This window comes from Streptomyces sp. NPDC004126 (assembly GCF_050275515.1).
Classification (GTDB): domain Bacteria; phylum Actinomycetota; class Actinomycetes; order Streptomycetales; family Streptomycetaceae; genus Streptomyces.
This window is the reverse complement of the sequence record NZ_JBNNPF010000002.1, coordinates 110,134-167,422: the sequence shown is the minus strand read 5'-3', so window position 1 is coordinate 167,422 and position 57,289 is coordinate 110,134. Positions and strand designations below refer to the sequence as shown.

General features: G+C 74.3%; 47 protein-coding genes and 1 pseudogene (2 of these 48 running past the window's edge). 16 read left to right on the top strand and 32 right to left on the bottom strand.

All coding sequences use genetic code 11. The annotated features are described in order from the left end of the window. The 3 genes from ACQKM2_RS03275 to ACQKM2_RS03265 all read right to left on the bottom strand — a co-directional run. On the bottom strand, positions 1-497 hold the 5' portion of the coding sequence (locus tag ACQKM2_RS03275) for a DUF4142 domain-containing protein (RefSeq protein WP_427706008.1). Its footprint begins 226 nt before the window's first position; only the first 497 of its 723 coding nucleotides appear in the window; it begins with the start codon at positions 495-497; the stop codon falls past the left edge of the window. A gap of 207 nt (positions 498-704) precedes the next feature. Continuing rightward, a complete protein-coding gene (locus tag ACQKM2_RS03270; RefSeq protein ID WP_427706006.1) occupies positions 705-1,331 on the bottom strand; it encodes a HalD/BesD family halogenase in 627 nt (208 codons plus the stop codon). 72 nt (positions 1,332-1,403) lie between these two features. Next, positions 1,404-1,784 (bottom strand): hypothetical protein, encoded by a 381-nt coding sequence (locus ACQKM2_RS03265; protein ID WP_427706004.1) that lies wholly within the window; start codon positions 1,782-1,784, stop codon positions 1,404-1,406. A gap of 191 nt (positions 1,785-1,975) precedes the next feature. On the opposite strand from ACQKM2_RS03265, the gene ACQKM2_RS03260 reads away from it, so the two are divergent. Further along, positions 1,976-4,513 (top strand): DUF6185 family protein, encoded by a 2,538-nt coding sequence (locus ACQKM2_RS03260; RefSeq protein WP_427706002.1) that lies wholly within the window; start codon positions 1,976-1,978, stop codon positions 4,511-4,513. An 11-nt stretch (positions 4,514-4,524) separates the two neighbouring features. On the opposite strand, the gene ACQKM2_RS03255 is transcribed toward ACQKM2_RS03260, so the two are convergent. From ACQKM2_RS03255 to ACQKM2_RS03245, 3 genes are read right to left on the bottom strand one after another with little or no spacing between them, the layout of a single operon-like run. Beyond that, entirely contained in the window at positions 4,525-6,240 is a 1,716-nt protein-coding gene (locus tag ACQKM2_RS03255) for a thiamine pyrophosphate-binding protein (protein ID WP_427706000.1), read from the bottom strand. 27 nt (positions 6,241-6,267) lie between these two features. After that, a complete protein-coding gene (locus ACQKM2_RS03250) occupies positions 6,268-7,647 on the bottom strand; it encodes a hypothetical protein (RefSeq protein WP_427705998.1) in 1,380 nt (459 codons plus the stop codon). A 13-nt stretch (positions 7,648-7,660) separates the two neighbouring features. Beyond that, positions 7,661-10,522, bottom strand: a complete 2,862-nt coding sequence (locus ACQKM2_RS03245) for a peroxidase family protein (protein WP_427705996.1) — start codon at positions 10,520-10,522, stop codon at positions 7,661-7,663. A gap of 213 nt (positions 10,523-10,735) precedes the next feature. Between ACQKM2_RS03245 and ACQKM2_RS03240 the strand changes: the two genes are divergently transcribed. Next, the gene (locus tag ACQKM2_RS03240; RefSeq protein ID WP_427705994.1) at positions 10,736-11,899 is read left to right on the top strand and encodes a PP2C family protein-serine/threonine phosphatase; all 1,164 of its coding nucleotides are present in this window, start codon (positions 10,736-10,738) and stop codon (positions 11,897-11,899) included. A 6-nt stretch (positions 11,900-11,905) separates the two neighbouring features. Here ACQKM2_RS03240 and ACQKM2_RS03235 read toward each other — a convergent pair whose 3' ends face one another. The 20 genes and pseudogenes from ACQKM2_RS03235 to ACQKM2_RS03140 form a co-directional block, all read right to left on the bottom strand. After that, the gene (locus tag ACQKM2_RS03235; RefSeq protein ID WP_427706314.1) at positions 11,906-12,154 is read right to left on the bottom strand and encodes a hypothetical protein; all 249 of its coding nucleotides are present in this window, start codon (positions 12,152-12,154) and stop codon (positions 11,906-11,908) included. Continuing rightward, complete coding sequence (locus ACQKM2_RS03230) at positions 12,151-12,393, bottom strand: hypothetical protein (RefSeq protein ID WP_427706312.1); 243 nt, start codon at positions 12,391-12,393, stop codon at positions 12,151-12,153. The genes ACQKM2_RS03235 and ACQKM2_RS03230 overlap by 4 nt, the downstream gene beginning before the upstream one ends. 95 nt (positions 12,394-12,488) lie before the next feature. After that, positions 12,489-13,490: pseudogene (locus ACQKM2_RS03225) on the bottom strand (PAS domain-containing protein); the annotation flags it as partial. 292 nt (positions 13,491-13,782) lie between these two features. Continuing rightward, positions 13,783-14,160, bottom strand: a complete 378-nt coding sequence (locus tag ACQKM2_RS03220) for a PadR family transcriptional regulator (protein WP_427705992.1) — start codon at positions 14,158-14,160, stop codon at positions 13,783-13,785. Positions 14,161-14,264: 104 nt separating this feature from the next. After that, complete coding sequence (locus ACQKM2_RS03215) at positions 14,265-15,815, bottom strand: TRAFAC clade GTPase domain-containing protein (protein WP_427705990.1); 1,551 nt, start codon at positions 15,813-15,815, stop codon at positions 14,265-14,267. 6 nt (positions 15,816-15,821) lie between these two features. Further along, positions 15,822-18,323 carry a GTPase-associated protein 1-related protein gene (locus ACQKM2_RS03210; protein WP_427705988.1) on the bottom strand — a complete coding sequence of 834 codons (2,502 nt, stop codon included), beginning with the start codon at positions 18,321-18,323 and terminating at the stop codon, positions 15,822-15,824. Continuing rightward, positions 18,320-19,510, bottom strand: coding sequence for a TRAFAC clade GTPase domain-containing protein (locus tag ACQKM2_RS03205; protein ID WP_427705986.1), 1,191 nt, complete (start codon positions 19,508-19,510; stop codon positions 18,320-18,322). Before ACQKM2_RS03205 ends, ACQKM2_RS03210 begins: the two co-directional genes overlap by 4 nt. Then, complete coding sequence (locus ACQKM2_RS03200) at positions 19,510-21,603, bottom strand: Hsp70 family protein (RefSeq protein WP_427705984.1); 2,094 nt, start codon at positions 21,601-21,603, stop codon at positions 19,510-19,512. Before ACQKM2_RS03200 ends, ACQKM2_RS03205 begins: the two co-directional genes overlap by 1 nt. Then, entirely contained in the window at positions 21,600-23,717 is a 2,118-nt protein-coding gene (locus ACQKM2_RS03195; RefSeq protein WP_427705982.1) for an AAA family ATPase, read from the bottom strand. Before ACQKM2_RS03195 ends, ACQKM2_RS03200 begins: the two co-directional genes overlap by 4 nt. Beyond that, entirely contained in the window at positions 23,705-25,144 is a 1,440-nt protein-coding gene (locus ACQKM2_RS03190; protein WP_427705980.1) for a hypothetical protein, read from the bottom strand. The genes ACQKM2_RS03195 and ACQKM2_RS03190 overlap by 13 nt, the downstream gene beginning before the upstream one ends. Then, entirely contained in the window at positions 25,141-25,791 is a 651-nt protein-coding gene (locus ACQKM2_RS03185; RefSeq protein WP_427705978.1) for a 4Fe-4S single cluster domain-containing protein, read from the bottom strand. Before ACQKM2_RS03185 ends, ACQKM2_RS03190 begins: the two co-directional genes overlap by 4 nt. Next, positions 25,779-26,888 (bottom strand): protein kinase domain-containing protein, encoded by a 1,110-nt coding sequence (locus ACQKM2_RS03180; protein ID WP_427706289.1) that lies wholly within the window; start codon positions 26,886-26,888, stop codon positions 25,779-25,781. Before ACQKM2_RS03180 ends, ACQKM2_RS03185 begins: the two co-directional genes overlap by 13 nt. Positions 26,889-26,890: 2 nt before the next feature. Beyond that, the gene (locus ACQKM2_RS03175) at positions 26,891-27,706 is read right to left on the bottom strand and encodes a PP2C family serine/threonine-protein phosphatase (protein ID WP_427706287.1); all 816 of its coding nucleotides are present in this window, start codon (positions 27,704-27,706) and stop codon (positions 26,891-26,893) included. Between the two features lie 2 nt (positions 27,707-27,708). Beyond that, positions 27,709-28,479 (bottom strand): vWA domain-containing protein, encoded by a 771-nt coding sequence (locus ACQKM2_RS03170; RefSeq protein ID WP_427705976.1) that lies wholly within the window; start codon positions 28,477-28,479, stop codon positions 27,709-27,711. Continuing rightward, positions 28,476-28,706: a hypothetical protein gene (locus tag ACQKM2_RS03165; RefSeq protein WP_427705974.1), complete on the bottom strand. Its 231-nt coding sequence runs from the start codon at positions 28,704-28,706 to the stop codon at positions 28,476-28,478. Before ACQKM2_RS03165 ends, ACQKM2_RS03170 begins: the two co-directional genes overlap by 4 nt. A 157-nt stretch (positions 28,707-28,863) precedes the next feature. After that, positions 28,864-29,985 (bottom strand): macro domain-containing protein, encoded by a 1,122-nt coding sequence (locus tag ACQKM2_RS03160; protein ID WP_427705972.1) that lies wholly within the window; start codon positions 29,983-29,985, stop codon positions 28,864-28,866. Positions 29,986-30,044: 59 nt separating this feature from the next. Next, the gene (locus ACQKM2_RS03155) at positions 30,045-30,728 is read right to left on the bottom strand and encodes an RES family NAD+ phosphorylase (protein ID WP_427705970.1); all 684 of its coding nucleotides are present in this window, start codon (positions 30,726-30,728) and stop codon (positions 30,045-30,047) included. Then, positions 30,728-31,417, bottom strand: coding sequence for a hypothetical protein (locus ACQKM2_RS03150; protein ID WP_427705968.1), 690 nt, complete (start codon positions 31,415-31,417; stop codon positions 30,728-30,730). Before ACQKM2_RS03150 ends, ACQKM2_RS03155 begins: the two co-directional genes overlap by 1 nt. Then, positions 31,414-34,965 carry a CHAT domain-containing protein gene (locus tag ACQKM2_RS03145; protein WP_427705966.1) on the bottom strand — a complete coding sequence of 1,184 codons (3,552 nt, stop codon included), beginning with the start codon at positions 34,963-34,965 and terminating at the stop codon, positions 31,414-31,416. The genes ACQKM2_RS03150 and ACQKM2_RS03145 overlap by 4 nt, the downstream gene beginning before the upstream one ends. A gap of 109 nt (positions 34,966-35,074) precedes the next feature. Further along, complete coding sequence (locus tag ACQKM2_RS03140; RefSeq protein WP_427705964.1) at positions 35,075-35,617, bottom strand: hypothetical protein; 543 nt, start codon at positions 35,615-35,617, stop codon at positions 35,075-35,077. A 271-nt stretch (positions 35,618-35,888) separates the two neighbouring features. Between ACQKM2_RS03140 and ACQKM2_RS03135 the strand changes: the two genes are divergently transcribed. From ACQKM2_RS03135 to ACQKM2_RS03115, 5 genes are all read left to right on the top strand, one after another. Beyond that, positions 35,889-39,248 carry a CHAT domain-containing protein gene (locus ACQKM2_RS03135; RefSeq protein WP_427705962.1) on the top strand — a complete coding sequence of 1,120 codons (3,360 nt, stop codon included), beginning with the start codon at positions 35,889-35,891 and terminating at the stop codon, positions 39,246-39,248. Between the two features lie 104 nt (positions 39,249-39,352). Beyond that, positions 39,353-39,772, top strand: coding sequence for an aspartate 1-decarboxylase (gene panD, locus ACQKM2_RS03130; RefSeq protein WP_125818283.1), 420 nt, complete (start codon positions 39,353-39,355; stop codon positions 39,770-39,772). Between the two features lie 17 nt (positions 39,773-39,789). Then, on the top strand, positions 39,790-40,131 hold the full coding sequence (locus ACQKM2_RS03125) for a GNAT family N-acetyltransferase (protein WP_427705959.1): 342 nt from the start codon (positions 39,790-39,792) through the stop codon (positions 40,129-40,131). Further along, the gene (locus tag ACQKM2_RS03120; protein ID WP_427705957.1) at positions 40,128-40,742 is read left to right on the top strand and encodes an arylsulfatase; all 615 of its coding nucleotides are present in this window, start codon (positions 40,128-40,130) and stop codon (positions 40,740-40,742) included. Before ACQKM2_RS03125 ends, ACQKM2_RS03120 begins: the two co-directional genes overlap by 4 nt. A gap of 424 nt (positions 40,743-41,166) precedes the next feature. After that, entirely contained in the window at positions 41,167-42,555 is a 1,389-nt protein-coding gene (locus ACQKM2_RS03115) for a transglycosylase family protein (RefSeq protein ID WP_427705955.1), read from the top strand. On the opposite strand, the gene ACQKM2_RS03110 is transcribed toward ACQKM2_RS03115, so the two are convergent. Beyond that, the gene (locus ACQKM2_RS03110; RefSeq protein ID WP_427705953.1) at positions 42,454-43,395 is read right to left on the bottom strand and encodes a DMT family transporter; all 942 of its coding nucleotides are present in this window, start codon (positions 43,393-43,395) and stop codon (positions 42,454-42,456) included. The genes ACQKM2_RS03115 and ACQKM2_RS03110 overlap by 102 nt on opposite strands. Before the next feature lie 280 nt (positions 43,396-43,675). Between ACQKM2_RS03110 and ACQKM2_RS03105 the strand changes: the two genes are divergently transcribed. Next, entirely contained in the window at positions 43,676-45,151 is a 1,476-nt protein-coding gene (locus ACQKM2_RS03105; RefSeq protein WP_427705951.1) for an SDR family NAD(P)-dependent oxidoreductase, read from the top strand. Between the two features lie 44 nt (positions 45,152-45,195). On the opposite strand, the gene ACQKM2_RS03100 is transcribed toward ACQKM2_RS03105, so the two are convergent. Further along, positions 45,196-45,606: a hypothetical protein gene (locus tag ACQKM2_RS03100; RefSeq protein WP_427705949.1), complete on the bottom strand. Its 411-nt coding sequence runs from the start codon at positions 45,604-45,606 to the stop codon at positions 45,196-45,198. Between the two features lie 296 nt (positions 45,607-45,902). On the opposite strand from ACQKM2_RS03100, the gene ACQKM2_RS03095 reads away from it, so the two are divergent. Next, entirely contained in the window at positions 45,903-46,073 is a 171-nt protein-coding gene (locus ACQKM2_RS03095) for a hypothetical protein (protein ID WP_185911298.1), read from the top strand. Between the two features lie 169 nt (positions 46,074-46,242). Next, positions 46,243-47,226, top strand: coding sequence for an NAD-dependent epimerase/dehydratase family protein (locus ACQKM2_RS03090; protein ID WP_427705946.1), 984 nt, complete (start codon positions 46,243-46,245; stop codon positions 47,224-47,226). Here the strand turns inward: ACQKM2_RS03090 and ACQKM2_RS03085 are convergent. Next, positions 47,212-48,651 carry a lipase maturation factor family protein gene (locus tag ACQKM2_RS03085; RefSeq protein WP_427705944.1) on the bottom strand — a complete coding sequence of 480 codons (1,440 nt, stop codon included), beginning with the start codon at positions 48,649-48,651 and terminating at the stop codon, positions 47,212-47,214. The genes ACQKM2_RS03090 and ACQKM2_RS03085 overlap by 15 nt on opposite strands. Positions 48,652-48,741: 90 nt before the next feature. On the opposite strand from ACQKM2_RS03085, the gene ACQKM2_RS03080 reads away from it, so the two are divergent. The 4 genes from ACQKM2_RS03080 (at position 48,742) to ACQKM2_RS03065 (ending at position 53,710) form a co-directional block, all read left to right on the top strand. Beyond that, positions 48,742-50,274, top strand: coding sequence for a DUF6777 domain-containing protein (locus ACQKM2_RS03080; RefSeq protein WP_427705942.1), 1,533 nt, complete (start codon positions 48,742-48,744; stop codon positions 50,272-50,274). 7 nt (positions 50,275-50,281) lie between these two features. Continuing rightward, entirely contained in the window at positions 50,282-52,345 is a 2,064-nt protein-coding gene (locus tag ACQKM2_RS03075; RefSeq protein WP_427706285.1) for a SpoIIE family protein phosphatase, read from the top strand. 96 nt (positions 52,346-52,441) lie between these two features. Beyond that, the gene (locus ACQKM2_RS03070; RefSeq protein WP_427705940.1) at positions 52,442-53,302 is read left to right on the top strand and encodes an Fpg/Nei family DNA glycosylase; all 861 of its coding nucleotides are present in this window, start codon (positions 52,442-52,444) and stop codon (positions 53,300-53,302) included. Positions 53,303-53,329: 27 nt separating this feature from the next. Then, a complete protein-coding gene (locus tag ACQKM2_RS03065) occupies positions 53,330-53,710 on the top strand; it encodes a hypothetical protein (protein WP_427705938.1) in 381 nt (126 codons plus the stop codon). A gap of 18 nt (positions 53,711-53,728) precedes the next feature. On the opposite strand, the gene ACQKM2_RS03060 is transcribed toward ACQKM2_RS03065, so the two are convergent. After that, positions 53,729-54,229 carry a hypothetical protein gene (locus tag ACQKM2_RS03060; protein WP_427705937.1) on the bottom strand — a complete coding sequence of 167 codons (501 nt, stop codon included), beginning with the start codon at positions 54,227-54,229 and terminating at the stop codon, positions 53,729-53,731. 211 nt (positions 54,230-54,440) lie between these two features. Then, on the bottom strand, positions 54,441-54,974 hold the full coding sequence (locus ACQKM2_RS03055; RefSeq protein WP_427705935.1) for a sigma-70 family RNA polymerase sigma factor: 534 nt from the start codon (positions 54,972-54,974) through the stop codon (positions 54,441-54,443). Between the two features lie 356 nt (positions 54,975-55,330). Here ACQKM2_RS03055 and ACQKM2_RS03050 point away from each other — a divergent pair, with 356 nt between their 5' ends. After that, positions 55,331-56,533 carry a CapA family protein gene (locus ACQKM2_RS03050; RefSeq protein ID WP_427705933.1) on the top strand — a complete coding sequence of 401 codons (1,203 nt, stop codon included), beginning with the start codon at positions 55,331-55,333 and terminating at the stop codon, positions 56,531-56,533. A 148-nt stretch (positions 56,534-56,681) separates the two neighbouring features. Here the strand turns inward: ACQKM2_RS03050 and ACQKM2_RS03045 are convergent, their stop codons facing one another. Continuing rightward, positions 56,682-57,143, bottom strand: coding sequence for a universal stress protein (locus tag ACQKM2_RS03045; protein ID WP_427705931.1), 462 nt, complete (start codon positions 57,141-57,143; stop codon positions 56,682-56,684). Positions 57,144-57,203: 60 nt separating this feature from the next. Here ACQKM2_RS03045 and lysX point away from each other — a divergent pair, with 60 nt between their 5' ends. Next, positions 57,204-57,289, top strand: partial view of a bifunctional lysylphosphatidylglycerol synthetase/lysine--tRNA ligase LysX gene (gene lysX, locus ACQKM2_RS03040; protein WP_427705929.1) — the beginning only. The gene runs 3,217 nt beyond the window's last position; 86 of the gene's 3,303 nt are visible here — the first part of the coding sequence; its start codon is at positions 57,204-57,206; its stop codon lies off the right edge, out of view.

The window sequence follows — 57,289 nt, the reverse complement described above, 5'->3', positions numbered from 1 at the left end:
AACACCTTGCCGTGCGCCCGCCGCAGCAGCTGGATGAACAGCCGCTCGTACTCGGCGTTGGAGGCGTTCGTCAGCTGGTCCAGCCACTCCTGCTGCTGGGCGCTCGGCTTGTCGGGCAGGTCCATGCCGAGGGCCTGGCCGACCTGGAGCACCTGCCGGTCCAGCTCGGTGTGCCCGTCCACCAGGTGCATCCCGGCGGTGCGCACCGAGGGCCGGGTCCCGCGCTGCTGCGCCTGCCGCCCCGCGGGCAGCTCCCACAGCCCGGCCAGCCGCACCTTGCGGACGAAGTCCCGGTCGGCGGCGGACAGCGGGCCGTACGCCGTGCTCATGGTCCCGGCGCCGTCGTCCTCGACACCCGGCTTCGCGGCCGTTCCCGCCGCGGCGGCCGAGGCCCGGTCGCCGAACTTCGACACGGGGATCAGCAGCGCGATGAGCGTGACGGCCAGCGCGGTGATGACCAGACCGCTCCCGATCGTGTATCTCGTGGCCACCGACAAGCCGCTGACGGATCGCCGTCGCAATGACAGCACAGTGCCTCCTCGCTCCGTGGGCCGTCAGGAGGAGCGGGGCGGCAGCGGCGGCAGGCGCCCTGCGGTGCGCACCCGAACTCCTGGGGTGCCACGGGACGCTAGTGCCCCGTCCGGGGCCGTCGCGGAAGGACCATCACCATCGGACAAACATCCGGGCGAGCGCTCGCGGGGCTGCTATCTTGCCGCGGGCTGCCGGTCGGGCGTGGTGTACGCGAAGTTCAGCGCGACCCGCCGCAGCCCCGTCCGGCGCAGCGCGGTCACCTGGTGGGCGGTGGTGTCGGCGCGCAGCAGGTACGCGTCCCCCGGCCGGTGGTGGGCCCGGTGCGCGACCTCGTCCGCCGCCGCCGGCAGGCCGGTGCCCCGGGGCGCGTACTGGAGCAGCCCGCCGTCCCGGGCCGAGCCGGGCGCCTCGGAGAACACCACGAGGGCCAGCGGGTGGCCGTGGGTGTGCTCGCCGTGGGCGTCGTCGTGCCGGTGCAGGATGTCGATCACGTGCCGTTCCAGCGGATCCGCGACGGGCACCGCGTCCAGCTCGGAGACCGCGCGCACCAGCTCGATCAGCGCGGGGTCGTGGTAGACGCGCGGGATCAGCTCCGACTCCTCGGCGATCAGGTGCCCGCCGAGGGTGGTCATGGGGCGCGGCGCCCCCCGCTCCCGGTGCGCCGCCATCGATTCGAGGCGCCGGATCTCGCGCCGCAGCGGCACGAGCCGGTCGGGCGGGACGAGCCCGGGGAGCGGTACGTAGCCCTCGGCGGCGAAGCGCTCGCGCAGGCCGCGGCGGTCGGCAGGCAGAAGCAGCACGAACCGGTACTACCCCGCGGCGCGGTACGCCGACCGGACGGCCCGCAAAGGCCATCCGGTCGGCGGCACGGGTCAGCCGTGACGGCCCTCACGACCCGGGCACAGGTCGAGCGGGTCGCACAGCATGACGACCTGGTAGGGGCCCTGTGCCCGGTCCGTGCCGTGGGGTGCGAACCGCCACTGGGAGGGCTTGACGTGCCGGGTGCGGTCCCGCTTCTCCACACGGGCGCTGAGGGTGCGCGCGGCGGGGTCGTTCGTCTCGACCATGACCTCGTCGGGGCCGAGCGGGAAGTGGTCGTGGAGCAGGCACAGGCCGAAGCGGTCCAGGTTCCCGTGCCTGTCGAGCACTTCGACGAGGTCCCGTACGAACGCCGCGTCCGAGGGTCCGAGCCCTTCGGCTTCCTCGAAGCGGGGGAGCGGTTCGAGCCCGGTGGCTTCCTGGGGGTGGGTCATGGCACGTCCCGTGGGGTATGGGCAGGGTCCCCCGATCCCATCGTGGACCGTCGACCGCTGCCGCGCAATCCGGCCGGGCGGGTGGGCGCGGGAGGGGGCGGCCGCGTGTCCGGGCGGGGCGGGGCCCGGCGCGTGATAGGGGTCCGAGGACGGGGTGCTGGACGAGGCGATGCGGCGGACGGGGCGCGATCGTGAAAACCCGGTGTGGGTTCCTGATCCTCCTGCTGATGGCCGTGCTGGTGTGCGGCGGGGCGGGGCGGGCGCACGGCGGGGTCGCCGATCCCTGCCAGCGGGAGCGGGTGAAGGCGCGCAACGTGGCGGCCAGGCTCGATTTCGACTACCACGACCGAAGCTACGCCCAGGTGACCTCGCACCTGATGGTCAGTGTCTCGGCGGACGGCTGGCCCCTCGCCGACTTCCTGGCGAGCAGCGAGGAATCCGAGGAATACCGGGAGGCCATGCGCTGCCTGCTGCGCGACGATGACGAGGAGGCCCGGAGCCGGGAGTGGCGCTACCGAGATCCGGTGGTGACGGTGCGGGGCAAGACGGTCACCGTGGATTACGAGGCGACTGCCTGGATCGAACAGAACCGTGGTTTCCAGCTCGGTCCGTGGAGGATCGATGTCGATCCGAAGGGTGAGCAGTGGGTCGTCCGCCTCCAGCCGCCCAAGGCGCTGGTGAATGCCGAGTGGGGGCAGATCGAGGTCAAACTGAACGGCCTCGAAGCCCATGACATCTTTCCCGAGGTGACGTCCGCCGACACGGTCCGCCTGGTGTGGTCGGATCCGGAGTCCGTCTGGGTACAGGTCTACGTCGATCCGCCCTGGCAGCGCTCCTTCAACGTGGGCGAGAGGTGGTGGACGCTGGGGTGGGCGGGCGTCGCCTCCTGGTGGGTGTTCACCTCGGCCGTGATGGTGCTGGGCGTGTGCCTGGCCCTGCGGGAGAAGGCTTCCGGGCCGTCCGCCGCGTCGGGCCCGGAGGGCTGGGAGGACCTCGCCCGGATGGTCCGGCTGTGGGCCGTGCTCAGCGTCGTGGTGGCCCTGACCCTGCGCCTGCTGGTCCTGGACCCCCCGCAGCCCGTCCGGGCGTGGCGCTATCTCGTCGCCCTCCTGCTGGGCGCGGTCCTGCTGCTCGCCGCCCGCCCGTGGCGCCGTGCGGCCCCGACCCCCGCCGTGGGGATGACCGGAGCGGAGGACGCCGGCGGGACGGAGACGCGCCGTCCGGGCGTGCTCCTGGCCGTGGCCGTGCTCGCCTCGGCCGCGGCCGTGCTCGGCTACCTGACGGTCGTGCACTCGCACGGTCACGTCGGGCTCGCGCTGTCGGCGCTGGCCACCCTGTGGTTGTGGCTGGCCGCGGTGGCGGCGTGGGCGTGGTGCTTCGCGCGGAAAGGGGGGTTGCTGAGGTCCTGGAGCAGGGCGTGGGAGGAGGCACCGGTCCGGTGGACCGTGGTCGTGGGAGCCCTCCTGGCGGGGATCGCGGCGGCCCTGCTCTCCTCCTTCTGGTGGACGAATGAGCGCTTCCTGAGGCGCGCCTACTGGCTCATCGACCCGTCCGGGACCGCCCGCGGCGAAAAGCGGATGAGTTTTCTGGAGGGCTTCGCCTACTCGGCGCTCACCTGGGTCTACGCCTACGCCTGGCTGTTGTCGGGCATCGCCCTCGTCGCGCTGCTGAACATCCGGGTCAAGGAGCGGCGGACCCTGGCCGAGGGCAAGGGCGAGGCCACCTCGCTGGGGCCGGCCGGTGCCGATCTCCTGCTGACCGTATCGGTCTTCGCCCTGGCCGTCGGGTTCAGACAGGTCACGTTCGCGGGCTCCAACGTGCTGTTCGGGGTCTGGTTCCTGATGATGATCGGCTCCCTGTACAGCGTGGTCGAGATCGGCCGGCGGTACTCCGTGCTGGGCCGTACCGGACCGGAATTCCGCCTGTTGCGACTGGGTACGAAGCGGCGCAGGCACCTCCTGCTGACGAAGGCCCATGAGTTCCGCAACGTCCACCACCAGCTGTACTCGCTGGACCGGGGCCGCGGCGAGGGGGACCTGAAACGCGAGGACCTGGAGGGGAAGCTCGACCGGCTGCAGGAATGGCTGTTCGACGACTGGGACGGCCAGGGCCCGCCGCCGGCGCAGATCTCCGTGCTGGACACCGCCCTCAGCTGGGGACCCGGCAAGGACTGGTGGGACAACGCCTGGCGCGCGTGCCGCCTGGCCTTCGGCTTCGGATTTCCGGCCAGCATCGCGCTGGTCTGGCTGAGCTACCTGAGGGACGGCCAGACCCGGACGGTCACGTTCCAGGACCTCATCGGGCTCCCCGAGATCGTGGCGAAGTGCCTGGCGTGGCAGGTCGCGTGGACTGGCGCCGGCCTGGTGCTGGGGGCGCTGTGGCGCGTCCTCCCCGGACGCCGCAGCCCCGTGCGGGCGCTGAGCCTGACCGCCGCCTACGCCGTCCCCGTCTGCGTGGGCGCCTTCGTCACCCGGATCACCGACACCGACCTCGGCTACGTCTTCCTGCACGTGGCGCTCATGCTGCTGGTCCTGACGCTCACCAGCATCTGGATGGACATGGAGACCTTCAGCGAGGAGAGGAGGTTCTGGCCCAGCCGCCTCGGCCTGCTGCTGTCCGTCTACCAGCTGCGCGGCCTGTCCACGCAGGTCGCCTACCTGGCCGCCCAGCTGGCGATCGTGGTGGGCGTGTGGCACAGCCTGGCCAGCAGCGAGTCCCGGCCCCGGTAGCGCCCGCCCCCTCAGTCCACCATGCCCCGCAGCCGCTCCTCCACCGTCTCCACCAGCCCCGCGATCACCCCGTCGGGCGACGGGCTGTAGTGCGGCACCGCCCACCGCGTGATCCGGGCGTCGATCAGCGCGGGCCGGCCCGAGGCCAGGGCCGCGCGGAAGGCCTCCTCGAACTCGGACAGGGTCTCCACCCGGTAGCCCTCCGCCCCGCACGCGCGCGCGTACGCCGCGAAGTCCGGGTTGCGGAACTCGACCAGCGCCGACTCCCCGTACGTGACCAGCTGGAAGAGCTTGATCAGCTTGAACTGCCCGTCGTTGAAGACGACCCAGATGACCGGGATCTCGTTCTCCACCGCCGTCATCAGCTCGAAGCCGGACAGCGAGTAGCAGCCGTCGCCGCAGCCCACGACCACCGTCCGGTCCGGATGGGCGACCTTCAGGCCGATGGCCCCGTTGACGTGCCCGGCCATCGGCCCGAAGGAGCCGGCCTTGCGGAAGTTCTGCCCCTCCTCCAGCTCCACGTAGTACCCCAGCCACGCCAGATGGGCCCCCGCGTCGGCGAGCAGCACCCCCCGCGGCGGCAGCATCCGGCCGATCGACTGCGCGAGCTGCCCCGGGTGGATCCCACCCGTCAGGTGCGTGATGTGCCGCGCCTCGTAGTCCCGGCCCTCGACCTCCACCGGCGGGACCTCGCCCACCCTCCGCTCCAGCGCCTCGGTCAGCGCGGCGACCGCCGGACGCGCGTCGGACAGCAGCGCGTGGTCGGGCGGATAGGCCTTGCGGAACTCGCCCTCGGAGATGTTCACGTGGATGAGCACCTTGCCCTCGAAGAGGTCCGGGCGGTAGTTGAACGTCGCGTGCTGGTTGAGGGAGTTGCCGACGCACAGCACCACGTCCGCCTCGCGGAAGGCCTTCCACGCGCTGGAGTGGCCGCTGTCCGCGAAGACGCCGACCGACAGCGGATGCCCCTCGGAGACGATGCCCTTGCCGTCCAGGGTGGTGAGCAGCGGGATCCGGAAGCGTTCGATCAGCCGCTTGACCTCGGGCCCCGCCCCGCTGCGCACCGCGCCGAAGCCGACGAGCGCGACGATCCGCCGACCGTGCGCGAGGGCGTCCGCCAGTACGTCCGCGATCTCCTCGACCCGCGCGGGGTCGGGCAGCACCGGCGCCACGTCGAGCCTGACCGGCCGGAAGGCGCGTACCTCGACGCCCCGGTGGGTGAGGTTCTCGGGCACGTGGATGTGCACCGGTCCGGGCCTGCCCTCGAAGGCGGTGTTCACCGCCTCCTCCAGGACGTCGCAGGTGTCGTCCGGGTCGGTGAGCAGGAAGGACTTCTTGGTCGTCGCGGCGAACATGGCCTGGGAGTCGGGCGTGCGGTTCAGGCCCGAGGTCTCGTTGAGCGAGCCCCAGCCGCGCCATTCCATCGACGCGTACCCCGAGACGGCGAGCACGGGATAGGAGTCGGACATGGCCACGGCCAGCCCCGAGAACAGGTTGAACGCGCCCGGACCGGCCGTCGCGAAGCAGAAGCCGAGCCGGTTCGTGTACATGGCGTAGCCGCAGGCCATGAACGAAGCGGCCTGCTCGTGGCGCGTGATGACGGGCCGGATCAGCTTCGAGTGCTTCAGCGCCAGCATCAGTCCGGCCGCGTTCTCCCCGGCACCGCCGAAGGCCGCCCGCACCCCGATGCCCTCCAGCCCCTTGACGACGGCCTCGTAGACCCTCATCGCCTCGCCCCGCTCTCTGCGTGTTCCCTACGCGTCCCAGTGCGCGCCGTGCCGGCGGTGCGCGTCGGTCAGGCCGTCCCGGAAGAACCGGTCGTAGTACTCGGATTCGACGTGGTGCGCCTGGAGCCAGACGCCGGGCACGTGGACGGCATCGGTGTGCGCGGGGAACCGGCCGTGGGTCTCGTGGATGTACACGCAGATGTCCCGTGCGCAGTCGACGACCTGGCGGTCGTACTCGCTCGCCTCGGCGAGGTAGCGCCCCGCGTAGTCGTCCTTGTAGACGCGGCCGAAGAGCTCCTTGTCCGCGTAGATGCCGTCCTCGCCGAACTTGGAGCGGACGACGGAGTCGACGGCCTCGCGCATCGACGGGTAGTGCGGCGGGCAGGCGGCCTTGATGAGGTGTTCGCCGCCGGACCGCAGTCCCACCGGGTGGGCGCGCAGGGCCGCGTACTTCGGCAGCGGCACCTGCCAGCGCAGCAGATCGAGGGGACGGAACCTCGGGGTGACGAAGTCGAAGCCCAGCATCCGGCCGTAGGCGCGGGAGAACTTCGGGTCGCCGAGCATGATCTGCGGGCTGATCGTGGCGTGGATCCAGGCGCCGAGCCCCATCGCGTCGGCGACCAGCATCATGTTCTGCAGCAGCAGGTCGGCCTCGATCTGGGTCCGCATCGGCCCCAGGGCGCCGAGGGGCATCTTGATGTCCGGGTTGAGGAAGCCGTTGCCGATCCACTTGCGGACCCCGGCCGGGCGGTAGAAGTTGCGGTCGTCGACGAGGGTGGGGCGGGCCCCGTCGGGCTGGGTGAGCAGGTACATCAGGGCGTTGACGTACTGGTGGGAGAGGTCCACCACCGGCAGGAACAGGGTGGTGCCCGGCAGGTTGGACAGGAACCGGTTGGAGTCGAGGTAGGCGGGGAAGTCGCGCATCCCCTCGGCGACGTCCAGCCGGTGGTCGAGCACCCGTACCTTGGCCGTGCGGGCCCGCTCGACCAGGGTGTCCGGGTCGAAGGCCGCCCCCGGGGCGGGCGGCAGCTTGCGCAGGTAGTACGTGCCGCTGTCGTTGATCATGAAGAAGTGGGTGGCCTGCGCGTTGTCGGGGCTGCCGGCGGTGCGCCCGGTCATGTTCAGGTTCGGCTTCGCCATGATCGGCTTGTGGTCGCGCGGGTCCTCGAACGGGCGGTCGGGCATGGTGAGCCCCGAGGAGCCGGTGAGGGCGATCAGCACCGCCTCCTCCAGCTCGTCCAGCGGCCGAGGCCGGTGCGGGGAGCTGTAGCTCATCGACCCGGCTGGCACGGAGGCACCCCGGCTGACCCGGTGGGTGCGCCGGCCGAAGACCGTCCGCAGCAGCGGGCGGGCGAGCAGCTCCTCCAGGCCGGGGTGGCGGCGGCCGGTGCCTTCGGGTACGGACACGTCCCCTCCCCGTTCAGCCGCGGCCGTCGTGGTTGCGGACCGGCTGGACCGGCCGCCAGGGCGCGAAGGCGCTCGCCCCGCGCGGCAGGACGCCCGCCAGCTCGGGGCAGTGCCGCAGGATGACGCTCGTCATGCCGTTGCGGGCGATCCAGTCCATGCCGAGCGGCGTGTAGATCTCGGGCCGGAAGTCGACGGTGAGGAAGCGGTCGCTCTGCAGCCGCCGGCTCGCCATCAGGATGAAGACGCGGAAGGCGGTGTCGCTGAAGCCGAACCCCGCGGGCGGGTTCTCGGCGAAGAGCCCCACCACCGTGTCGACGTCGTCCACCGACCGGTAGACGTCCCGCAGCCGCGCGACCGTATCCGGATCCCCCGAGAGGTCCTCGAACCGGCGGATCCGCGGCTTGTGCAGCCCGGCCCGGAAGTCGTTGTAGCGGGGGACCCCGCGGCGCCGGGTGCGCACCAGGTCGACCACGGACAGGTCGATCACCTCCCCGTCGCGCTGGAACGCCTGCAGCGCGCGCGGGAAGTTGTGCAGGGTGATGGCTCCCGGGTGGGCGATGCCCAGCGAGTAGAGGGAGTCCACCAGCCCCGTCTTGCGGATGAGCGGCTCCGCCGCGGCGCCCTGCAGGTCGGCGAAGCCGAGGGTGTCGAGCCGGCGGCCGAAGCGGTGGTCGGCGAACTCGTAGTCGTCGGGGATCAGTGGGTGCATCCGGTAGACCGTGACGAACTCCTCCGTGAGGGCGTACGGGGCCCCGTGGTGCTCGGGCAGGGTCCTGGGGATGCCGTCCCGGGCGTCCGCCTCCAGCAGCCAGACGCCCAGCTGGTCGAGCCATTTCTTCGGCGGCCCCTCCCAGTTCGTCCGCATCCCGATGTCGAGCGTCCGGGTGGCCAGGATCGCCGGAGTCCACTCCACCGTGTGGATCTTGGCGATGAGGGCGGAGACGACCAGCCGCGCCGTGTGGTAGATCCGCTCCTCGTCCAGGTGCGGGTACTCGCCGCGCAGAGCCGCGCACACCGCGTTGTGCTCGCGGGCGAAAAGGGTGTGCACGGCGCTCAGGCCGAGCCACCAGTTGTCGCTGAACCCGGTCACCGGCAGGCCGTCCGCGTTCGTCGGCAGGTGCCCCTGCTCCAGCCGCAGCCCGGCGCCGCCGTCCGGCTCGCGCAGGGACGTGGCGACGGCCTGGTCGCCGCCGTACACCTCCGAACCGTCCCACCAGTGCGACACCCCGCCGGCGAACCGGATCGGCGGCCGCCCGCTCCCGGGCGCGTCCAGCGGCTCGTCGTCACCGAACCGCATCACCTTCTCGCGCGGCCCGCCCGGGGTGTTGCGCCAGTCCGTGCCGGGCGGCATCGGCACCTCGACGCTCCGGGTGCCCACCGGGAACCGCTTGTGGTTCACCCAGTCGTGCACCTGGAACTGGATCCACGCCGCCGCGATCACGTTCAGCGAGGTCGCCGGGATGAAGGCCTCGCGGCGCAGCAGCTCCCGGCTGACGACCACCGGGTTCGGGGCGTCGAACCGCTCCGGCCGGTAGTCCGGCGGCATGGAACGCCCGAACGTCGCGCCGACCGCACCCATCCGCGGCTCGGACAGGTCGTTGTGGCTGCCGTCGTAGCTGCGCCTGACCAGCAGCTCCTCGTCCACGGGCGGCTCCACCGGGCCCGCCTGGGGCGGCGCCTCGTGCAGCTCGGTGTCGATCAGGTTGTGCCGGCGCAGCGTCTGCCGGAACGCCATCAGGTTCAGCAGCGCGACCGGCGTGGGCAGCCGGTGCCACGGGACGACCCGGTTCACGGAGCGGAACGCGGCCCGCAGCGGGGCCCCGAGCAGGGCGTTGCGGCGCGGCTCCACGGTCACGAAGCGGCGGCCCAGGCGGTGCGCGCTGCTCGCCTCGTACGCGAGCTTGCGGGCCCGGTTGAGGTTCCCCAGCGGACGGAAGCCCTCCGAGGTGTGCCAGGGGTTGAAGGCCAGCAGCTCGACCCGCGCCGCGGCGGCCCGCGCCCCGGCCGTGTGCAGGTCCTGGCGGGGGATGGTCAGCGTGGCCACGGGCACCACGGGTGCGTCCCGCCCGCTCCACTCGGCCGAGCCGTCCTCGATCGGGGTGCGCCGCGGGTCCACGTAGCGCTGCACGCACAGCTCGAAGACGACGTCCCCCGCACCGAGCCTGCGCCCCAGCTCGTCCCGCAGGCCGTCGGGGCCGGCCGGCGGCCCCGACGGGGCGGGGGCGGTGCCCGGAGCGGGCCGCAGCTGGTAGCGCACCGGCCCCGCGCCGCCCCACAGGATCGCGCCCCGGCTCCAGTACGTCTCCAGCGCCAGGCTGGAGACGGTGCGCCTGGTTCCCGCCATCACGTTGCGCCGCATCCGGGCCGCCGTGGACCAGCCGACCGCCAGCGGCAGCCTGACGAACAGGGCGAACCCCTGGGCGGGCCGCGACTCGGCGCCCGCCATCGCCTTGGCGAAGGCCACGAACTCGCGCGCGTTCCGGGCGTGGGAGACCGGGAAGCTCGTCATCAGCAGGTCGTGCGCCTCCTCGGGCCCCACCTCGACGCGCAGCGCCGCCCCCCGCAGATCGGGCGCGGAGTCGGGCCGCCGTACCCCGGAGGCGTTGGACAGCCGCACCGTCACCGGGTACTCGGCGCCGGGCCGGGCGAACCCGGTCCGCAGCGGCTCGGGGAGGTCGTCGCGGAACCGCAGACGCCCGTTCTCCACGCCGAGGACCGCCTTGGCGTGGAAGGTCCGAGCCGGGGCCGCCGCGCCGCTGCGGCGCTTCGCCTTGAGCTGTACGCGCAGCAGCTCCTCCGCCAGCCGCGCGAAGGCCAGCCGCTCGGTCTCCGGGCTGCCGCCGACGTATCGCTCGTACCGCTCGGCCTCGTCCATGCGTGCCTCTTCACGAAGGGGGTGGGGGCTTCCGGGGGCTTCCTCCGGGGGCTTCCTTGCACTCCCCCCGACGTTTCCCCACGCGGGCGGCCGTGTCGTGCCGGGCGGGGCAGACGGGTTCCCGGCGTGGCCCCTTCGGGTGGCCGCGCCCGCGCACCCGCCTCCGGACGCACGGGGTGGCGTCCGCACGTCCGGCAGGGGCAGGCTGTACTCATGAGAGCGCCCCTGCGCTCGCCCCCGGGACCGGGAGCCGGCGGTCACCACCAGGTCCTCTTCCTCCTCGCGGAGTGCGTGCCCTTCGCGATGGCCCTGCTGGTGCTCCTGATCGAGCTCACGCCCGCGCACGTCATCTACACCGGCCCGCTGCTGGTCGCCACGCCCGCCCTGGCGGCGGTGACGACCGGCCCCCGGGGCACGCTCGCGGCGGCGGCCCTGGCCGTCGTCGTCAGCGTGATCACCGCCACCCACAACCACGCCTGGGGCGGCCAGCAGGTCTACACCAATTTCCTCGCCCTGTCCCTGGTCACGGCGGCGAGCTTCACGACGAGCCGCGCCGCCCGCACGCGCCGGGAGAGCCAGCTCAACCAGGTCCGGAGGATCGCCGCGGCCGCCCAGGAAGTGCTGCTGCGGCCCGTGCCCGACCGGCTCGGGCCCGTACGGGCGGCCAGCATGTACCTGGCCGCCGAGACGGGCGCCCAGATCGGCGGCGACCTGTACGACGCCGTCCAGACCCGGTACGGGGTCCGGATGATCGTCGGGGACGTCCGCGGCAAGGGGCTGCCCGCCGTACGGGCCGCGGCGGTGGTCCTGGGCGCCTTCCGGGAGTCCGTGCACTACGAGGACGACCTGGTCGAGGTCGTCAACCACTGCGCGGCGGCCCTCCGCCGGGACGCGGCCCTCGCAAGCACCAGCGCCCACGCCGAGACGGATCCGCCCGACGGCGCGGACGCCCTCCTGGAGGGGTTCGTCACCGCCCTCGTCGCCCAGGTCCCGGACGGCCCGCACGTCGAGGTGGTCAACCGCGGCCACCCCCCGCCGATGCTCCTCCACGCCGGCGAGGTCCGGCCCCTGACGCCCGCCACGCCCCAGCCGCCGCTGGGCCTGGAGGAATTCATCACCGGGCCCCCGCCGTGCACCGAGACCTACCCGTTCACCCCGGGCGACCGCCTCCTGCTGCACACCGACGGCGTCATCGAGGCCCGCGACCGCGACAGGACCTTCTTCGACCTGGCCGGAGCCATGTCCGCCCTGCGGCACCGTTCCCGCCAGGGCTTCCTGGAGGGCCTGCGCCAAGCCCTCCTGCGGCACACGCACGGCCGCCTGGGCGACGACGTGGCCCTCCTCGTCGTGGACCGGCAGGACGCCGCGGGGCGGTGAGCGCGGTCAGCGGCCGATCAGCTTGTGCAGGCCCAGGGTGGCCACCCCGAATCCGGTCAGGGCGGCGATCAGGCCCGCGGCGGGATTGCCCGTCGACAGGGCGGTGAGGGCGCCGAGGACCGTGCCGATGAAGGCCGCCGTCAGCAGCACCAGCGCGGTCCGCAGGCTGACGAGGGGCTCCGTGTCGGGAGGTACCGCTGCGGGCTGCGGTACCGGCTCCGGGCGGGGAGGTGGGGGCGGGGGCGGAGTGGTCATGTGGAGTCCTTGTCGCGGCCGCTGCGGACGGTGTAGGCGAATTTGGGCATGGCGAAGAGCTGGTCGATGATCCATTTCCACTGCTCGCGGCGCCCGGGGAGGCCGAACAGGATGGCCTTCTGCTCCTCCAGCCACCCGCGCCGCTCCTCCGCGGGCAGCAGCAGGGCTCCGAGGTGGAGCACCCGGCCGCCGGGCTCCTTCGCCCGGCCCTCGGGCTTTCCCGTTCCCGTCGGAGCCATGTCCTCCCGGGGGTGTCGGCGTCGGACGGATCGCCGGTGTCGCCCTCGTCGTTCTGGGGTTCGGATGCGGCGAAACCGGGCGCGGGCGGTGGGAGATCCGGATCGGCCTGCCGGCCGATCCGGGCCGGGAACCGGACACGGGGGGTGACGTCCCGGCTGTTGAAGATCAGTCCGCCCTCGTAGCGGCTGAGGGTGGAGTCCACGTCGAGCCAGCTGCCGTCGCCGGACCGGACGCGGTGCTCCAGGAGCGTGGTGGGCTCCTCCACGGCGTCGGCGCCGAGGAACCGGCGGACCTCGTACACCATGTGCCCGACGTCCTCCGGGTGGAACAGGTCGGCGAGGTCCCGCCCCACGAGCTCCTCGGCTTCGCGGCCGTAGACCCGGCTGGAGGCGGGGCTGACGTACCGGAGCACGCCGCTCGGCGCGGCGATCATGATGACGTCGCTGGAGGACTGGATCAGGGCGCGGAAGTGGTTCTCCCTCTGGGCCAGTTCACGGGTGAGGGCGACGCTGTCGAGGAGCATGATCCCCTGGCGGACCACCATGCCGAGGACTACGGCGGCGCCGGCGAGGAGGACCGTGCGGTCGATGGCACCGTCGAGGGCGTCGTACAGGATCCCGAGCGTGCAGACGGCCGCGGCGACGTACGGCGCGAGCGCGTGCAGTGAGGCGCCGGCCGGGCGGCCCTCGGCCCGGACGCCGGGCAGCGGGGGAGGCTCGGACGCGTTCGTCCGCCGGGAGTTCCGGAGCGCGTACGCGATGAGGAGCGGACCTCCGAACCAGGCGGTGTCGTGGAGGGGAGCCGTGACGAGCAGGTCGCCCACCGCGATCGACGCCAGTGCGGCAGCGACCGTGCCGAGGGCCGGGCGGCCCGCCCCGGAACGGCGGAGGTGCAGGACGAGAGCCATCGCCACGAGGGCGATGTCCAGCAGCAGGGGGACGGCGTCCTGGACGGCGCCGGCCGGGAACAGGCTCAGGTACAGCGTGAACAGGGAGCTGCCGACGACCCACATGTCGAGTGCCAGACAGATCCAGCCGGCTCTGGTCACGGGCCGTCTGGCCAGGAGCGGGAGCCCCACGACGGCGGACGGCGTGAAGTACGTCAGGAGTGGGGCGGCCAGGTGTCCGAGCGCGGCCGTCGTGAACGACAGCGCGAGCAGCAGCCATGCGGGACGGGAACGGTCGTCGGAGGCCCGCCCCTGGCGGAAGCAGGCCCCGGCGGCGATCGCGGCCGTGGCACTCGGTACGAACTCGCCCATGAGGAGGGCGAGTTCCCGGGAGCCACCCCAGCCCAGGGCGGACCCCGCCGCGTAACCGGCGCAGACGGCTGCGAGCAGGAACGGTGCCACCCGCCGGCCGGGCCGTGCGGCGGCCGTCACGCTACTGCGGTCACTCACCGGTACCTCCGGCCAGTCCGGGGCGGGCGTGGCCACGCCGCGACGTCACCGGTGCCGCGGCGCTCGCATGGGCGAGGGCCTGCGGGGCGAGGACGGCACCCTTGGGGCTGATGCGGTAGAAGCGGCGGCGGGGGCGGCCCTCGGCCTCGGCTATGGCGTCCTGCTCCCAGTACCGCTCCACCCAGCCCGCCTGGCGCAGCCGTTCGAGGATGGGGAACAGCGTGCCGTTGGGCAGCTCGGTGCGCCGGGACAGGTCCAGCCCGTACAGCCCCTCGGTGAGCACCACCGAGCGCTGCCCGATGTCGACGCCCTGGCCGAGGAGGGCGCGCAGCAGCGTCTGGGTGTGCGGCGTCAGGTTCACGTCCGGCATGGCGGCAATCTACTTAGGTAGAAGACGCGTCGTCTACCTAAGTAGAAGCCTCCGAAGGCATGAACTCACGTGCGAATAAAGGCGGTTCGGTGCTGCCCCGCGCGTCAGCCCCGCAGGCACCATTCGACGAACCCCGCGACGCTGCCGTCCACCCCGGCCTCCTCGTCCACCACCGCGGCCGTGCGGAAGAAGTGGACCTCCCGGAAGTTCAGCTCCATGGCCTGCACGAGGCTGTGCAGGCCGAGCGCCTCGCGGAGCCAGGTCCGGGCGCCGTCACTGTCTTCGAGGGCTGTCGGCACCAGGCCCTGCCCGGCGAGCAGGTCCGTCTTGCTGATGGCGACCGCGAGGCGCGAGCGCTGCAGCGGGGCGCCCATCGCGGCCACGGCCTGGACCGAGCGGGCGAAGACCTCCTCCGGATCCACCGTGGATCCGAGGGTCCGGTCCAGCAGCGGGCCGGGGGGCGGGTCCATCGTGCTCCAGAACGCCTTCACCGCCATCGGGTCCAGCACGAAGACGAAGGTGCGCGCGGCCCGTGCGTAGCGCAGCGCATCGGTGTCCTCGCGGTCGACGAACCGCTCGCCGGCGGTGTCGAAGAGGTGGACCAGCCGCCGGGACCGGCCGCCGCCGAGGATGAAGGAGTGGGCCCGGGGCAGGTTCTTCTGGGTGGCGCGGGTGTGCCCCCGCATCCGCAGCACTTCGCGCAGCACCTGGTAGTTGGCGTCCGACTCCTCGTCGGCGAGGGTGATCGCCGGACCGCCGTTCGCCGCGGCGTGCTCCAGGGACAGCAGCATGGCCGCCATCAGCTGGGTCTTGCCCGCCGCCTGTCCGCCGATCAGCGGTATCACCACCTCGGGCATGTGGCCGGCGTCCGTGTTCATCGGCTTCCCGCAGTGCGGGTGGACGCAGTACGCCTGGAGCCGCGAGTTCCGGCCCATCAGCATCAGCAGGGTCGGCATGCGCTGTCCGCACTCGCAGCGGCGCCGGAAGATGCCGTACGTCCCCGGGCGGATGTCGGCGTGCCGGCGTCGGCAGGTGGGGCTGGGACAGTCGTACGCCGGGTAGGGCACCCGCTCGAAACAGTGCGGGCAGAGCATTCCGGTGCGCAGCCGCTTCATCCACAGCACCGCCCGGTCGACGGCCCTCAGGGCGCCGGCGAGGAGCCGGGCCCCGCCCGTCAGCAGGGCCAGGACGAGCGCGTGCAGGGCGAGCAGCAGGCCGAGCAGCGGAAGGGCCGCGGGCGCGCCCGCGCAGAGTCCGAGGTACAGCGTCAGGCCGTACGGCACCGTGAAGGCCCGGTGCCGGGTCGGGGCGACGAACTGCCGTGTGGTCACGGTGCGGAAGGAGTCGCCGACCGTCGTCGCGTACGAGCGCCCCACCAGTGTGAGCAGTTGGCGCAGGTCGCGGGAGGCCGGACCGAAGAAGTAGTTGCGGTACGCCTTCACCTCCTCGTCCTGGGGGCGGTAGGGCGGCAGCGTCCGGAACTCGGGGGTGCGCCGGTACATGACGCCGACCAGCGTGCGTCCGTACCCGGCGAGCAGCTGCATGACGAGCGCGAGGCCCCGCAGGGTGGCGATCAGGGGGGCGAAGGGCAGGTAGGCGGACAGCCCGAAGAGGAAGAGGGCCGGGAGCAGGACGAACCTGCCGATCTCAGTCACGGAGCGTCACCGTCCCTTCTTCTTGCGGGAGTTGCCGGATGCCGGGGCGTCGGGCCGCACGGGGTCCGGCGGGTCGGCGGAAGCGCGCGCGGTGAGCCGGCCCAGGAGCGCGTGCCAGCGGGGAGGACGCGGCGGCCCGGGCCGCCGGGCCTCGGCCCGCTCGGCGTAGTGGTCGGCGAGCGCGGCCCCGTGGGGCCGTACCGCCTCCTCCAGCTGCTTCAGGTCGGTCACGCTCCAGTGCCCTTCGGGATGGGCCCGGATCGCGGCGACGGTCTCCTCCTGGGCCTGGGACAGCCGGGACCCCTCGGGCAGGGTGACGACGGTGGCGACATGACCGAGCAGGACGTCGTCGACCGGTCCACCTCCCGTCAGCCGCTGGTGCAGGAGCCCCAGGTACCGGTCCAGGCCGCGGGGGGTCAGCTCCGCCAGGCGGCCGCGGAGCCGGCCGACGTCCACGGGCAGGCGCAGCATGGCGGGCGCCAGGTAGAGGCGCTTCAACGCCCGCGGCGCCGACCACGGGCCGGTCTCCGGGATCGCGAACTCGGCGAAGAGCTCCGTGGCCTCGCGGGCGTGACGGAGCGCGAAGGCGAGTTCGAGGGTGATCCGCACGCGCTCCGCGGCGCCCGGCGGCAGCCAGGCGGAGCGGGGCGGGTGGGAGAGGACGCGGCACAGTTCGAGACAGTCCGTGAGCGCGTCCTCGTCCTCGATGCCCTGGCTCAGGGCGCGGTCGAACCACTCGCCGACCACCGCGTCCACCGGCTCCGATGCGGGCAGCTCCGCTGCGATACGGGCCGCCTCCCGGTGCGTCCAGGTGCGCGAGGGCTGCCGCCACAGGCCGCGGAGCAACTCCTCGTCGGGCGACGTGCGTCCGCGGATCGTCAGGATCTTGAACATGTACGGGACCGTGTTCGAGGGATCGCGCTCGGCCCGCGCCCGCAGGTGGTACTCCATGAGCAGGGGCCGGCCCGCCAGGTCGCCCTCGCGCAGGAGCTCGGCGGGGAACTGCGCGAAGAGCTGCTCCTGCCCCGTGCGCCGCTGCAGCGCCTCCTCCACCGCCGTGGCCAGCGAGGTCCTCATCACCGGCAGGACGCGGACGAGTTCGGCCACTTCGCGGCGGAAGCCCGGCGCCGGCGCCGTCGCCCCGAGCAGCACGTAGGCGAGGGTGAGCGTCTCGCGCGCCATGACCTCCGACGGCACGGGCAGGCGGGCGCCGACGGCCCAGAGCAGCAGGCGCGTGCGCTCGCGCGCCGTCCGCACCTCGGTCTCCAGCAGCCGCTCCCAGAGGGCGGTGGCCCGCTCGCGGGCCACCGGATCGGTGATCGGCACGGGCTCGACGAGGTCCTCGGCGGCGCTCGTGTAGGCCCGCATCCGCATCCGGTACAGCTTTCCCTCGATCTCCCGGTGGACCGCCCCGTCACCGCCGGCCCTCGCGGCCGCGCTCAGCGCGGTCAGCTGGGAGTCGTCCAGGCCCCGGTGCTCACGGTGGACGGCGGAGGCGACGGCCGCCGCGCGTGCTCCCAGATGGCCGGCCCCGGCCAGCCAGTCGATCACCGCCCGGACGTCGGCCGCGGCGAGCGCGATGCCGCCGGAGACCGCCGCCGCGGCGACGGGGGCGTGCCAGTCGTCCGGAGTCTCCTCCCCGCCCTCCGCGTAGTCCGCCGTCCAGGACCAGACGGGCCGGACCGAGTCGACACCGATCCCGGTGAGGAGCCGGACCAGCGCGGGGACGGGTACCTCGGGGAACACGCCCCGGGCGAAGTCGAACACGGTGTAGGCCGCTTCGTCGTCCGGGGCGAAGGCGAGCTGCGGCTCGGGCACGGTGCCGATCAGGTGCAGCCGGCTGCGGGCCGGGCGCAGGACGTACGTGGCGAAGGACAGGCCCCGGGAGAGCGGGGGCGGCAGCAGGTAGCAGACCGCGGCGAACCAGTGCGCGATCCGCTCGGTCGAATGGTCGACCACCACCACCGAGCCGTGCTCGGTGAGCGCGGCGAACGCGGCGGCCAGCAGCTCCGGCAACCGGGCCGCGTGGGGGTGGCCGCGCAGGAACTCGCCCACGGCACGGACGTCGAGCGGCCCGGGAGCGGGCCGGGACAGCGTCGGGATCTCCGTGTTCGGGGACACCGTGCGGGTCCACACCGGAGAGTTCCACAACTCGATCGGCAGCAGACCGCCCCCGGCCTCCGGGAAGTCGTCGCTGTGCAGGGCGTGGGCGAAGTAGTTGCCGAAGCGCCGGGCGGAGTCGCGGCCCACGTACCGCACGCACAGCGCGGTGGCGCCGAGCCCCGCCCGGTCGTGGGGCCGGTAGCAGAGGTTGACCGGGCAGCGCTCCAGCGACTCCGGGGTGTCCGACTCCACCAGCGAGCGGGGCGGCTCGTACCCGGCCAGTGCCTCCACGGCCAGCCGGGTCTCCGCCGTGACGCCCGCGCTGACGGCGTTGAACTGGAAGCCGGAGAACCCGCTGAGTCCGTGCTCGCAGGAGGTGTAGTAGAGCTGCTGGAAGTGCTTCATCCGCGGCCCGCCTTCGGCACCGAGCCGAACTCGCTCAGCAGCCACAGCAGCGGGTCGGCCACCCGGTAGGGCTGGATTCCGGTGGGGGCCACCCGGGCGTCGGGGGTGGGATTGCGGCCGAGGGCGGAGACCCCGAAGTAGCGGTAGCGGGAGTAGTGGGTGTTCAGCAGGTGGTCGATCGGAACCCCGTCCCAGTCCTTGAGGAGCCGGCGCACCTCTTCGTGGACGTTGAGGCTGTCGCCGACGTCGAAGCGGCCGCGCGGGGGAGCGTAGTCCCGCAGCGGACTGCCGGGGTCGAGCAGGTGCCAGAAGGCGTCCATCTTCGAGAAGACGACGGCCACGGGGGTGTCGAGCAACTGGCCCGAGCGGCCGGAGCGCGGAGCGAGGAGCAGGCTGGTGACCCGGGAGAGGACGTTGACGGGGGAGTCCAGGCCCTCGGTGCCCGGCATGGGCGTGCCGGGCAGCGCGTTGTCGCGGGCGCCCGGCATCTGCAGCGGATCGAGCAGCAGCACGATGCCGTCGGCGTTGGCCAGGTACCGGGTGTTGAGCTCCACGCTCTCCCGGGAGCTGAAGTCCTCACCGGCCGTGTCGAAGAACGACAGGACGGTGTGCTGCGGGCGTTCGCCGAGCAGGGTGCGCCGGCGCATGCCGAACCGGAAGACCAGCGGGTCCACCTGGTTGAGGGTGGTGGAGGCGGTCTGGGTGCCGGGGAACATCTGGTTGTCGCGGTAGAGCCGGTCCTCGTACTCGGAGCTGTAGCGCCGCATCGTCGTGTCGTCCGTGCCCATCAGGGCCGCTCCGTACGCCTCTCCCACCCGGTGGCGCACCTCGTGGAGGAGCACGGTCATGTAGACGGTCTTGCCGGATGCCTTCGGGCCGACCATGGCGATCAGCCGGTTGTCCACCATGCCGAACTGAACGGGCAGTTCGGAGTGGCACACCGGGCAGATCCGGTACGTGCTCTCACCGTCGCAGTCCGGGCACACGGCCGTGGGTTTGCGGCCGTCCGCGGCGAAGTCCGGGCCGAGGTCGTGGCTGCGACGCGGCCCCTTGCGCTGATCGAGCACCTGGTCGCGGCGGCGCGCGCACTGCTTTCCGGTCCGGGTCAGGCGGCTGTGGCAGCGGAACCGGATCTCCCGCGGGGTGAAGCCCTCGTAGCAGTAGGGGCAGGTGAGACGTTTGGCCATCAGGTGACTCGCAGTCTGTGCAGCGCCGTCGGGCGGATGTCGATAGCGGATTCGGCGCCCGCGTCCGCCGGGAAGCAGACCAGCCAGGACGGGCCGCGCGTGGCGGGCAGCGGGAACTCCACGGTCATGGGGGCGCCCGCGGACAGCCGCTGCGCGGGCACCTCGTGCAGGACGGTGCCCTCGGTGGTGTTGGTGGGACGGAAGCTGCCGAGGCTGTGGACGATGCGGACACCGGGCAGGTCGCAGCCGGTCTCCGAGGTGAAGGTGACCGAAGCGACCCGGCCTTTGAGGCGCCGGCGCACGGTCGGCTCGTACACGACGACGGTGGGTGCGGCGGGGACGAGCAGCGAGGAGGCGCCCTCGCAGCCCTCGTGGAGCTCCGGCACCCACGCCTCCACGGTGAGGGTGACGGCTCCCCGGCCCACCGCCAGGTCGAACCCGCCGTCGTGCTCGTACACCCGGCGCCGGCACACCACGTCCCCGTCCCCGGGGGCCGCGCCGGCGGTGCCGCCTTCGCGGCGCCAGCGGACCCGCGCGCTCAGGCAGCCCTCGGGCCACGCCCAGAGAACGAGGAGGTGGTCCCCGCGCCGGACGACCTGGAGCTGGTCGACCGGCACCGCGAACAGGACCCGGGGTTCGGTCCCCGGCCCCGCCCCGGCCGCGGCGTCGTACGTGCCGCCGTGACCGGGCGGCGCGGCCCCGGGCCGCGGCGGGGGTGGCTCTGCCGCCCCGGCGGGGGCGGCGGCGGTGGGCGCGGGGCCGTCCTCCGGCGGACCGGCGTACGGGGGCCCCGCGGGATGCGGTCCGGCGTGCGGCGGCTCCGCGTGGGGTGCTCCGGCGTCACCGGGTCCGGCGGACGGTGGTTCTGCCTGGGGTGCTGCCGCGCCGCCGGGTCCGGCGGACGGTTGTCCGGCCCCTTCGGGCTCCGTCGCTTCGAAGGCGTTCCCGCGTCCGCCCGGCCCGGCTGTCTGCCCGGCCGTGGGCCCGGCCGTCGGCCCGGCGTCCTGGACGGCCGACGCGCAGCCCGGCCGCGACCCGGGCTCGGGGTCCTCCGCCCGGGGGCGCCCGGTACGGGGCTCGGGGTCCGTCGCGGCGGCGGCGCGCGGCGGGTCCGCCCGGAGTCCGGAGGCGTCCCGGCCGGGGTGGCCGGCCTCCGCGCGGGGGTGACCGGCGCCGGGCATCGCGTACCCGGCCCCGGCCCGCGACGAGGGCGGGGCGGCTCCGGTGACGACGCGCAGGACGCCGAAGTCCCCCAGTGACAGCAGCCCCAGCACGACGGCCGTTCCGGGCCGGTCACAGCGCACCGACAGGCCCCGCGCCGCCGGCAGGGCCCCGATCCCGGCCCGCAGCTCGGGCGCCGCGCTCATCCCGCCGGCGAGCAGCACGGTGTCCACCGCCGGTTCCGCGGTGGCCAGTTGCTCCGCGACGGCGGCGAGCACGCGCTCCCGCAAGGGCGCCACCGCCCGCTCGAACGCGGTCCGTTCCAGGGTCAGCGGGTGCCGCACGCCGGCCGCGTCCTCCACGGACCCGGTGGCGACGTCCGAGCCGTCGAGCAGGTGCCGGAGCGTCTGCGCCGCCCGGAGCGGGTCGGCGCCCTCCGGCAGGCCGCCGGCCAGTTCCGCGGCTACCGCCGCGTCCCAGGCGTCGCCGCCGAGCGGAAGGCAGACGGCGCGGACCACGTGCACCGTGAGGTCGGGGGCGATCGCCAGGACGGTCAGGTCCAGCGTCGTCGCCCCCTGGTCGCAGACGAGGACCGTGTGGTCCACGCCCTCCGCGATCGCCCCGTAGTGCAGGGCCACGGCCACGGGCTCCGGTACGACGCGCGCGACGTCGAGCCCGGCGCGCTCCACCGCGTACCGCAGCTCGTCCTCCCGCCCGCCCGACACGGGGAGTCCGACCAGGGCCGTGCGGTCCGCCCTCCCCGCGACGAGGTCCTCGTCGGCCCTGGAGGAGCCGAGCAGGCGCGGCAGCGCGCGGACCGGGTCGAGCACCCCGTCCACGCCGGCCAGCTCGGTCGTGGTCACCTCGGGACGGCCGTCGGGGCCGACCCGCGCGACGCGCCCGAACCGGTGCCCGAGGTCGATGGCGATCATGCTCGTCCGCTCCCTTCGGCCGCGAACGGCGCCGTACCGCCGCCGTCCCGCGGCGCTCCGTCGGGGGTGACCCGCGCCGTACCGTCGGCCGCGACGCCGACCCGGATCCGGCTGCCCGGGTCCGGCCGGTGCGCCAGCAGGTGGCTGACGACGGCCGAGCGCACCAGCTCCAGCTCGTTGCGGATCTGGCGTCCTCCGTACGCCTGGTGCTCGGGGTCCGACATCCGTTCCGTGATCCACGGGTGCAGGGTGTCCGCGTCGGGGACCAGCTCCACCCGGTGGCGTTCGCGGACCGACTCGGCGAGCTGGCGCAGCAGCCGGTCGGCGATGCTGACGACGTGCCGGCGGCGCAGCATGTCGAAGACGACCACCCCGGGCTTCAGCCGCCCGTAGATCTCCGGCCTGCCGATCTGGCGGAACTTGTCCTCCACCGCCCGGGTGAAGTGCGCCTCCAGCTGCCCGTACGAGAGCTCGTCCCGCTCCTCCAGCAGGCTCTGCACCTGCTCCGCACCCGTGTTGGAGGTGAAGATGATCAGGCACTGGGAGAAGTGCGCCGTCTGCCCGCGCCCGTCGGTGAGCCTGCCGTCCTCCAGGATCTGCAGGAACTTGTCCAGGACCTTGGGATGGGCCTTCTCGATCTCGTCGAAGAGCAGCACGCTGAACGGACGCTCCTGCACCCGGCGGGTCAGCTCCCCGCCCTGTTCGTGGCCGATGAAGCCGGGCGGCGCACCGGCCAGCCGCTCGGCGGCGTGTTCCTGCTGGTACTCGCTCATGTCGAAGCGGGCGTAGGCGCTTTGATCACCGAACATCAACTCGGCGACGGCCTTGGCGAGTTCGGTCTTGCCGACACCGGTGGGCCCCACGAAGAAGAACGCGCCCCGGGGGCGGGCCGTCCCCGAACTGCCGAAGTCGACGCCCACGAACGCGGACTGGAGGGCCGAGGCGACGGCGTTCACGGCCGTGGACTGGCCCACCACCCGGGTGCCGAGGGCCGTGGCGGCCCCCGCGACCGTCTCCCGGTCGAGCTGGGTCCACGGATCGACGCTCACGTTGAGCCGGTGCAGCTCCATCAGCCGGTCCGGCTTGCGCAGGGGCGCGTTGCGCAGCCACGAGGTCCTGGCCAAGGAGTCGATGTCCCAGCCCGTCATGCCGTCGGTGGCGCCGACGAGGGCTTCGAGGTCGGCGCGCGAGGCGTCCTGCGCCCCGTTGAAGCGGCGCTGCAGCCAGCTGAGCCACAGCCGCCGCTCGCTCGGGTCGGGCGGGGCGATGTGCAGGGCGGCGATCCGGGGGTCCTCCATGTGGAACCAGCCGGGCAGCCGTCCGATGTCACCGACCGCGCACAGGACCGCGTTGCGCGCGTGCGGCGCCGGGCCCGCGGCCGTGTGCGGGGTCACGGCCTCCGTCATCGCGGCGCGCAGCCTGAGATAGCCCAGGCGGGATTCGGCCTGGTCGGCCGGGAGGTGGTGGTCGACGTCCTCGAAGACGAAGGCGGTGGCCGCGTCCGGCGAAGCCACGAGGCGGTGCACGGTGGCCACGACGTCCTCGAAGGCCCGTGGCCGGCCCGGCTGCCGGGGCGCCAGCAGGCGCTCCCGGCCGCGGTCCCGCTCGCCGCCGCGCCGCGTCCGTGCCGAGCCGGTCCCGCCGTCGGGCGCGCCCTCCGGGTTCCCGTCGCCCGTCGGCGGCCGCCCCGCGGCGTCCGAGGCCGTCCCGGCCACCCCGTCGGCGGTCCGCGGCCCCTCGGACGGCCGCCCCTCCCGTAAGCGGTCGAAGTGTTCCGCATGGCCCGGCAGCGGGAAGGTGAGGCCGCCCACCGGGTCCCACCAGCCGACGGTCTGCGCACCGCGCCGTTCCAGCTGGCGGGCGACCACCGTGCGGAAGGAGGCGGGCCGGTCGGCGAACCACCAGCGGTCCCTGATCTGCCCGTTCATGATCACTTGGCGTCCGCGGCGCAGCTCCCAGTCCAGCGACACCGCCCACAGCGGCATCATGCCGTCCGCGGTGACCGGCTCCCCGTCGCCCGGATGTCCGCCCCGGAGGTCCGCGGCCGGCGGGCGCCCCCCGGCCTCGGCGCCGTTCGCCCGCTTCGTCCAGTCGGCCGCGCTCACCGTGTCCACGTCCAGTCCTTCGCGGCGGCCGGCGGCTTGGGCGGCTGCCCCCCGGAGCGCTTGCCCTGCCAGCCGAGTTCACCGGGGACGAAGTCGTTGCGGTCGACGATCGCCTCGTGCACCCGCTCCAGGAGGTCCTCGGTGCGGTCGCACACCGCGCCGTCCGGATCCGGACGCAGAAGGACGTCGGGCTCGCCGTCCACCTGGTAGAGCAGGACGGCGTCCTCGCCGTCCGTGCCGATCGTGGTCCGGTACGTCGCCCCGCTCGGGCGTTCGAAGCTCATCAGCAGGCGACCGTCCTGCTCCGCGCCGCCGGTGAAGGCGAAACCCTCGCCGAGCATGGCGTCCTGCAGCGCCTGCGCGAGATCCATCCGCCGCGTATACGCCAACTGGAGTTCGTCCAGCCGTGCTTCGGCTCCGACGAGCAGCTCCTCCAGCGCCGCGACCGCCGTCAGCGCCTCCGCCGCCGCCCCGGCCGCGAGCGCGCCCGTGACGGAGGCCAGCGCCGCCTCGATCCGCTCCGCGAGCTCGGGATCGGCCAGCTCCACGGCCTCGGCAGCCGCGTCCTGCACCGACTGCCGCACCACCCCGAGCCGGTCCGCCGCCTCGGCGAGCACCGCCGCGAGCCGTTCCCGCTCGGCCTCCTCCGCCGCCCGCCGGTCCGCTTCCCGCGCGGCGGCGCTCTCCTCCGCCTGCCGTGCGGCCTCCCGCGCCCGATCGGCCCGGCGGAGCTCCTCGGCGGCCCGCTCCCCGGCGGTCGCCGCGTGCCGGGCGAGGGCGTGTTCCACCGTGCCGAGCAACGCCCGGAAGCGCGTCTCCCCGCCCGGGCCGGCCGCGGCACGCAGCTCGCCGAGCAGGCCCACGCAGTACTGGTACCCCTGCCGGTCGTGCTCCCGGGCTTCCGGCCCGATCCGCGCGAGGCGTTCCTCCAGCCCGGCCAGGACGGACCCGTGGCCGGCGCCCCGGTCGGGGGCCCCTCCCTCCCGGCCGAGCAGCACCACCCGGCCGCGCAGCTCCTCGATCGCCGCGCCGAGGTCCTCGGCGCGGCCGACGCGGGCCCGCAGCAGGCCCAACTGCTCCCGCAGGTCCCGCACCTCGGAGTCCTGCGCGCCGATCCGGCCCAGCAGCTCCCCCACCTCGGCCAGCCGGCGGACGTCGGCGCCGGACTGCTCCTCGCGCGACCGCGCCGCGTGCGCCTCCTGCCGGGCGGCCCGGCGGGCGGCCAGCTCGGCCTCCCTGCGCTCGGCCTCCGCCCGGGCCCGCTCCCGGCGCGCCGCCGCCTCCCGGGCCCGCAGCGCGGCACGCTCGGCCCGTTCCCTGGCGCGCTGCGCCTCCTGCCGCCGGCGTGCCGCCTCCCGGGCCCGGCGCCGTTCCGCCTCCAGCCGCGCGTAGGCCGGCGCGACCGTGACGGTGCTGTACTTCGGTGATCCGCTCATGCTTCCCTCCCTGCCTCGGCCCGCAGGACGAAGCCCCGTGCCGCAAGTCGTTCCTCGAACCCCTCCCGGAACCCCGGAGCCGGCGGCACCCCCGCCCAGGACAGCGACCCGTCGGCCTCGACGGACAGCTCGACTCCCGCGCTGGTGTCCGGCTCGCTCCCGACCTGCGCGTAGCGGTCGGTCAGGGCGACGATGCGCTGGTTGGACGAGCCCCGCCAGCGCAGGCCGTGCCGCCGGGAGGCCACGTACGGCCCGTCGACGAGGAGGTCGAGGCGCCGCAGCAGCGCGCGCCGTTCCGGACCGCCCCGGAGCAGGGCCTCGTACCGGAACCCGGAGTAGGCCATCGCGCCGAAGTCGGGGCGCCGCGCCCGGACGGAGTCGAGCAGCGCGGCCAGCGCGGCCGCCTGGCTGAAGGGCTCGCCACCGGAGAGGGTGACGCCCTCGATGTCCGGCAACCCGCACAGCCAGTCGGTGAGTTCGGCGACGGTGTGTCCGGTGCCGCCCTCGAAGGGGAGGGTTTCCGCCGCCACACAGCCCCGGCAGCGCAGCGGGCAGCCCTGCACCCAGATCACGGCCCGGGTCCCCGGCCCCAGGACGGTGCAGCGGTCGAGCCTCCTCGCCACCGAGAGCCGGGTCACCTCTGCCATGCGGTGTTCTCCTTCATGCTCTTCACGCCCTTCGGGTACCGCGCCGCGCCGTCGGCGGGCGGTCCCGAGGCCCGGGCCGGATAGCCGTCCGCGCCGTGTTCTGCCAGGTCGCACCAGGGGCACCACGGCCGTTCCGCCGTGTGCACGTGCAGGGGGTTCCTGCGGCAGGTCCTCAGCCGCGCCGGCTCCGACTCCGCGGCCAGCGCGTCGGCCCAGGCCGAGGCGGGGGGCCGCACCCCGCCGAACGCGGCCCGGAAGAGGGCGGTGAGCCGGCGCGGGAGCAGGTCGACGGGCGGCGCGGACCGGGGCAGGACCACCGAGGCCCGGTCGAGCAGGCGGCACCGCCCGTGCAGGACGTTGTCGTCGTACGAGAGGTAGCCGGAGTCGGTCGCGGGGTGCCCGGCGAAGGGGTGGAGCCCGCACATCAGCAGCTCGTGGACCAGGACCGCGAGCACGAAGTCGTCGGCCGCCCGGTCCGGCGCGGTACCCGTCGGCGCGCCGATCCGTTCGGGTGCCGTGTGGCCCGGGCTGCCCATCCGTCCGGCGAACACCTCGCCGCCGTCGGTGAACTGCCAGGAGTCGACATCGGCGATACCGACCCCGCCGTGCGCGTCGACCCAGAGGTTGTCCGGCTTCAGGTCGCCGACCACGTAGCCCTCGGCATGCAGGTCCGCGAGGAGGCGGGCGAGCGAGAGGCCGGCGGCGAGCGCGGTGGCCCACGTCGCGTGGGGGAGTCGGGTCGTACGGGCCTGCGGGGTCAGCAGGTGGGTGAACGGCCGGTGGGTGTGGCGCATGTCGGCCATCACGTAGCCGTCCACTCCGTCGGGGCCCGGCCCGCCGGCCCGGACCCCCACCATCGGCCAGGCCGCGCGCGGGGTGGCTCCGGACAGCAGCCGGACGGTTCGCGGCTCGCGGCGCTGACGGACCAGCCGGGCGATGCGGCGCCGGTAGGCGTCCGGGTCCGGCGGGGCGGGGACGAGCTTGGCCACCAGCGGGCGCGCGTGGTCCACGGCGTACACGACCCCTTCCGAGCCGCTGCCGATCCGGTGCGTCAGGCGCCATGTGTGCCCGCCGGCGGACACCACCGTGAGGGCCATCGTCACCTGCCGTCCGTCAGCGCGCAGAGCACCGTCAGGTCGTCTCCGGTCCGGGCCGCCCCGGGACCGGAGAGCAGGGCGCGCAGGGGTTCGGCGTCACCGCCGTTGGCGCGGAGCGTCGCGGCGAGCCCGCAGAAGAACCGCTCGGACGGCAACGGGCCGGCTTCGGGAGGGAGTTCGCGTACCGACGGGTGGTCCAGGGTCAGGGACGCACAGCCGTCGGTGGCGAGCACGACCCCGCTGAGCATCGGCTCCCACAGCACGAAGGACCGTAATCGCAGGGCCGCCCCGGGCGAGGAGAGGAAGACCGTCTCCGGAGCGCCGGGAGCCGGCGGCGGCAGGACGAGGTGGCACCGCTCCCGAGTCCCGGCGCCCGGCCCGGCCCCGGCGGGTTCGCGCGTCAGCACCGTCCCGAAGCAGTCGCCGACCGACAGGAACGCCACCCAGGGGGGCCGCAGGACCGCGGCGGCCAGCGTGGAGGCCAGCGCGTCGGCCTTCACCGGCCCGCCCGGTGCGGGCACCGCCGACAGCACGCCCTCGACCGTCCGCAGGTAGTCCTCGACCACCCGCGCACCGGCCGCGGCGATCCACCCCGTCCACACCTCCGGGGCGTCCTCGGCCCGGGGAACGCCCTCGGCCAGGACCCGGCAGGCGGTGTCCACGGCGATGTGCGCGCCGAGGGCACTGCGCTCCCGGGCCCCGGCACCGTCCGCGACGGCGAGCACGGCCGCCCCGCCCAGGCCGACCGCCTTGAAGGCGTCCTGGCACCCCTGCCCGCGGGCCAGGTGCGCCGTCCCCTGGACGGCGGCCCCCGCCATGATCACCGGAACTTCTCCTCCAGCAGTTGCATCCGGCGCTCCTGGTCCACGAGATGGGCCGTCCGGACGTGGATCTCGTCCGCGGCCTGGACCGCCCCGATCCGGTCCGAGCTCTGGAACAGCAGATCGAGGATCTTCCCGAAGGGCAGACCCTCGAGCATCAGAGCGCCCTTCGGCGCGAGGACCCGCAGGAGTTCCAGGTCGGCGCCGCGCACACCGATGGCCTGGAGCACGCACTCACCCCTCTCCTCGCCGAGGCGCACCTTCCGTGCCGTACCGGCCAGTGCGGCGGCGTCCATGGGCTCCCCGTCCACATCGCTCGGCGCACCGTCCGTCAGCACCCACAGGAACGGCCTGCGCACCTGGACCTGCCGTGCCTGCAAGGCCCGGTGGCGCTCCCGCGCGAGTTCGAGGGCCGACTCGACGGCCTCCGTCATCCGGGTCAGCCCGGACGCCTCCAGCCGGGGCGGGCGCATCCGGTCCACCGGAACGAAGATCCGGTCCGGGTCTGCCTCCTCGACCGGCACCAGCCGCTCCCGGTCCGGGTCGAAGACCCGTACCCGCGAGTCGAAGGCGATCAGGCAGACCTCGACCCGCGCACGCAGCCTGGGCTCCGCCCGAATCCCGTCGAACCAGTCGGCCAGAGCCTCGTTCAGCTCGTCGATCCGCGGGTTCCCGGCCGGGCGTCCCATGGACTGCGAGGTGTCGAGGAGTAGTACGACGGGCTGCCGTTCGTCACAGCCCTCCGCCAGTCCGAAGCCGTACTCACTCATTCCCCGGTGCTCCGCTCTCGTCCGTCCGTCCGTGCCGCGGCGCGCGCGAGGAGGAGGCTCCGGGCCGAGTCGTGGCGCACGAGGACCTCCGCACCCGGCACCATGCCGGGGGAGTCCGGGAGCATGCGCAGCAGCACGCCTTCGACCAGGACGTACGCGTCGGGATCCGGCCAGGTGACGACCCGGCCCCGTGCCCCGTGACCCCACTGTTCCATCCCACCGCTCATGCGCACACGCTAGGTGACCGGACACCGACTCCGCGCGTGTCAGCAGAGATTACCCACATGAGATCGTCCCCGTACCCCTCTGCGCACCCCTCTGCGCACCCCTCTGCGCCGCCCGGTGCGCCCTCGCGCGCACCGGGCACCCTTCCATTGCACACCGTCAGCCGGTCGGCCTCCGGTTGTGCGCCGGGCGGATTCCGGCCGGGACGCGCTCCACCACCGCCGCCGCCTCGGGCGTGCGCACCACGAAGTGGACCTCCCAGGGCGCCCCCCGCGCCAACTCCGCCTCCACGGCCGCCCAGACGGAGGCCAGACTGACCTCGTAGGGCAGGCCGCCGCGCCCCGAGCCGAGCAGCGGGAAGCACACCGAGCGCAGCGGCGGCGAGTGGCGGTCGTGCTCCTCGGCGAGCACCGCCAGGGCCCGGGACACCGCCCGGGTGACATCGGCCGGCAGTACGTCGTAGTCGTTGGTCCCGGCCCGGGGGACGGCGATCGCCGCGTGGTAGATGCGCCGTACGCCCTGCGCCGTCAGGGCCCCGGCACCGGTTGCCGCAACCGTGCCGGGCCGCACGGCCCGCCCCGACGTACCGTGCCGCTCGGCCCATCGGCGCAACTCCCCCGGGAGCGGGTCCGACAGGACCTCACCGGTGACCCCGTGCACGGCCGCCGCCCGCCGCAACGACGCGGCGATGGACGCCTTGTACGCCTCGGGCAGCGCGAAGAACACGTTGGAGGGGGAGACGATCACGTCCACGTCGCGCAGCAGGTCCACGGGGTGGACGTGCACGGTGAGGACGACCGGCCGGCCGGCGGTCCGGACCTCCACCGTCCGGTGGCTGCCCAGGCCGACCAGGCCGCCGCCGTCCGCCGCGGCCGAACCGGCGTCCGCCGCCCCCGCGTCGGCCGCCAGCCGCACGATGTGCTCGGCGACCTGGCCGAGCACCATCACCTCCTGGTCCTTGCGGAACCGCTCGACGCTCACCCCGTAGAGCGAGGCCGCCCTGGCGCGGCGCGAGGACGCCGGCCAGTCCCGGGTGCCCTGGGCCAGCCCCAGGGTGTACTCGGCGGCGCTGCGCAGCGTCCCCGCGTCCAGGCGTGCGACCGCGCACCGCAGCAACACCTCGATGGGAACGCCCGGCGGCCGGGCTGAGGATGCGGTGGCCGCCTCCGCCGCCGCCTCCAGGGCGGGCAGCGCGCGCCCCCGCAGCCGGACCAGCCCCGCGCGCCTGACCTCCTTCAACTCGGTGAGAAGTGCGGTGTAATCAGATGCAGGTAATGCCATGGGCCCACGATGGCATCACCCTTCACAGGCGGACAAGCACGATCACCCGCTCTTCGGCCTCAGCGCGCCACGGGTTTCGACACCTCCGCCAGCAGCGGAGCGAGCAGCCCGTTCACTTCCTCGACGCCTTCAGGGGAGCCGAGGTCCGCGATGCCCCGTCCCGGCACCACCTCCAGGGCGCTGCAGTGGCAGTCGTCGAAGCGGTCGTGGAAGAGCACCACGGCGTGCTTGGGGCGGTTCCGGCGGGACTGCCAGACCAGCCCCATGGCATCGGGCGCCTGCGCCCGGATCTCACTCACCCACCGCCGCGCCATCGGATAACTGCGCTCGTCGTCCAGGAGGTTGGCCGTCTGATGGACGGCGGCCAGGTCCTTCTCCTCGATCAGCGAGACCAAGGTCAGCTCACGCGTGGTGCGGAGCACGCTCAGGGTCCGGTCCTTGACGCTGATGTACGGGATCTCCCGCCTGCCGCCGGTCCAGGGCACCGAGCGCAGCACGCTCTCCGCGACGGCGGTCAGGGCGGTGTCGGCCACGTACAGGCTCCGGTACGGGTCCAGCACCGTCCCCTCGAAGCGGCCGCCGTTGAAGTGGAGGTCCGCCAGCGTCGGGTTGAACTGGGTCGGCCTGTACTTGGACTTGTGCACGCGCCACAGTTCCGTGCCGGCCGGGATCACCTCCAGGTTGGGGCGCAGTTCGTCCTTGATCATGGGGAAGAACCTGATCGCGGGCATGAGGCTGCTCATCACTCTCCCTCCACGAGTGCGACGGCCGCACCGACGAGTTCGTGGTCGGGCAGCAGTCCCAGGAGCGATACCGGGGTCCCGCCCAGCCAGGTGTTCGCGCCGAGCCACCAGGACGCGGCGCCCCGGGGATCGATGTCCGCCAGGAGCAGCCGGTTGACTTCGAGGACGACCTCGTGCGGGGTGCCGCCGCCCGCCGGGAACTGGAACCGCGGATAGCGGTCGCCGTTCGGCGGGTCCGGCAGCCTGATCAGTTCGGACGGTGGTGCACCGCCGCAGCGGGACGTCGCCTCGGCCGCGGACAGCGCCGGCTCCAGCAGCAGCGGGTCGGGCCCGGCGGGGGCCGGGTCCGGGTCCGGGTCCGGGTCCGGGGCCTGGGCCGCCATCAGGCTGAGCAGTGCCAGCGCCTCCGTCACGGCCGCCGGCCCGGGGGGCGCGGCCACGAGCCGGGCCCCGTCCACCATGACGCGTACCGGATGCTCGAACGGCAGCGGGCGCAGGGCCAGCCTGACGCCCTGGAGCGCCCTGCGCACCGCCATGGTGTCGTCCGGTGGGGCTTCGGCGAGCGCGGTCAGCCGGGTGAGCAGCAGCGCGTGCTGCTCGTCGTCGAGTGCCGCGCGGATGGACTCCCGGTGCTCGCCGATCAGGGCGAGCAGCGGTTCCGCGGATGGTCCGCGGCCCTCCTCGTTCATGCTGTCCCCTCTGCTGCGTCCGTCTCTGCCGTGTTCGTGTTCGCTGTGTTCGTGTTCGCCGTGTTCGCCGTGTTCGTGTTCGTCGTGTTCGTCGCGCCCGGGCCCGGGTGGCCCTGATGGATGAAGGCGCCCCAGAGCGCGGTCCGTTCCAGTCCCGTCCGTCCCATCTCCCGGAGCAGGTCGCCCCGGAGGGAGCCCGGGTTCTCCCGGTGGGGGTCGAGCATCCACAGCTGCGCGGCCCGCAGGGCGTCGACGGGGCTGAGCCCGTCGACGACGAGGTAGTGGTGGAACACCGCCATCAGCAGCGCCGAGCCGCTGTCCTGGGCCAGCCACCGCGACCCCACGACGTCCCGCGCTCCGGCGGCGGCGAAGGCCGTGGTCAGGGTCAGCGCCTCGTCGTGGTCGCCTTTGCTCAGATCCGTCTGGCACGCGCTCAGGACGACCAACGGCCCGTCGGGTCCGTCGTGCTGCTCCTTCCGGTCGAGCAGCCGGGTCACGGTCAGCGGCGCAGGTGTGCCCTTCTCGTCGGCCGCGAGGTCCAGGGCCGAGACCGTCGGGCGGGGGCCCGCCGACCCGTGCGAGACCACGTGCAGCAGGGAGGTGCCGTCGGAAAGGAACCCCAGGACCGCGTCGGGCGTCGCGGGCGGCAGTTCCTCCTCACCGTAGAGCGTGCCGCACAGCAGGGCATGCGGGTAGAAGGCGTCCCGCAGGGCGGTGACCTCCATGTCGGAGAAGCCGAGGTCCATCATCGGGTCGGCGACCACGACGGGGGCGGCCACCGGGTCCCGCCGCGCTCGTGCGGCCGTCCGCAGGAACTGGCCGCCGGATGCCGCGTAGCTGATGACCGCCACCTGGCAGAGCCGCTCGTGGGCGGCCTCGGCCGGCAGCCGTGCGGCGTGCCACGGCACGACCCCCAGGCGCCCGCAGGGCACCAGTACGACGCGGAGGGGCCGGTCCTCGTCGTCCCGTCCCTCGCGGGCCGCCGCCAGGCGCTCCTCGATGCCGCCGAGGGCCGGTCCGAGCGCCTGGAACGCCCAGTCGCACAGTTCCTCCAGGGCGTCCTCCCAGGCCCGGGCGGCGGCGTCGTCGTACCGGTTGAGGTCCCGTGCCGCCGCGGCCTCCACGTACCGTGCCAGCGGGCCGTTCTCGTCGTCGGTGAGCCGGGGCAGGGCGCCCGCACCGGCTCCCAGGAGAGGCCCCACCGCGATCATCAGGCCCGGTCCCTGGCCGTCGCCCGGCACCAGGTAGAGGAGGACGTCCGCACCCGCGTCGGACAGACCGTCCGCGAGCTCGCTCAGGGTGGGCGTGCCCAGCAGGCCGTGGTCCCGGCGGTAGCCGAGGGCGTCGAGGGCCTGGCGGCGCAGGGTGCTCGGCAGCAGCCCGGGAACCTCGCCCGCGTCGCCCGGACCGCGGCCGTCGGCCGCGGTGCCTCCCGCGTCCCGCGCGCCGTCGGCAGCCTCCCGCCAGGCCTCGGCGAGGTCCTGGCGCCCTGCCGCTTCCAGGAGTTCGGGCACGGCCGCGGAGGTGGAGGCCGCCTGCAGGACCAGGGCCCGGCCCAGCTCCAGCGCGGCCACGGCCTCGTGCAGCCTTCCGTACGAGGCGGCCATCCGGGCCGCCCGCACCCCCCGGCTGGCTCCGGTGCGGGCGGCCAGCAGGCCGTGCTCGGCGCCCGCCTGGAGGAGGACGTCGCCGGCGAGGGCCGTCAGCGCCTCCTCGGCGGCTTCGAGCGCGCCGCTGTCCGTGCCGGGCGCCGGGTCGGAGTCCTTCCCGAGGAGGCCCCGCAGGTGGTAGGCCTCGGCCAGGTGCCACAGCGCATCGGCGGCGACCCGTGGTGCCCTGCCCTCGCGAATGCCGTCCCGGAGGCGTTCGAGTTCGCCGATCATGACATCGAGTACGGCGGGGTCGCGGTCGAGGCCGAAGCGCACGCCCAGGGAGAGCGTGGAGGCGTAGAGGTCCTCCATCGGGGCATCCGGGGGCGGCGGAACGTGTTCGGAGACCGAAGCCGCCGGCTCCCCGGCGAGGGCGGCGCGGATCAGCCCCAGGTCGCCCGTCCAGGCGGCGGGCAGCTCGTCGGCGAACGGGAGTCCGCTCGCCTTGGCGCGGTTCACCGCCTGCTCCAAGTAGGGCAGGGCCCGCAGCAGCGCCTCCCGGTCCCGGGTCGCGGCCCCGAGCGCGCCGAGGGCCGCGCCGAGCGCGCCGTCGACCGCGAACCGGAGCGGATCGCTCTCGGGGACGGCCGCCCCCAGGGCCTCCGCCTGCGCCACGAGGCCGTGGAGTGCCGGGAGGTCCTCCGCCTCCCGCGCCTCCATCGCCCGGGAGCCGATCTCCAGCGCACGGCCCAGGACGACGGGGTCGCCCAGGCCCTGGGGCAGCGAGCCCGAGATCGCCCCCAGGTGGTCGAGGACCGTCCCCAGGTGGGCGCGGCCGGCCGACATGTCCTGGCGGGTGCCGCCCACCGCCGGACTGATGCCGAGCAGGAGCGCCCTCAGGCCCTCCAGCGCGGAAGTCTGGTTCGGACCCGGCAGCGGCACGTCCTGCGCCGAACGCAGCTTGCCGAGAAGGTCGTTGAGCGCCTGGGGGTCACCGCTGCGCAGGACGGGGTCGAGCCCCTCGCTGGTCGCGTTCACCGCGTCCAGGGCGCGGACCATGTTCCGGAAGTCGTCGGGAGCGAGCGTCGGCTCCGGCACTGGCTCCGGCTCCGATGCCGGCGCTGGCACCGCCTCCGGCTCCGGCACCGGCACCGGATCGGGCGCCGACGTCGGCTTCCGCGCGGGCTCCGGTTCTGGCTCGGGCTCGGGCTCCGGCTGCCGGGGCGGGCCGGGCGGCGTCGTCCCGCCGTGAGGCCGGCCCCCGTCGAAGCCGCCCGCACCCGCGAACACCCGGTCCATCACCTGCCGCAACTGATCCGCGAACGGCGAACCGGCCGGCACCATGGCCGCCATCATGTCGGACACCCCTTGCATGGAAGGGGCCGAGAGGACGTCCTGTACCCGGCTCACCGGACCCAGCATCTCGGCGCGCAGCGGGAGCCGTGCCACGTCGTCCATCAGCTCGCGCATCTCGGTCGCCGCGGTGAGCATCCCGGCGGGACCGGCCCGGGCGAGCCAGTCGAGATAGCCGGAGAGGTCCGGCGCGCCCCCGTAGGAGCCCTCCTGGGGCTGGATCGGCGAGACGTGGCTGATCAGGAACAGCGCCGCCCATCGCCGTTCCTCCTCGGCCACCACCGCCCCCAGCGGGGTGCTGCGGTCCCGGGCGTCCCGCAGCAGCGCCTCGGCCCGCTCCCGGTCCGCGGGCGTACCGCCCCCGTTCGCGTGCCTCAGGGTCAGCGCACCCGCGAGCCATACGCGCACCGAGCCGCGCAGTTCCTCGTCGTGGTCCAGCAGCCCGCTGAGCTGGTCCAGTTCGGCGACCGACGCTTCGATGGCACGGAGTGAGGGCGGACCGGCCGCAAGCACGCCGGGGAGCAGCCGCTTCACCCGCTCCGCGGCGTCCGACACCCAGGCGCGCAGGCCCTCGACGCCACCGCTCTCCTCCCGGCTCACCGGCATTCCGCCTCTCCGGGCCGCGAACGGCCCTCACGCGCCCCCAACAGCCATCGATTCCCCCACTATGCACATCCGCAGGGGGTGTCGCGGCGGGTTCCCCCGCTTCTCCCCGTCAACGACCCGACTCCGACCTGGAGGCACCCAGATCGGCCCGCATCTCCCGCCGCATCTCCCGTAGTCGGGCCCACAGCGATTCGATGGCCGCGTGCGCGGCTGCCGGTGAGTCCCCCGGACGCGGGGAGCCCTCGTCCAGCCGCCGGAGCATGCCGTAGACCGCCCCGAGACCGTGACTGACGCCGGCCGCGTGTTCGAGCACCCGGTCCGACAGCCGGATCTGCGCCTCCGCGTACACCTCCCGGTGGTGGTCCCGCGCACCGGTGAGGCGCTGCCGGGCGAGAGGCACCTCGGTGTCGCACCCCAACGCGTGCAACTGGTCGGTGAGTGCGGCAAGATACTGCCGGCCGGAGGTGTTGAGCGCCACGTAGCACGACCACAGCTCCTGGGCGGAGGCGCGCCGGTCCCACAGCTCCTCGGCCCGCTCCTGCTCACGCTGCCGGCTGCGATCAGCCGCCCGCTGGGTGAGCAGCGCGGACATCAGTGTGCCGACGACACCCGCGACCGCGGTCAGCGGAGCGGTCACCACACCGATGTCCACGCAGCCCCCCTCGTTCCCCGTACGACCAGCGAAGCAGCGGAGCGGGCGGCGGGTGAAGGCCCGGCCCGGAGTTCGCCCGGTGTTTGCCCCGTTGGCGCCCATCGGGGCCGGGAGCGCGGGTGTCGTGGGCGGTGCCGGGGCGGCGGCCGGTCGATTTCCGGCCGGGCGGGGGTGAGTTGACCGCGATCCGGTTCCACGGGAGCACGATGCGGCCATGATGGGCCGGGGGACGGCCGGATGGATTCACCGAGGCGTACGGGGGCGTGGGGACATGGCGGTGGACGGGGAGAGCGGCGGGGTCCGGGCACTTCGAGCCTGGGCCGAAGAGGCGGCGGAACGCGCCGCCCGGCTGATCGGACACGGAGGCGAGGACGCGCCGGTGTCCGCGGAGGAGTTCGAGGCGTCCGTCGCCGAACTCTCGCGGCTGCGGCCCCTCCTGGACCACGACCCGGAGCTGCTCGGCAGGGTCACACTGGTGCTCGGCGGCCTGCTCGCCACCCGGCACGCCACCGGGCGCGGCGCACCGGGTGACCCGGAACGGGCCCGGCGTCTCCTGGAGGAGGTGCGGGACCGGACGACGGCCGCCGGGCAGCGGATGCCGGAGGACGGCAGGCAGTGGGCGGCGATGTTCCTGATGATGGTGTCGGGTCATACGGAGCCGGGCCGCCCGGCGGGGGCGCCCCCGGACTTCTGGTCCGTCTTCGACCGGGCGATGGCGGCCGGGCCCGAGGGGGCCGCCGCGGAGGCGGACCGGCTGGCCGCGCTGGCCGCCGAGGTCGGACAGCTGCCGGTGCCGCCGGAACTCCGTTCCCGGCTGGGGCAGATGCAGGACGTGCTGGCGTACGTGTCGGAGACGGACCTCTCCGACCCCGAGACGCTGCTGTCCATGCTGCCCCCCGATCTGCCGTTCGGCGACCAGCTGCGGACCCTGCTGGACCTCGCGGCAACCCTGCCCGACCCGGCCGACCCGGCCGACCCGGCCGGGGCGCGGGAGTCGACGGCACAGGGGGCCGCCGCTCGGGAGCCCCAGCCGGAGCCGGAGCCGGAGCCGGTTCCGGAGGCCGACACGGCCGTCACCAGCGCGTGGCTCGCCGCCGTATTCGGACTGGGCGAGGCCCTGCAAACCGGCGAACCCGAGTCCCTCAACCGGCTCCTCCACCGGCTCGGCGGGCAGCTCGAACGCCTGCCCGCGGGGCACGGCCGGGCCTCCGAGATCGAGAACCTGATGCGCATGGTGCTCCAGACCGCAGGGCCGCTCGGGGGCAGCCGGGAGGACAGCGGCGCGGCCCACGCGCAGATCGCCGCGATCACGGAGCACTTCACGCAGTGGACGGCCGGGGATCCCGCGGGGGCCGAACTCACCGTCGGGGTCCGCGCACACGAACTCTTCACCAGGTTGGCCGCGCAGGAGGAGAAGGAGAACGAGGAGGAGTACCTGAGGCTGGTGGGCGAGGTGGAGGCCCTGGAACGCGAGACACCCCCCGAGCACACCTTCCGCTGGCTGGTGGAACTCGTCCACGGCGCGACACTCACTGCGATGGCCGAGCGCACCGGCGACCGCGAGATGCTCGTGCGCGGCCTGGCGCAGCAGCAGGCCGCCCTCTCGGCCGGGCCCGCGACGGAGCCCTGGTTTCCCAGGGAGCAGCTCGCGGCGCTCCGCGAAGCGCTCCAGGCCGCGCGGGCCGTGCTGGGCGACACCCCCGACCTCATGCCGGACGCCGCCCCGCCGGCCCAGGGCACCGCGACGGGCACCCGGTACCTCGCCGCCCTGACGACGACCCTCCGGTACTCCACCACCCGGGACCCCGCCGATCTGGACGCCGCCATCAGCGGACTGGAGCAGGTGCGCGACGACATCCGGCTGGGCCGGGCACCGCAGCTCGCGGCCCCCGCCCTGTGGCAGCTCGCGGAGAACTACCGCCGCCGCCTGCACGACACCCAGGACCCGGCAGACCGGGACGCCGCCACGGATGCGGCCCTGGAATCGCTGCAGGCCCTCGCGGGGGAGGTCGTCCTGCAGGCCGGCTCCGACCACGGCCTGCTGGCCGCCCGGTCCGGGGCCGACCGCGGGGTGCGGGCCGCCGTCTGGGCCGCCTCCCAGGGGCGGGTCGAGGACGCGGTCGCCGCGCTCGAACTGGGCCGTGCCCTGGTGCTGCGAGCGGCATCCACTTCCCGGGCCGTGCCCGAACTGCTGGAGTCCCGCGGCCACCACGACCTCGCGGGCGAATGGCGGGCGGCGGAACGCCGACGCGACGCAGCCGGACCCGGACCCGAAGCAGGAAGTGGTGGGGCGGGCGACGCACTCCCCTGGGAGCTGCCCAGCTCCCTGCGGCGCCGCGCCCTGGAGGCCCTGGGTCCCCGCGAGCCGGGCGGTGCCCTCTTCCGCACCCCCACGGTCGACGAGCTCAAGGCCGGGGTGGCCGAGGGCGACGCGGACGCGCTGGTCTACCTGCTCGCGGGTGAGGGCGGCACGCCGGGCATGGCAGTGGTCGTGGGCCCGGACGTCGGCACCGGAGTACGGGCACTGCCCCTCCTGGCCGAAGAGCAGAGCGGCCCCCTGGAGCGCTACCTCGACGCCGCGGCCGCCCACCAGGAGCGCCCCGGCGTCCCGGCCGCCGCACAGACCTGGGAGGACGCTCTGTCCGACCTCTGCGACTGGGCGACGGAAGCCGTGATCCTCCCCGTGATCACCGGCATCGGGGAACGCCTGGCCGAGAACGAGAACCGGCGCAGGGACCGCCCGGGCCCGCCCAGGATCGTGCTGGTGCCCTGCGGCCGCCTCGGCATCGTGCCCTGGCACGCGGCCCGCCTCCCCGCGGAGGCCCCCAGCGACTACGTCTGCCAGATCATGATCATCAGCTACGCGGCGTCCGGCGGCCAGTTCCTGAACACGGTCCGGCGTGCCCGGCGCGCCCCGGCCGACGCTCCCGTCCTGGTGTCGGACCCCACCATGAGCCTCCCGTACGCGGAACTGGAGGTCGCGGCGCTCCAGCAGGCCCTGTACCCGCGGGCCCGTCTCTACGGGGAGTTCTACGAACCGCCCGCCGAGCCCGCGGCGGCCGGCACACCGGGCGACCTCCTCGACGCCCTCGCCGGTGCTCCGTCCCTGCTCCACGTGGCGTGCCACGGCTCGGCCGGCACCAACCCGACGACCTCCGCGCTGCGTCTGGCTCCCGACGGGGACCGGCCGGGGGAGGACCGGCCCACCGACCTGCTGACCGTCTCACGGCTGCTCGACCGCCAGACGGCCGAACAGGAGCCCCCGGACGGGCCGTTGGTGGTGCTCAGCGCCTGCGAGACCGACCTGAGCAAGCGCGACCACGACGAGGCGCTCACCCTGACGACCGCCTTCGTGGCGAGCGGCGCGCGCGACGTGGTGGGCTCGCGGTGGGCCGCTCGGGATTCGGCGGCGGCGCTGATGATGGCCGTGTTCCACCACTACCTGACCGTCGAGGGACTGAGCCCGGTCGACGCGCTCCATGTCGCCCGGATGTGGATGCTCGACCCGGGGCGCCAGAACCCGGGGTCGCTCAGCGGCAGCCTCCTCGACGAGCTGACCCGCGGCCCGGACCTCCAGCGCCCGGCGATCTGGGCCGCCTTCATCCACCAGGGCCATCCGGGGCCGTCCTGAAGTCCACGGGGAAGGCTGACCGGGGCGGGCGGGGCGTTGTAGGGTGCGGCGACCGCCCTTGACCTGTTGAGCAGGCAGGGAGCAGACAAACCGGGAGTTTCTCCATGCTTCGCACCATGTTCAAGTCCAAGATCCACCGGGCCACCGTGACGCAGGCCGACCTGCACTACGTCGGGTCCGTGACCATCGATGCCGATCTGCTCGACGCCGCCGATCTGCTGCCCGGGGAGCTCGTCCACATCGTGGACATCACCAACGGGGCCCGGCTCGAGACCTACGTCATCGAGGGCGAGCGCGGGTCCGGAGTGATCGGGATCAACGGGGCCGCCGCGCATCTCGTGCACCCCGGGGACCTCGTGATCCTCATCAGCTACGCGCAGGTCGAGGATGCCGAGGCGCGGGCACTGAAGCCGCGCGTCGTGCACGTGGACGGTGACAATCGGATCGTGGAGCTGGGTGCGGATCCTTCCGCGCCGGTGCCGGGTACGGATCAGGAGCGCAGCCCGCATTCGGTGGCTGTCTGAGCTGAGGGAGCGGGGCCGTGGTGATAGAGCTGGTGGACGAGCGGAAGGCCGGGCGGCTGCTGGCCGTCGAGGACCGGCGGGTGGTCGGGTTCATCGCGTACTTCGTGCTCGCCGCGCAGCCCCACGCCCTGGTGGCGGTGCACACCGTCGTCGAACCCGGGCACGAGGGGCGGGGGATCGGCGGGGAGCTCGTCAAGGGGTTCTACGCGATGGCCGAGGGGGAGGGCGTGCCGGTCGTGCCGCTCTGTCCCTACGCCGCCGCGTGGGCCGGGCGGCATCCCGAGCTGGCGCCCGAGGCGCCGGCGGGGGTGGCCGCCGCCGCGCGGGCGCAGCTGGAGCAGGACGCCGATCTGTGGTGACGCTGACCCTTCTGCACACCTCCGCGGTGCACGTGCCCGTTTTCGATGCGCTGGGGGAGCGGGAGCACCCCGGTGCCGTGCTGCGGCACCTCGTGCGGCCCGGGCTGTTGGAGCGGGCCCGGGAAGTGGGGCCGGAGGGGGTGCGGGCCGAGGTGCGGGAGGTGCTGGCGGGGCTCCCGGGGCCCGTGCTGGTGACCTGTTCGACCATCGGGGGTGTCGCCGAGTCCCTCGCCCCCGAGCTGGGGTACCCGGTGCTGCGGGTGGACCGGGCCATGGCCGCGCGGGCCGTGGTGACGGGGGAGCGGATCGTGGTGCTGGCCGCCTTGGAGTCGACCCTGGGGCCGAGCGTCGAGCTCCTCCGCGAGGAGGGGGCCGAGGGCGTGCGCGGCCAGGTGGTGCCCGGGGCCTGGGAGCTGTTCGAGGCCGGGGACGAGGGCGGGTACCTCCGTGCCGTGGCGGGCGCCGCCGATGGGGTGACGGGCGCCGACGTCATCGTGCTGGCGCAGGCCTCGATGGCCGGGGCGGTACCCCTGGTGCGCACGCGGATCCCCGTGCTGGGCAGTCCGGCGCTGGGGCTCGCCGCCGCGCTCGCCGGGGGGCGTACCGGCTGAGATCGGGGGAAGGTGGGCCTTATGGTGCGAAACCTTGAGCAGACGCAGCCCCCCGTGCCCGAGCCGGACCCCGTCCCCGGCCCGTTCCCCCCGCTGCCGGACCCCGGACCCGTCCCGCGCCCGGTGCCCCCCGTACCGGGGCCCTTCCCGGAGCCGGACCCGGTGCCCCCGCCCCCCGGACCCGCGCCGATCCCGCAGCCCGGCCCGCTCAGCTGACGGGCCTGACCCGGCGGGCCCTCGCGCGGCGCCCCCGGGAACGGTGGAAGGGAGGGGAGGGGACATCGGATCCGCGGATTCGCCGGACTCCGGCAGCGGGACTGTGCGATCGTCAACTCACGCCGCCCTACGGCTGGTTGTCGCCCTTGTCAGCTCATCGGGCCGCCGTTAGGTTGTGCGGTTCCTGATGTCTTCCAGGGGGGCTCCCATGGGTGTACGGGGCCGGCACCGCCGGTACCAGCCGAGCAGCATCAACCGGGCCTCGCTCGTCGTCACCGCAGGTGGCGCCGGGATCGCGCTCCCCCTCATCGGCGCCACGGACGCGCAGGCCGCCTCCGTGGACACCTGGAACAAGGTCGCCGCCTGCGAATCCACCAACAACTGGCAGATCAACACCGGCAACGGCTACTACGGCGGCCTGCAGTTCAGCCAGAGCACCTGGCGTGAATTCGGCGGCACCGCCTACGCCCCGCGCGCGGACCTCGCCACCAAGGCCCAGCAGATCGCGGTCGCCGAGAAGGTGCTCAAGGGCCAGGGCCCCCGGGCCTGGCCCGCCTGCGGACCGCAGGCCGGGCTCAGCCGCAGCGGGCCGGCTCCCGCACTGGACACCAAGGCCCTCCCGAAGCAGGCGGCGAAGCCCGCCGCCAAGCCGGCGGCCCAACCGGCCGCGAAGCCCTCGGGACAGGCGCACAAGGACCTGGTCCAGCCGACCAAGGCCACCACCCCGACCCCCGTCGCCATGCCCCGCCCGACCGGCACCACGGTCCTGCCGAACCCGTACGTGGTCGCCCCCGGGGACTCCCTCTCGACGATCGCCTCCGAGCAGCACGTGGAGGGCGGCTGGCAGGCCCTGTACGAGACGAACCGGTCCACCGTCGGCGGCAACCCCAACATGATCTTCCCGGGCCAGCGCCTCACCCTCAGGGTGACCACCGCCCCGCCCGCCCAGAACCCCGAGAAGCCGCCGCGCACCGCCGAGCCGGTCAAGCCCGTGGAACCGGCCGCTCCCAAGCCGGAGCAGCAGAAGCCCGAGCAGCCGAAGCCCGAGCAGCCGAAGCCCGAGCAGCCGAAGTCGGAGCAGCCCAAGCCGCAGCCCGAGCAGTCCAAGCCCGCCGAGAAGCCCAAGCCCGAGCCGGCCGCCAAGCCCGCCGGCAAGCCCGTCTCAGCGGAGCAGAAGCCCGCCGCGGGCGGCGGAGCCTTCACCGCCCCCGTCGACGCCGGGATCGGCACCGCCTACCGCGTCGCCGGATCCTCCTGGTCCAGCGGCTACCACACCGGCGTCGACTTCCCGGTGCCCACCGGCACCAGCGTCAAGGCCGTCGGACCCGGCACGGTCGAGTCGGCCGGCTGGGCCGGGGCCTACGGGTACCAGGTCGTCATCAGGCACGCCGACGGCCGCTACTCCCAGTACGCCCACCTGTCCGCGCTCGGCGTCAAGGCCGGCCAGCAGGTCTCCGGCGGCCAGCGCATCGGCCGCTCCGGCTCGACCGGCAACTCAAGCGGCCCCCACCTTCACTTCGAGATGCGCACCGCCCCCGGCTACGGCTCCGACATCGACCCCCTGAAGTACCTCCGGAACAAGGGCGTCGGAATCTGACCCCCGCACGTGCGGCGGCACGGCCGTGAGCAGGATCAGGCCGGCCGCCGCCAGCGCGCCGCTCGCCAGCGCCGCCACCGCCCCGGCGGTCCCGTACCGGAACCCCTCGTCGAACAGGGAGACCCCGACCGCCGCCGCGACCACCGGGTTGACCACCGTCACCGTGGCCAGCGGCGCGGTCAGGCCCGCCCCCCGGTAGGCCGCCTGCGACAGCAGCAGCCCGCCGGAGGCCAGTGCGGCGATCGCCGCCAGGTCCGGCCACAGGGCGCCGAGCGCCCCCGGCGTGAAGCCCTCGGCCACCGACTTGGTGAACACCGAGGCCATGCCGAAGGCCGTACCGGCCGCCGCGGCCAGCAGCACGCTGCGCAGCACCGCACGCCGCATCCGCCCCGCCGCCAGGACCAGCCCCGCCGCCCCGGCCGCCGTCACCGTCAGCAGCAGGCTCCGCTCGCCGCCCACCAGTGCCTGCCGCCCCGCACCCTCCCCGCCGGTCAGGGCCAGCAGCCCCGCCAGCCCTGCCGTCGCCAGCAGCGCCCCGCGCCAGGCGGCCGCGCCCGCCCGGCGCCGTACGAACACGGCCGCCATCGGGAGCGCGAAGACGATGGTCAGCGCGCCCAGCGGCTGCACCAGGCTCAGTGGCCCGAACGCCAGCGCCACCACGTGCAGCAGCGCCCCGAGGCCGTTCAGCGCGACCGCTGCCCACCAGCCGGCGCGCCGCAGCGGCGCGTAGGGGCGGCGGTCGGGCGAACTCGCCGCCACGCGTTCCTGGAGGATCGCGCCGCCCGCGTACGCGACGGCGGAGACCAGGCAGAGCAGAACCGACAGGGCCAGGGCACTCATGAGATCCACCATGCCCCAAAGGGACGCGCCGTTCATCCGCCCGGGGACCCCTTGATCGCGGGCCGAGTCATCCTCGTGGCATACACCAGCGGGAGTACGCGCAAGCCGCCCGAGGGGGTCGAAGGGCCTTGATCCCCTCCATACCGTGACAGGTCACTCGCGGTCCGTGAGCCGGGCGGGAACGGGTTTGGACCCGGGCGTGTCGGATCCGTACAGTTTCCGTTTTGGGGACTTCCGCAGCAGGCGGACGCGGACGAGCGAACAGGGAACGGCAGCGGCCATGACGGTGACCGAAGACAACCACGCATACGGGCCGGGCATCGACCCCGAGCGCCTCGCCGTCTGCCTCAGCGTGCTCGACGAACTCGACGAGATCGACGTCGACCACCCCGACGCCATCACCGTACGCCGCGCCACCGCCGGCATCTACCGCACGGTGAAGCAGCGCCGCCGCCAGGAGCGCCGCGCCGCCAAGACCGCCAACGACAAGGCCGTCACCGAGGCGACCGCGACCGGCTCCGCCGAGCGCATCGACGACGAGACCGAGGGCATCCTGCCCTCCTCCGTCACCGAGGCCGGCCGGATCGCCGGGATACTCCAGCGCCCGCGCTCCTGCTACGTCTGCAAGACGCGGTACGTCGAGGTCGACTACTTCTACCACCAGCTCTGCCCGGACTGCGCCCTCGTGAACCGCGCCAAGCGGGAGGCCCGCGCGGACCTCACCGGCAAGCGCGCGCTGCTCACCGGCGGCCGCGCCAAGATCGGCATGTACATCGCGCTGCGGCTGCTGCGCGACGGCGCCCACACCACGATCACCACCCGCTTCCCCAAGGACGCGATCCGCCGCTTCAAGGCGATGGAGGACTCGGCCGACTGGATGCACCGCCTGGAGGTCGTCGGCATCGACCTGCGCGACCCGGCCCAGTCCGTGGCCCTCGCCGAGCAGGTCGCCGCGGCCGGCCCGCTCGACATCCTGATCAACAACGCGACGCAGACCGTGCGCCGCCTCCCCACCGCGTACGCCGCGCTCGTCGAGGGCGAGAGCGCCCCGCTGCCGGCCGGCGAGCTCCCCGCCCACCACGTCATCGGCGCCTTCAACTCGGGTGCGGTCGACGGCCTGGCGGCGCTGCCCGTCGGTGTCAGCGGCCTGGAGGCGCAGAAGGTCGCCGACCTCGCCCTCGTCGCGGGCAACGCCAGCCTGGAGCGGCACCTCGCCGGCACCGCCATCGACGCGGGCGGCCTGCTGCCGGACGTCGTCGACAGCAACACCTGGGTCCAGACCATCGACCAGATCTCCCCGGTCGAGCTGCTGGAGACCCAGCTCTGCAACTACACGTCGCCGTTCATCCTGATCAGCGCGCTCCGTCCGTCGATGGCCGAGGCCGCGCGCAAGGCGTCCAGCGGGCGGGCCTACGTCGTCAACGTCTCCGCGATGGAGGGCGTCTTCAGCCGCGGCTACAAGGGCGCCGGGCACCCGAACACCAATGCCGCCAAGGCCGCGATGAACATGGTGACGCGGACCAGCGGCCAGGAGATGTTCCAGGCCGACGGCATCCTGATGACCTCGGTCGACACCGGCTGGATCACCGACGAGCGCCCGCACTTCGACAAGCTGCGCCTGGCCGAGGAGGGCTTCCACGCCCCGCTCGACCTGGTCGACGGCGCCGCCCGCGTCTACGACCCGGTCGTCCGGGGCGAGGCGGGCGAGGACCTCTACGGGGTCTTCCTGAAGGACTACGCCCCCGCCAACTGGTAGCAGGCCCACGAGGGGCCGGCCGTCCCGCCGGGACGGCCGGCCCCTCACTCGTACGGGCGAACCGTCCCGTGGATTCCGTAGGCCCCCGCCGCGACCAGTTCCAGCAGCGGCCGCCAGTCCTCCACCACCCCGGCGTCCAGGCCCGACGTGCCGCCCGCCCGCACCGCCTGGCGCAGCGCCTCGGCCGCCGCGTCCCCGGCCGCGTCCGGCCCGTCGGCCCTTGCCAGGCGGGCCACCCGGTCGCCCAGCAGGGGGCGGACCGCCTCCGCCGCGTCGCCTCCCCGGGCGGCCAGCGGCGGGCCCAGGAAGTGCACCAGCCCGGCCACTTGGAGCTCCTTGTCGAAGGGGTGCGAGCGGCGGAGCAGGGCTGCCGTCTGGAGCCCCCGGCCGCTCCGGTGCGCGTGCAGGAGTTCCATCAGCTCGTCGACACTGTCGATCGTGGGCAACCCCGACATAGCCACAACGGCTCCCTCCGTCGTCCGCGCGCACGCGCCACCGCCGACGAGCAGATCAGCCCCGGCGGACACGCCGGTGTACGACTTCCTGAACTCGGGGCGAAAACAAGCGGTCCGGCGCGGATTTTACCGTTCCATCGAGCGGGCCCCCGCTCATATGTGTACCCTAAGGCGCAAGGAGCCCCCACCCGGGCACCCGCTCCACCAAGGCGCCACCGCGTCCGGACGAACCACTGAATCCCCCTATCCGGCGCGCGGTCCCGCCCGCCGGGTTACGCGACACAAGGGAGTGCGCGGTGACTGAGACCAAGAAGACCGACCCGACTCTGGAGCTCACGGGACGGGGAACGATCACCCGGTCCGACGAACTCGGCAGCCTCGAGGTCTGGGCCCGCTCGGCCCCCATCCGGCTGGCCGGCTACGAGGACGACCTGGCGGAGCCGCACATCCTGCCCGGCATCGACTGACGGCCCCGGCCCGCAGAACGCGGCCGCGCCCCCGCGCCCGACGGCGACGGGGGCGCGGCACGTTCGGCGCCCCGCCGCCGCCGGTTCCCGCAGGCCCTACGCCGTCAGCGTCATCGCCGTGGGCGATCATGCCTTCCGCCGCCCCGCGGCGCCCGGCAGAGTCGGACCCATGAGACTCCTGATGCTGGGTGGGACCGAATTCGTCGGGCGCGCGATCACCGAAGACGCCCTGGACCGGGGCTGGGAGGTGACCGTCTTCCACCGGGGGCACCACGCGCCCCCGCCCGGCACCACCGCGCTGCACGGCGACCGCACCGCCCCCGGCGGCCTCGCCGCCCTCGCCGGAGGCGAGTGGGACCTGGTCGTCGACACCTGGAGCGGCGCCCCCACAGTGGTCCGGGACAGCGCCCGCCTGCTCTCGGCCCGGGCGGGACGGTACGCGTACGTCTCCAGCCGCTCCGTGTACGCATACCCCGCCCCCGCCGGCCTCTCCGAGGACGGCCCGGTGGTCGACGGCTCGCCCGACGCCGGTTCCACCGCCTACGCCGAGGACAAGCGGGGCGGGGAGCTCGCCGCCCTCGACGCCTTCGGCGACCGCGCCCTGCTCGTGCGCGCCGGGATGATCCTCGGCCCGTACGAGAACGTCGGCCGGCTGCCCTGGTGGCTGGACCGCGCCGCCCGCGGCGGCCCCATGATCGCCCCCGGCCCCCGTGACCTGCCGCTCCAGTACATCGACGTGCGCGACCTCGCGCACTGGACCCTGGACGCCGCCGCGGCCGGCCTCGGCGGCCCGTACGACCTCGTCTCGCCGTCGGGGCACGCCACCACGGCCGGCTTCCTCGAAGCCTGCGCGGCCGTCACGGGAGGCGGCGCGGAGCTCCGCTGGACCGACCCGGAACGCATCGCGGAGGCGGGCGTCGAGCCCTGGACCGAACTGCCCTGCTGGATGCCCCCGGGCGAACTGCACGACTACATGTTCGGCAGCGACGTCAGCAAGGCCCTCGCCGCCGGACTGGTCTGCCGTCCGGTCGAGGAGACCGTCGCCGACACCTGGGCCTGGCTCCGCTCGATCGGCGGCGCGGCCCCGCTGCGCCCGGACCGGTCCTCCAAGGGCCTCGCCCCCGAGCGGGAGGCGGCCCTACTCGGGCTCTGACGAGGCGGCCTCCGCGAGCCGGGTCGGCGGCAGGTACTCGCGCAGCAGCCGGCGGTGCCACCAGGCGCCCGTCTCGCGCAGCTCCCGCCAGGTCGTGAACCGGTAGCGGTACAGCCTGGCCCGCACGAACCGCGGCGGGGCGTCCGGGAAGGGGTTGTGGCGGATCAGCCGCAGCGTGTCCCGGTCGCCCGCCAGCAGCCGCTCCACGAACGGCCCGAACCAGTCCCGGGCGTAGCCGGGGGAGAGCGCCGCGAACCACATCAGCCAGTCGAGCCTGAGGTGGTACGGGGCGAACTGGCGCGGGATCCGCCGCAGTTCGGTCGGCTTCCCCTTGAAGCCGTACTCGCGCCAGTCCCCGTCCTCCCGGGGGACGCGGTCGGCGGTGCCCTCGACGACCACCTCGTCGCGGATCCGGCCGACCGTGCCGAAGGCCCCGTACGTGTTGACCAGGTGCAGGGAGTCGAAGGAGCGGTTCATCACCTGGCGGCGCGAGACCAGGTTCGCCACCGGATGCCGGCTCAGCGCCAGCACCAGCACGGTCACCGCGCACACCAGGACCGCGTACCAGACGGGCGCCCCGCGCGAGGCCGCGGCGGGCGGCGGGCCGGCGATCCCGGTGAAGTCCACCGCCGAGAGGGCGAGGGTGATCGTCAGCCAGTTCAGCCAGGCGAAGTTCCCGGACAGCACCAGCCACAGCTGGGTGGCCACCATGACCCCCGCCGCGTACGAGGCCACCGGCTGCGGGGTGAACAGCAGCACCGGTACGACCAGTTGGGTGAAGTGGTTCGCCGCGCACTCCACCCGGTGCAGCGGCCTCGGCAGGTGGTGGAAGAACCAGCTCAGCGGGTTCGGCATCGGCTGCGTCTCGTGGTGGTAGTAGAGGCACGTCAGCCGGCGCCAGCAGGCGTCGCCCCGCATCTTGATCAGCCCGGCGCCGAACTCCACCCGGAAGAGCACCCACCGCAGCAGCCACAGCACCAGCACGGGCGGCCCGGCCCGGGCGTTGCCGAGGAAGACGGCGAGGAAGCCGACCTCCAGCAGCAGGGACTCCCAGCCGAAGGAGTACCAGGTCTGGCCCACGTTGACGATGGAGAGGTACAGCAGCCACAGCACCGCCCACATCCCCATGGCGGCGCCCAGCGGCACCAGGTCCCCCGCCCCGGCGGCCAGCGCCGCGGCCACCGCGGCCCCGGACCAGGCGCAGCAGGCGAAGAGCCGGTCCGAGTAGCGCAGTTGGAACAGGCTCGGGGCGCGGCGGAAGGGCACGTACCGCACGTAGCGCGGGACGGGCAGCATGCCGTGCGCCCCGATCAGTGCCCGGAACTGCAGGGCGGCCCCGACGAAGGCGAAGACGTAGACACCGGCCAGGGCCCGCTGGAAGACCAGCCGGCCCAGCCAGTAGCCGGGCGCGGTGAACCACTCCATCGCCTCCAGTATCCGGCGGCGCTCCGGTTGCGGCACCCCGGGACATGGGGCAGACAAGAGGGAGCAACCGGGGCGAAAAGGGAGAGCAGCGTGAACGACCTGAACGACGTGCCCGCACCGACATCCCGTCAGGCAGCGCGCCGTCAGGCACCGCGCCGTCACGTACCCGCCCGCACGGCCCTCTTGGCGGCCCTCGGCCTCATCGCCGCCGGCTGCTCCGGCACCGCCCCCGAACAGACCAAGGGTCCGGTCCCCGAAAACCTGGAGCTCACCCTCCAGCCCGTCGGCGCGGCCGGGCCCGACCCCTTCACCCCCTCGTCCGCCACCGCCGAGTCGGCCCCCGTCCAGCCCCCGCTGCCCAACGCGACCGGCCGCGGCATCCGCACGGTGGGCGCCGCCACCCCCGGCCTGTACGGCGGCACCAACCGCCTCGGCAGCTGCGACGTGGAACGCCAGGTCGCCTTCCTCACCTCCGACGCCGCCAAGGCCGGCTCCTTCGCCCAGGCCGCCGGGATCGAACAGGAGAAGATCCCCGAGTTCCTGCGCGCCCTCACGCCCGTGGTGCTGCGCGCCGACACCCGCGTCACCAACCACGGGTTCCGGGACGGCCGGGCCGAGGGCTACCAGTCGGTGCTCCAGGCGGGGACGGCCGTCCTCGTCGACGACCACGGCATGCCCCGGGTGCGCTGCGGCTGCGGCAACCCCCTCGCCGCGCCGCGCTCCGCCAAGGGGAACCCGGTGCTCAAGGGCGACCAGTGGAACGGCTACCAGCCGACGCAGGTCATCGTCATCGAGCCGACCATCCAGGTGATCAAGCGGCTGGTCATCGTCAACGTCGCCGACAACACCTGGATCGAGCGCAAGGCGGGCGACGACGGCGCCCAGGACAAGCCACCCAGGACCCTTCCCCCCTACGACCCGGCCGACGGCATCCCGAACGCCCCCGCGACCCCGGCCGACGACCCCTGCGCGGGCGCGGAAGCGGACGGCCGGGCCCGGACCACCCCGCCCTCCTCCCCGCCGCCGGCCGGCCCCCCGACCCCCTCGGCCGGCCCCTCGGCCGCGGGCCCGGACGGGCCGCCCGCCCAGGACCCCGCCCAGCCCCCGCTGCCCGGCCCCGACGCCCCGGCCCCGGGCGAGCCCCCCGCGTCGGACCTGATCCCGCCGCCCGGCCTGGACGCGGGGGAGCCCCCCGCCTCGGACCTGGTCCCGCCGCCCGGCCTGGACCCGGCGACGCCCCCCGCCGGCCCCGGTGCGGCCGGCCCGCCGGCCGCGGACCCCGCCGGCCCGGGCGCGGCCGCCCCCTCGCCCAGCCCCAGCCCCTGCCCCTCCGCCGCCGGCACCGTCCCGCGCGCCCCCGCCGCCCCGCAGGACGTCCCCGGCGGCCTGCCCCCGACCGACGGCCCCGCCGCCACCCCGCCCGACGCGGGCGGCGACCTCCCGCGCGACCTGCCCGGCAACGTCCCGCCCGACCAGGCCCCGACCTACACCCCGGACGACGGCCCGGGCACCGGCGGCACCGATCCCGCCCTGCCCCCGGACGCGGCCGATCCCGCCGCCCCCGACGGCTTCCCCGACGGGCAGCAGGTCACCGACCAGCCCCCGTACCTGGAGAGCGCCTGACGCCGCGCTGTGTCATGGTGGACCGGTGCCGAGCACCGTATCGCTGCCGGAGGACTGGCCCGCACACGCGGACCGTTCCCTGTCACTGAACCGGATGGGCAGTTTCGACTGGGACCTGGTCACCGGGCTCATGCACATGGACGCGGCAGCCCTCGACGTCTTCGACACGACCCCGGACGAGTACGACGGACGGCCGGGATCGCTCTCCCCGCGCGTCCCGCCCGCCGAGTCCGCCCGGCTCGACGCCCTCGTCTCCAGCGCCCTCAAGAGCGGCGTCGACACCTACGGCGCGTACTTCCGCATCCGCTGCCGCGACGGGGCCCTGCGCTGGACCCACACCCAGGGCCGCGTCATGCGCGGCCCGGACGGCCGCCCGTACCGGATCATCGGCATCGTCCGCGACGCCACCGAGGAGCTGAGCCACTCCGCCGAACGCCTCGGCCTCGACGAGGAGCGGCGGCGCCAGACCACCGTGGTCGAGAGCACCACCGCCGCCCTCGCGCACGCCCGGACCGTACGCGACGTCATCGACGTCATCGGCGACGCCCACGGCCTGGAGCGGCTCGGCTCCATGGGCATGGTGATGGGCCTCGTCGAGGCCGGCCGGATCCACCTGGTGGCCGAAGGCCCCGCCGACAGCTTCGTCCCCGGCACCCGCTACACCCGCGTCGACGAGCAGTACCCGATGAGCGAGGTCGTCCGCTCGCTCCAGCCCCGCTTCCTCGACTCCGCCGAGGAGTTCGCCGAGGGGTACCCCGACCTCTGGTCGAAGATCTCGTACATGAAGATATCGGCCGCCGCCTACCTGCCGCTGATCGCGCAGGCCCGGCCGATCGGCGCGATCGGGCTGCTCTACCAGGACAAGGACGGCTTCACCCAGGACGAGCGGAACCTGCTCGTCGCCCTCGGCAGCAGCATCGCCCAGAGCCTCCAGCGCGCCATGCTGCTGGAACAGGAGCACGACCTCGCCGAAGGCCTCCAGCAGGCCATGCTGCCCCGCCGGATCCCGGACGTCCCCGGGGCACAGATCGCCGTGCGCTACCGGTCCGCCCGGATGGGCCGGGACATCGGCGGCGACTGGTACGACGTCATCCCGCTGCCCGGCGGCCGGGTCGGCGCCGTCATCGGCGACGTGCAGGGCCACGACACCCACGCCGCGGCCGTCATGGGCCAGCTGCGCATCGTGCTGCGCGCGTACGCCGCCGAGGGGCACTCGCCGGGCACGGTGATGGCCCGGGCCTCGGTGTTCCTGTACGAACTGGACACCGACCGCTTCGCGACCTGCACCTACGTGGAGGCGGACCTCTCCACCGGCGTCCTCCAGCTGGTGCGCGCCGGCCACATCGACCCGCTCCTGCGCACCCGCGAGGGGGAGTGCCGCAGGCTGCCGGTGGAGGGCGGGATGCCGCTGGGCCTGTCGGCGGAGTTCGGGCGGCTGGAGTATCCGGTGACCACCGTGGAACTGGACCCGGGCGAAACGCTCGTGCTGTGCACGGACGGACTGGTCGAACTGCCCGGCGCCGACCTCGACGACGGCATCAGCCTGCTGACGTCCATGGTCAAGGGCGGCCCGGCCGACCTCCAGCGGCTCGCCGACCGGCTGTGCGAGGTCGTCGACGACCGGGGCGGCGACGACGACATGGCCCTGCTCCTGCTGCGCCGCCAGGGCGAGGACATCCGGCCCGGCGGCGGCCGGCTCCAGCAGCACGTCGCCCCCGGGGACCCCGAGGCGCTCGTCGCCGCCCGGCACATGATCGGCGCGGCGGTCCGCTCGTGGGGCGCGCGGGAGCGGGCCGACGAGATCGAGCTGGTCGCGGACGAGCTGATCGTGAACGCCCTGATGCACACCGACGGCCCCGCGATCGTGACCCTGCGCGTCCTGGCCGGCCCGGAGCGCCGGCTGCGGGTGGAGGTGGAGGACCGCTCCAGCGCCCTCCCGCGCCGCCGGGAGGCGGGGGAGGCCGGGGTCTCGGGGCGGGGCCTGATGCTGGTGGACCGGCTGGCGGACGTCTGGGGCGTGGAGTCCAGGGGGAGCGGCAAGTGCGTGTGGTGCGAGTTCGTGATGGGCTGAGCCGCCTGCCCTCCGGGCCGCACCAGCCACCCCGGGCCGGCGCCGTTCCGGGGCGTTCCGGTCGCGGGCGGCGGTCGGGGGCGGGAGGCTGGGAGGGTGCCCGAGCTGCCGGAGGTCGAGGCCCTGAGGGAGTTCCTCGACGAGCACCTCGCCGGGCGGGTGGTGGACCGCGTCCTCCCGCTCGCCGTCAGCGTGCTCAAGACGTACGACCCTCCCCCCACCGCCCTCGAAGGGCAGCCCGCCGGCCCCGTGGCCCGCTACGGCAAGTTCCTCGCCCTGCGCGTCGGCGGGCTCCACCTCGTCACCCACCTGGCCCGGGCCGGCTGGCTCCGCTGGCGCGAGGAGTTCCCCGCGCAGCCGCCCCGCCCCGGCAAGGGCCCGCTCGCGCTGCGCCTCCTGCTGGAGGGCGGCGGCGGCTTCGACCTCACCGAGGCCGGCACCCAGAAGCGCCTCGCCGTGTACGTCGTGCACGACCCCCGGGAGGTCCCGGGCATCGCCCGCCTCGGCCCCGACCCGCTCGCCGAGGGGTTCGGCCGGGAGGCCTTCGCCGCGCTGCTGGCCGGGGAGCGGCGGCAGATCAAGGGCGTGCTCCGCGACCAGGGCGTGATCGCCGGGATCGGCAACGCGTACAGCGACGAGATCCTGCACGCCGCCGGGGTCTCCCCGTTCAAACTGGCCGCCTCCTTCGACGAGGAGCAGGTCACCCACCTGTACGGGGCCGTGCGGGACACCCTGCGGGCGGCCGTCGAGCGGGCCCACGGGCTGGCGGCGCAGGACCTGAAGGCCGAGAAGAAGAGCGGGCTGCGGGTCCACGGCCGGGACGGCGAGCCCTGCCCGGTGTGCGGGGACACCCTCCGCTCGGTGTCCTTCGCGGACTCCTCGCTCCAGTACTGCCCCACCTGCCAGACCGGCGGCAAACCGCTCGCGGACCGCAGGCTCTCCCGCCTCCTCAAGTGACCGGGGTCCTGCGTAGACTCCGGCACCATGGCCGAGCAGCAGCCGCCGCCCCGGCGGGAGATCGTCACCGGCGTGCCGCGCGGCGCGCGGCGCCGTCCTCCGGCGCACACCCCCGCCCGCTCGGAGATCTCCGAGCAGACCAGCCTCGGCGCCACCTACGTACGGGCCCTGATGCGCAGCCAGCTGCGCGCGGGGCTGGGCGCGCTGGCCGTGCTGGCCCTCGTGCTGGGACCGCTGCCGCTGGCCTTCCTGCTGCCCCGGCCGGCCGCTGGCCCGCTGGTCTGGGTCGCGCTCGGGCTGGTGGCGTACCCGGTGATGTGGCTGATCGCCCGCTGGTACGTGGGCCGGGCCGAGCGCAACGAGGCCGACTTCACGGGCCTGGTGACGGACCCGGCCGAGTCGGCGTAAGGCCGGCCCGGACGCCCCCTAGAACAGGTGCATCGCCAGGTGCCCCAGCGGCAGCCCGAGCTGCCAGGCCGGGGTCCAGACGCGGGCGTTCTCGTCCAGGGCCGGCGGGGTGTCGGCTCCGTCGTGGCGTCCCGGGTCGAGGTTGGTGGCGAAGAGTTCCGTGCGGTCCAGCCAGCGCCACGCCGCCCGGGCCAGTTCGAGGTCCGGGTCCTCGCCGCGGCCGCGCTCGCGGGCCTCCTCGCCCAGCGCGAGGAACCGGGTGTGGACCCAGTCGCGCCAAGGGTGCCCGTACGCCGTCAGGGAGAGCCACTCGTCGAGCTGCGAGACCACCCGGATCCCGGACAGTTCGCCGGCCGCGTCCGAGAGGTAGATCGTCAGCGCGAGCGTGTCGCGCCCGGCCCGGAACTCCAGCGTGCTCGCCGGGATCAGCCGGCCCGTGCGCAGCAGCTCGTCGGCGATGTACTCCGCGTAGAGCCACGCCATGGGAACCGCCAGTCCGCCGTCGCTGGTGCCGTTCATACCCTCGGGCTGCACCGTGCCACCCTCTCCCGCGTGTCGAGCCTGCCGCCGTCATCCCCGAGCCTTCACCGGACGGCTCGCGCAACGGGGGATGTTTACTCAACTTGCACGGACTGGTGCCGATATCGGTGTGCTCCGTGTCCGGATCGTGCGCATCGCGGGCGTTCCTTGAGTGTTTCTCCACCGCTCCCGCGGCGGCCCCGGCGCCGGCTCAGGCGCCGAGCCCGTACCCCTGGAGGCCCTTCCGCAGGGCGCGCAGGGCGTAGTACGTACGGGACTTGACCGTCCCGGCGGGTATGCCGAGCTCCGCCGCGGCCTCTGCCACCGAGCGGTCCTGGAAGTAGACCTGCATCAGGACGGCCCGGTGCTCCGGCCCCAGGCTGCCCACCGCCCGCCGGACGTCGATCGCGGTGACCGACCCGGCCACGGCGTCCTCGGGGGCCGGTGCCTGCTCCAGACCGTCGGGGTCGACCTCCTGGGGCCGCGACAGCCGCGCCCGGCGGGCGTCGATCGCCAGCCGCCGCGCCACCGTGAACAGCCAGGGCCGCATGGACTCGTGCCCGGTCGTCAGCACCTCCGGGTGCTGCCAGACGCGTACGAGGGTCTCCTGGACGAGGTCCTCGGCGCGCTGGGCGTCCCCGTGCGTGAGGCCGAGCAGGAATCCGAACAGGGCCCGCCCGTGTTCGCGCTGGAGTTCCGCGAGCGCCTCGGGTTCCGTGCGCTGGAGGGTGGGGGAGGGCGACACGAGTGGCTCCTTCCGGGTCCGGGGTCCGCTGGGCTGCCGGGCCGCGGGCCCGCACTGCGGGCCGGGCCGCGCACCGGGCCGTGGGGCTCGGGCCGTGGGCCCGGGCGGTGGGCGTCCCACTCACCCTCACCTGCACGGAGCCGCCCGGGAACCGTCCGGCGGGGGCGTTGCGCCCAAGACCCCGGGTCGTCCGGTGGGCGGCCGCGCCGGGCGGTGAACGGTCGAACGGCGCGGCGAACGGCCGTCGGCCGTCGGGGTGGCGCACGGCCGGTGGGCGGCGCCGCTCCTTGACTTGAAGGCCCTTCTCCTATGGATTTCGTTTGATCCGACAGTCCTACGAACGGGAGCTGGGATAGATGACCAAGCGCACCCGGCGGGCCCTCGCCCTGCTGACCGCCCTGCTGCTCCCGGCGTCGGCGGCGGCCTGCTCCGCCACCGGGGACCGGTCCCCGGCCCGCCTCGGCTCCAGTGCCGCCGGAGCCCCCGCCGGCACGGCCCCGGCCACCTCCTCCGCCGCCCGGGGGTTCACCCTGGTCGCGAGCGGCGACGTACTCCCGCACACCTCGGTCATCAAGCGCGCGGCAGCCGACGCCGGCGGCGACGGGTACGACTTCCGGCCGATGTTCTCCAAGGTCAAACCGGTCGTCGTGGCGGCCGACCTCGCCCTGTGCCACATGGAGACCATCTACGGCGAGGACGACGGCCCCTTCAGCGGCTACCCCGCCTTCGTCTCCCCGCCCACCGTCGCCGACGCCCTCAAGGACGCCGGGTACGACGGCTGCTCCACCGCCTCCAACCACACCCTGGACGACGGCGCCGAAGGGCTGAAACGCACCCTCGACCGCTTCGACCGGGTCGGCCTCGGCCACGCCGGCTCCGCCCGCACCGCCGCCGAGGCCGCGAAGACCACCCTCTACACGGCGGGCTCCGCGAAGGTCGCGCACCTCGCGTACACCTACGACACCAACGGCTACCCCATGCCCGACGGACAGCCGTGGGCGGTCAACCTGATGCGCCAGGACAAGATCCTCGCGGACGCCCGCGCGGCCCGGAAGGCAGGGGCGGACGTCGTACTGGTCAGCATCCACTGGGGCACCGAATGGCAGACCGAGCCGGACGAGACCCAGCTCTCCCTCGGCAAGGCGCTCACCGCCTCGCAGACCGGCGGACGCCCCGACATCGACATGATCCTCGGAACGCACGCCCACATCCCGCAGGCCTACGAGAAGGTCAACGGGACCTGGATCGTCTACGGGATGGGCGACCAGGTCGCCGGCGAGATGTTCAACCACTCGGGCGCGCGCGACATGCGCGGCAACTACGGCTCCATCGCCCGCTTCACCTTCGCCCCGCCCGCCGCCCCCGGACAGCGCTGGCGGGTGACCGGGGCCGAGTTCGTCCCGCAGATGATGGACCTGTCCATCGGCCGGGTCGTCAACCTGCCCGCCGCCCTCGCCGAGGACCCGGGCGACGAGGAGTACGAGAGCGCCGACGAGGCCGTCACCGAGGCCGTCCTCAGCCGCGGCGCCGCCAAGGACGGCCTCAAACGCGCCCGGTAGCCGCCGCCGGGGGGGTGTCCACGGAGCAGCGCCGTCCGCCCGCGGGGCGGGCGGGACCTCGCGGACCCCCCTGGGGGCACCTCCCAGCGGTAGCCGGGGGAGCCGCGGGGCCGCCCTCCGGGCGACGACGGGAGTTTGACGACGGGCCCTACGGCACGACCGTCACCGGCCAGCGGCCCGCCTTCACCAGGCGGACCGCGACCGAGCCCACGATCCGGTGCCCGGCCTGCTCCGAGGCGCCCACCACCACCGCGTCCGCCCGCAGCTCCTCCGCCGCGCTCACCAGGCCCGCGTAAGGGTCCCCGCGGAAGGTGTGGAACTGCCAGCGCACCTCGAAGATCCCCTTCAGGCGCTCGGCAGAGGCCCGGATCTCAGCCACCAGCCCCTCGGCGATCTCCCCGGTCGTGTCCGCCACCGGCGCGCCCAGCGCGGCCCCGGCGGCCAGCACCGGCTGGACGTACACCAGGGCCAGCAGCGCGTTCTGCCGCCGGGCCAGCCCCGCCGCGTAGGCCGCCGCCCGGAGCGAGGACTCCGAGCCGTCAACCCCGGCGAGGATCACCTTCGGTCCGTCGGTACCCCGCTCGAATCCCGTGCCCACGTGCTCCGTCACCCTCCCGAGGCTATCGGGTTCGGCGAGCGGACCGGCGCGGCCCTCCCTACAGTGCCAAGCATGAGTGCCACGCTGGAGGAGACCCGGGGGACCCGCAACCGCTTCCTGCACCGGGTCCCGGACGCCTTCGGGGCGTTCTTCGGGAC

Excerpts from the sequence above, each read along its gene's own strand:
- ACQKM2_RS03105 (WP_427705951.1), top strand. The coding sequence starts at position 43,676 with ATGACGGTGACCGAAGACAACCACGCATACGGGCCGGGCATCGACCCC.
- ACQKM2_RS03200 (WP_427705984.1), bottom strand. The coding sequence starts at position 21,603 with ATGATCGCCATCGACCTCGGGCACCGGTTCGGGCGCGTCGCGCGGGTC.
- ACQKM2_RS03185 (WP_427705978.1), bottom strand. The coding sequence starts at position 25,791 with ATGGCAGAGGTGACCCGGCTCTCGGTGGCGAGGAGGCTCGACCGCTGC.
- ACQKM2_RS03160 (WP_427705972.1), bottom strand. The coding sequence starts at position 29,985 with ATGGCATTACCTGCATCTGATTACACCGCACTTCTCACCGAGTTGAAG.
- ACQKM2_RS03175 (WP_427706287.1), bottom strand. The coding sequence starts at position 27,706 with ATGGCGGGGGCCGCCGTCCAGGGGACGGCGCACCTGGCCCGCGGGCAG.
- ACQKM2_RS03170 (WP_427705976.1), bottom strand. The coding sequence starts at position 28,479 with ATGAGTGAGTACGGCTTCGGACTGGCGGAGGGCTGTGACGAACGGCAG.
- ACQKM2_RS03150 (WP_427705968.1), bottom strand. The coding sequence starts at position 31,417 with ATGAACGAGGAGGGCCGCGGACCATCCGCGGAACCGCTGCTCGCCCTG.
- ACQKM2_RS03115 (WP_427705955.1), top strand. The coding sequence starts at position 41,167 with ATGGGTGTACGGGGCCGGCACCGCCGGTACCAGCCGAGCAGCATCAAC.
- panD (WP_125818283.1), top strand. The coding sequence starts at position 39,353 with ATGCTTCGCACCATGTTCAAGTCCAAGATCCACCGGGCCACCGTGACG.
- ACQKM2_RS03085 (WP_427705944.1), bottom strand. The coding sequence starts at position 48,651 with ATGGAGTGGTTCACCGCGCCCGGCTACTGGCTGGGCCGGCTGGTCTTC.
- ACQKM2_RS03210 (WP_427705988.1), bottom strand. The coding sequence starts at position 18,323 with ATGAAGCACTTCCAGCAGCTCTACTACACCTCCTGCGAGCACGGACTC.
- ACQKM2_RS03180 (WP_427706289.1), bottom strand. The coding sequence starts at position 26,888 with ATGGCCCTCACGGTGGTGTCCGCCGGCGGGCACACATGGCGCCTGACG.
- ACQKM2_RS03155 (WP_427705970.1), bottom strand. The coding sequence starts at position 30,728 with ATGAGCAGCCTCATGCCCGCGATCAGGTTCTTCCCCATGATCAAGGAC.
- ACQKM2_RS03165 (WP_427705974.1), bottom strand. The coding sequence starts at position 28,706 with ATGAGCGGTGGGATGGAACAGTGGGGTCACGGGGCACGGGGCCGGGTC.
- ACQKM2_RS03135 (WP_427705962.1), top strand. The coding sequence starts at position 35,889 with ATGGCGGTGGACGGGGAGAGCGGCGGGGTCCGGGCACTTCGAGCCTGG.
- ACQKM2_RS03235 (WP_427706314.1), bottom strand. The coding sequence starts at position 12,154 with ATGACCACTCCGCCCCCGCCCCCACCTCCCCGCCCGGAGCCGGTACCG.
- ACQKM2_RS03230 (WP_427706312.1), bottom strand. The coding sequence starts at position 12,393 with ATGGCTCCGACGGGAACGGGAAAGCCCGAGGGCCGGGCGAAGGAGCCC.
- ACQKM2_RS03050 (WP_427705933.1), top strand. The coding sequence starts at position 55,331 with ATGACCAAGCGCACCCGGCGGGCCCTCGCCCTGCTGACCGCCCTGCTG.
- ACQKM2_RS03090 (WP_427705946.1), top strand. The coding sequence starts at position 46,243 with ATGAGACTCCTGATGCTGGGTGGGACCGAATTCGTCGGGCGCGCGATC.
- ACQKM2_RS03145 (WP_427705966.1), bottom strand. The coding sequence starts at position 34,965 with ATGCCGGTGAGCCGGGAGGAGAGCGGTGGCGTCGAGGGCCTGCGCGCC.
- ACQKM2_RS03060 (WP_427705937.1), bottom strand. The coding sequence starts at position 54,229 with ATGAACGGCACCAGCGACGGCGGACTGGCGGTTCCCATGGCGTGGCTC.
- ACQKM2_RS03245 (WP_427705996.1), bottom strand. The coding sequence starts at position 10,522 with ATGGACGAGGCCGAGCGGTACGAGCGATACGTCGGCGGCAGCCCGGAG.
- ACQKM2_RS03065 (WP_427705938.1), top strand. The coding sequence starts at position 53,330 with ATGGCCGAGCAGCAGCCGCCGCCCCGGCGGGAGATCGTCACCGGCGTG.
- ACQKM2_RS03110 (WP_427705953.1), bottom strand. The coding sequence starts at position 43,395 with ATGAGTGCCCTGGCCCTGTCGGTTCTGCTCTGCCTGGTCTCCGCCGTC.
- ACQKM2_RS03265 (WP_427706004.1), bottom strand. The coding sequence starts at position 1,784 with ATGACCCACCCCCAGGAAGCCACCGGGCTCGAACCGCTCCCCCGCTTC.
- ACQKM2_RS03190 (WP_427705980.1), bottom strand. The coding sequence starts at position 25,144 with ATGAGCGGATCACCGAAGTACAGCACCGTCACGGTCGCGCCGGCCTAC.
- ACQKM2_RS03100 (WP_427705949.1), bottom strand. The coding sequence starts at position 45,606 with ATGTCGGGGTTGCCCACGATCGACAGTGTCGACGAGCTGATGGAACTC.
- ACQKM2_RS03240 (WP_427705994.1), top strand. The coding sequence starts at position 10,736 with ATGAGAGCGCCCCTGCGCTCGCCCCCGGGACCGGGAGCCGGCGGTCAC.
- ACQKM2_RS03220 (WP_427705992.1), bottom strand. The coding sequence starts at position 14,160 with ATGCCGGACGTGAACCTGACGCCGCACACCCAGACGCTGCTGCGCGCC.
- ACQKM2_RS03205 (WP_427705986.1), bottom strand. The coding sequence starts at position 19,510 with ATGGCCAAACGTCTCACCTGCCCCTACTGCTACGAGGGCTTCACCCCG.
- ACQKM2_RS03255 (WP_427706000.1), bottom strand. The coding sequence starts at position 6,240 with ATGAGGGTCTACGAGGCCGTCGTCAAGGGGCTGGAGGGCATCGGGGTG.